Here is a 57,671-nt window from a genome sequence, read left to right as displayed (position 1 = left end):
TGGCAAAGCTGCTGCTGTTTGGCGTGCTGGGCGTTTCGCTCGATTTGGTGTGGGGCTTTACGGGCATTCTGAGTTTTGCTCACGGCGTTTTCTTTACGCTGGGCGGCTATGCAATGGCATATTACTTAAAGCTGAATCTGTCAGCTTCTGCCAATACCTACGGCGGGACACTGCCTGACTTTATGGTGTGGAACGGGTTAAAAGAGTTGCCCTGGTTTATTGCACCATTGCAGTTTTTCCCGATCGCTGCGATCGCAATGGTGGCAGTGCCCGCAGCCTTTGCTTACATCATTGGCTCCTTTATTTTTCGCTCTAAGGTGAGCGGCGTTTACATTACCATCATTACGCTGGCGATCGCGTCTGCATTGACCACCTTCTTTGTGAGTCAGCAGGCATACACAGGCGGCACAAACGGCATTACGGACGTTTCCAGGCTAACCTTGTTTGGTGGTTTGGTCATTCCACCGATCGGTCTCTACTTCATGATTCTCATCTTTGCTGCCTGTGTGCTTGCAGGCAGCTATTGGCTAACGCAGTCCAACTTCGGCTTGATTCTGCGCTCCATCAAAGAGAATGAGAAGCGGATTTCCTATCTGGGCTACGACGTTGCCAGCTTCAAGATTTTCATCTGGACTTTATCAGCAGGCATCGCGGGGATTGCAGGTGGCTTGTTTGTGCCCTTGAACCGCTTTATTTCACCTGTTTATTTGGGCGTTGCTTTTGGTACGCAAGTCGTAATTTGGGTAGCAGTCGGTGGGCGAGGCACTCTGGTCGGACCCCTGATTGCCGCCATTTTATTGGGTCAGTTGCAAAACTCGGTCGATCGCATCACTCAAGACTGGCAGTTGATCGTTGGAATCATGCTGTTGGTAGTGGTGCTGTTCTTGCCCGATGGTTTGATGGGTTTATTGCCAAAGCAGTTCAAGCTTGCCGATCAAACCGCTCTGATGCCAGCGCCAAGCTCCAACACGTCAGGTTCTACTACGTCAGGCTTTGTGCAGGCACGGCTGTTTGATTGGTTCAGTCCGCTCAAGGGCGCTGTTCATAGCGTTGGTCGATCGCTCATGGGTCTACGAACCAGGCGGAGTGCCTCTGCCCGTGGAACGAAAGGGCGTGAAAGGCTGAAATAGGACACCGCTTGAACCACTCACAGAGTTTCTCATGCCACCTTATGCCGCTGAACTGATGCTTTGGGCTTAGCTTGCGCGCTCAGCGGTCGCTTAAATCGCTACGTAGGTCACAGAAAGGCATTCGTGCGGAATGTTAGCTTACTTAACAAACGTGAACACACACAAGGCTAGGTCTATGGATACACTTCTGTCTGCCAACGAATCCAAGGCAGAACCTCGTGAAGCCATTCTGTCTGTTAGAGATGTGAAGGTTGTCTTTTCGGGCTTTCAAGCGATTAAAGGCGTGAGCCTGGATGTGGGTGAGCAGGAAATTGTCACCATCATCGGACCGAATGGCGCGGGTAAAAGTACCCTGATGGATGCGATCGTGGGCAAATCGCCCGTTGCGTCTGGTCATGTCTACTATCGGGGACAGGACATTACCAATCGGAGTCCTCACGCGATCGCGCACATGGGCATCGGGCGCAAGTTCCAGAACCCCAACGTTTATAACGAACTGACGGTATTTGAGAACATTTTGCTCGCGCTGAAAGGTTCACACGGCGTGTTTGCATCCATTAGAGCCAAGCTAACGAGCGTCAAGAAAGCCAAAATCGAATCGGTTTTAGACCGTGTGGGTTTGCTTGACAAAGCGTTTACCAGAGTTTCGTCTCTCTCGCACGGGCAAAAACAGTGGATTGAGATCGGCATGGTGCTTGCCCAAGATCCCGCTGTCGTGCTACTCGATGAACCCACGGCTGGTATGACACCCGACGAAACGCGTGATACAGGCGAAATTATTAAGATGCTCGCTCAAAACTATTCGGTGGTTGTGATTGAGCACGATATGGAATTTGTCAAACAAATTGCCCAGCGCATTGTGGTTTTGCATCAAGGTGAGAAACTAACCGAAGGCACCGTTCAGGAAGTCCAATCCAATCCCAAAGTTATTGAGGTGTATTTAGGTCGTGAACGAATCGATACCGCTGCTTAATTTATCAGATGTGACTGTTTCTTACGGTCAAACGCCTGTGTTGTTCAACGTTGATATGGCAGTTGAGAAAGGCGAAATTGCGTGTATTTTGGGGCGTAACGGGGTAGGCAAAACGACGCTCCTCCGTAGTGTCATTGGTCTCAATAAAGTCATGTCTGGCAGCATTATGTTTGATGCGGATGAAATCACCAAGACACCAACCTATTTGCGTGCCCGCTACGGCATTTCCTTTATCCCACAAGGACGCGAGATTATTCCCTACCTGTCAGTGCTGGACAATCTGAAGCTAGGCATGACCGCAGCGAAGGAAAAGACTAAGAAAATCTCGGAGGAGATCTTTGAGTTCTTCCCGATGCTAAAACAACACCTGAAGCGACAGGGCGGGCTGTTGAGTGGTGGACAACAACAGCAGTTAGCGATCGCGCGGGGACTCTTAAGCAATCCCAAAATTATGCTGCTGGACGAACCGACCGAAGGCATTCAACCCTCGATCGTGCAGGAAATCGAAGAAACGCTAAAGCGCATCAACCGCGAGAAAGGCATCACGGTCGTTGTCGTTGAACAAAAGATCGACTTTGCACGTCAGCTTGCCCAAAAGTTTTTCATTATGGAAAAAGGCTCGGTCGTGGCAAACGGTCACACGGCAGATTTGACGGATGCCCTTGTCCACAAATACCTTGCAGTTTAAAGCCATCAAGTAATCGTTGCGATCGTCTTCGTTAGCAATGCAGCCACTTACATTGCCATTACAGCGGCTTACATTAACATTGCAGCGGCTCAACATTAACATTTCGGTCTAGGGACACTTCGCAGGTGGTGTGAACGCAGTGGATACCCACTTCATTGACGACAGCATTCAAGCACTATTGGCAAGCTGATGGGGCGATCGTGCGATATACAATCCACTCAATCGTCACCACTAACGTTTAGACAACCCATCACCTAAATCAGGTTAAGCAACGGTAGCGATCGCCATGTAAATGGCGATCGCTACTCTTTTTTGTGCCTTGCTGCATGATGCCTCAAGGAATGATAAGTAAAACCTTATCTTTGCCATAGCAACTCTGCATACCGTCCTGCATTGACCTTTCAAGTTTGTACCGCTAGAATTTTTTCAAGATAGATTTTTAGCTATCTAGTTCTCGGTAGCAATAGATTTTTATCGATGTCGAAAACCAGAAAATGGCTCGCTTTTTGAGCGGTGAGCCTTCGTGTTTTGATCTTGACGAATGGCTGAAAGGTTTTAGCCACTTCATGTGAATGACTAATAGGGTTCAGTTTGAACCTGAACGTTGTGTAGCAATCTAACCAAATTTGTGCATCACGCAGTTTTGATTGCAACCCGTAGGTCGGGATGTAAGGAGGTTCTATGTCTATTTTTGCCAATGTTTCTCGCCGCCGTTTTGTGACGATCGCCACCGCATCGGCTGGGACGATCCTGTTGAAGGGCTGTTTAGGTAATCCGCCAGAAGCAGCGACTACCAGTCAAAGCGCTCCTGTTGCCAATCCAGTTGCCGATTTGAAACCGGAGATGATGCCGGAGTTGAAGACAGTAAAACTGGGCTATTTGCCTATTGTTGAAGCCGCTCCCTTAATTATTGCAAAGGAGAAAGGGCTGTTTGCAAAGTACGGGATGCCCGATGTCAAACTTGATAAGCAGGCGAACTGGGGTTCAGCCCGTGACAACGTGAAAATCGGCTCTGCTGGCGGCGGCATTGATGGTGGACAGTGGCAAATGCCGATGCCATATCTGATTTCAGAAGGCATCATTACTGACAATACAAAAGTGCCAATGTACGTGTTGGCGCAATTGAATACGCAAGGAAATGGGATTGCGATCGCCAAAAAGCATATGGGCAAAGGCTTATCCCTCAAAGTGACGGAACAGGTTGCCTTTTTCGACAAGCTGAAGTCGGAAGGCTCAAAATTTAAAGCAGCATACACTTTCCCCAAAGCCAATCAGGAATTTTGGATCCGCTATTGGCTAGCAGGAAATGGCATCGACCCTGATCAAGAAGTGGAGTTGTTGACTGTACCAACGGCTCAAACCGTTGCCGACATGAAACGGGGTGCAATGGATGCCTTTAGCACGGGCGACCCCTGGAACTACCGCATCGTGGCGGATAAGATTGGCTTCATTTCAGCGCTGACTGCGGAAATTTGGAAGAATCACCCAGAAGAATATTTGGCAATGCGGAAAGATTGGGTTGATCAATATCCCAAAGCAACTAAAGCCATTCTCAAAGCAGTGATGGAAGCCCAACAGTGGTGTGATAACTTTGACAACCGCAAGGAACTAGCGACAATTTTGGCAAAACGCGAATACTTTGGCGTACCAGAAACTGTTTTGCTTGAGCCATTGTTGGGTCAATACAACTTGGGTGAGCGATCGATCGATGACAAGTCAATGGCAGTGCTGTATTGGAAAGATGAGAAAGGCAGTGTGTCCTATCCCTACCAGAGCCATGATTTATGGTTCCTGACGGAAAGCGTCCGTTGGGGCTTTTTACCCAAGGACACATTAGCCAAGGCGAACGATTGGATCAAACAAGTTAACCGCGAAGATCTTTGGCGAGAAGCCGCGAAGGAGCTTGGCGTTGCAGCAACTGCTATACCAACCAGTACATCGCGTGGTATTGAAACGTTTTTTGATGGCACTAAGTTTGACCCTGAGAAGCCACAAGCGTATTTGGATAGTTTGAAAATTAAGCGAGTTTAACTGTGTTCATTCATCATTCACTTTAAGGAGATAGCCATGACGATCGCCCGTAAACGTTCATCTGCAACATTGTTTGATGCTCCCTGGCTTGCACGATTGAAGTTGAAAGAACGACTGAGTGATTTGCTGCCACCAATCGTTGCGATCGCCATCTTTCTTGTGCTTTGGCAACTCTTCTCCTGGATTCCAGGAGCCACGCTGCCAGGACCGATTCGAGTAGTACAAGAGACGTGGACGCTGATCCTCTATCCCTTTTACGATCGAGGCGGCACTGATAAAGGCTTATTCTGGCAGATCTTTGCCAGTTTGCAACGAGTCGCGCTCGGCTATACATTCGCTGCCATTATAGGCATCAGTCTGGGTGTCCTGGTTGGACTCAACAAGACACTATCCAAAGCGCTTGATCCAATCTTTCAACTGCTGCGAACAGTGCCACCTTTAGCATGGGTGCCGATCGCGCTTGCAGCATTGCAACAAAATCAGCCTGCTGCACTGTTTGTGATTTTCATTACGGCTGTATGGCCCATTCTAATTAACACAGCCGTTGGTGTACGGCAAATTCCGCAAGACTACAACAATGTGGCTCGTGTGTTGCAGCTCTCACGCAAAAAGTATTTCTTTAAAGTGCTCTTTCCCGCCGCATTGCCCTATATCTTTACTGGACTGAGAATCTCGATCGGTCTGGCATGGTTAGCCATCATTGCGGCTGAAATTGTCATGTCTGGCATCGTTGGTATTGGTTTCTTCATCTGGAACGCTTACCAAAACAGCCAAATCAGCGAAATCATTTTGGCACTGGTTTACATCGGCGTTGTCGGACTGTTACTGGATAAGTTCATGGCATGGCTACAAACAGTAATTTTGCCAGAAGAACAGCGGTGACGAGAAAGTTTTGAGTTTTCAAAGAAGAGTCAGGAGTCAGAAGTCAGGAGCCAGAAGCGTTTTGAACGACTTCCCCTGCTCCCCCTACCTTCCCCGCTTCCTCTGCTTCCCCTGCTCCCCCTACCTCCCCCGCTTCCTCTGCTTCCCCTACTCCCCACTCCCCACTCCCCACTCCCATGACAACCTTCGTTACTGTTGAAAAACTTGAAAAAACCTTTCCCTTAGCAAACGGCGATCGCTATGTAGCGTTGAAAGGTATTGATTTGGATATCCGTAAAGGTGAATTTGTTTCACTGATTGGTCATTCGGGTTGTGGTAAATCAACCTTGCTAAATATGATTGCAGGTCTGGATTTGCCAACTGATGGTGTTGTCTTGTTAGATGGTGAAACCATTCGCCGACCGGGACCTGACAAGATGGTGGTGTTTCAAAACTACTCGCTGCTGCCCTGGTTAACCGTGCGTGAAAATATTGCGCTGGCAGTGGACGAAGTTTTATCGCACCTCCCTGACAGCGAACGTCGTGGCATCATTGAGCATCACATTGATTTAGTTGGCTTACGCCATGCCGCTGATAAGCCCCCAGCACAACTATCGGGTGGAATGAAGCAGCGAGTAGCGATCGCCCGTGCCCTGGCTATCCGCCCTAAATTACTGTTGCTGGATGAACCCTTTGGTGCGTTAGATGCACTTACAAGGGGCAATTTGCAGGAACGATTGATGCAAATCTGTGATGAAAGCCATGTGACAGCCGTGATGGTGACGCATGATGTGGATGAGGCGCTGCTATTGAGCGATCGCGTTGTCATGCTGACCAATGGTCCTGAGTCCAAAATTGGGCAAATCATGCCGATAGACATTCCCCGTCCTCGCAAACGCTTAGAAGTGGTAAATCACCCTAGCTATTATTCCATGCGAAGTGAAATTATCTACTTTCTCAATCAGCAGAAGCGGATTAAACAACTGCGATCGCGCAAGCAAGGTGCGATCGCCCGTCACGGGTTAGAAAAGGTCAACCTGGAAATTGGCTTTGTGCCGCTGACTGCTTGCGCGCCACTGGCGATCGCCAAAGAGAAAGGCTTCTTTGCTCATCACGGCTTGGATGAAGTGAATTTGGTACGGGAATCCAGTTGGCGCGGTATTCAAGATGGTATCGCGGGGAATTATCTGGATGCGGCGCAAATGCCATCGGGAATGCCCATCTGGTTAACATTGGGAGGTATGGATGGACGCTCGTTGCCAACCGTCACTGCCTTAACGCTTACCCGCAATGGCAATGCCGTTACTCTTGATAAACGGTTCTATGACCAGGGTATCTATACCTTACAAGATCTGAAGCAGATGCTTTTGGCAACCCAAGACAGACAGCATGTCTTTGGTGTGGTGCATCCAGCCTCTATGCATAATCTGCTACTGCGCTACTGGCTGGCAGCCGTTGGCATCCATCCCGATCACGATGTGCAACTCAGCACGATTCCCCCAGCTCAGATGATTGCGAACTTACGAGCTGGAAATATTGATGGTTTTTGTGTGGGTGAACCCTGGAATGTCCGCGCGGCTGTTGAAGGTATTGGGTATACGATCGCCACTGATCTAGAAGTGTGGAATGGACATCCTGGCAAAGTTCTAGGCGTTCGAGAAGAATGGGCACTGGCATATCCCAACACTCACATTGCGCTGGTGAAAGCACTGTTAGAAGCGTGTCGCTACTGTATGGATGAGGCAAACCATGAGGAAATTCGTGAAATTCTCTCTCGTCGTGAATACCTGAGCACCGACTTGGAATACATCTACTTGGGTGATCCCAATCCTCAGGTATGCAGTCTTCAACCTTCCCCAAAAGAGTATGCCCACCATCAATTCTACGGTCAGGGTGTCACTCGCCCTAGCCGGACAGAGCACCTGTGGATGATGACGCAGATGGCACGCTGGGGCGACGTTCCCTTTCCACGCAACTGGGTGGAAATTCTGGAGCGCGTTTGCCGTGTTGGTGTGTTTAGTACCGCTGCACGGGAATTGGGCTTGTCTGACATCACCTACAGCCGTGGTGCTATTCAACTGTTTGATGGCACCACCTTTAATGCCGATGATCCGATCGCCTATCTCAACAACTTGGCGATCAAACATGACATCTACATGGCAGATGTGCCGCTAGCTCATGCGTTAGCAACTCCTTAAGCGACTGTAGAGAAGAGCTATCAGCCGTCAGCTATCAGCTTTTCTCTGATCGTCAATCGCTATTAGCTGCCATAGCAATCCGGTTTGCTTTGTAAAAGTTAATTTGGATTCGCTTTCGGCTCCAGGTTTCAAAGCTGACTGCTGACCGCTGACCGCTAATTCCTAAAGTACGCAGTTACTTCTCAACAAGCTCTAATGATCATTCACCCTTTCTAACGATGCAAACTCTAACGACACAATCCACAGCTCATCTTCAATCTCAGCAGGAACCGTTCCTCATTATTGACAACGTTTCTAAAGTTTATCCAACACCAAAGGGCAACTATGTTGTGCTTGATCAGGTGAATTTGCAAGTGCAAGCAGGTGAATTTGTCTGTGTGATCGGTCATTCAGGCTGTGGCAAATCAACCCTGTTGAATATGGTGTCGGGTTTTTCACAACCGACTGATGGCTTAGTGACACTACACGGCAAGCGCATCACAGAACCAGGACCCGATCGCATGGTGGTCTTCCAAGGCTATGCACTCTTACCCTGGCTTACTGCCTACGAGAATATTTATCTAGCAGTGGATTCTGTGCATCCCAACAAGCCTGAAGCTGAAAAGAAGCAGATTGTGCGGGAACATTTAGCAATGGTCGGTTTGGCAGATGCTGCCCACAAACAACCGGGTCAACTTTCGGGTGGGATGCGTCAGCGAGTGTCGATCGCCCGTGCCCTGGCAATTCGTCCAGAAGTGCTCATTCTTGATGAACCGTTTGGTGCCCTGGATGCCATTACTAAAGAAGAATTGCAGGTGGAATTGTTGAAAATCTGGAACGATCATCGCTGTACGGTGTTGATGATTACACACGACATTGATGAAGCGATGTTCCTAGCCGATCGCCTGGTCATGATGACCAATGGTCCAGCGGCAAAGATTGGAGAGATTTTAGAGATTCCCTTTCCCAGACCCCGCGATCGCGATCGCATCATGGAAGATCCAGAGTTCTATAAGCTAAGAAACTATATTTTGGATTACCTCTACAATCGCTTCGCCCACGACGATGAATAAGAACAATGCGAGTGATATAGCGGTTCCCATGAGAGTGTGGTACAAAGGCTGAGGTTTTAAGGCAGAGGGCAGAGGGCAGAAGTGAAAAAGCACGGCGGCTTACCTCCTGCCTCCTGCCTTCTTCTAACGTCATTGACTCCTGCTTCGCCTGTGGAGCCAACAACGTTACCTCCTGCCTCCTGCCTCCTGCCTCTTTGCAACTGCACTTTACTGGATTAGGAACCGCTATCGCTGTCGCCACAAAAGTATTGATAGCCTTGCTTAACCAAAGCTGCTGGCATTCAGCCAGAAATCTGATACAACAAACAGGGGAGAACTTTTCTCACAAAACGTTCTGTTTACCCTTGTAGTCCTGTATCAAAGTGCGATGAAAGTTAAACATGCGATCAATCTGCATAAGGGGCTAACGCCTGCGATCGTCGTGGGCTTGATGTTTGCCTACCAAAATTTTACACTTGGAGCCTGGATCTATTTAGCCCTACACGGCAGCTATGGGTTGCTTTGGCTGCTCAAAGATCGCCTCTACCCTGATAAGCAATGGGAGCAATCTATCTCCGTTGGCGCTGGTACTGGCACGTTCGTTATGCTCATGCTTTACTGGGTCGCGCCCTTCCTGCTCATTAGCCGTGGCACGATACCGCCGTTGCCGCTGGTGGCACTGGCGATCGCGGTCAATATCTGCGGCATCTTCCTGCATTACGTCAGCGATGCTCAAAAGTATTACACCCTCAAGTACCAACCGGGACTGATTACCGAAGGTCTCTTTGCTCGCTGCCGTAATACAAACTATTTAGGCGAAGTGTTGATCTACCTTTCCTTTGCGCTGTTGGCTCAACACTGGTTGCCGTTTGCAATTCTGGCACTCTTGGTCAGCGTGTTATTTGTGCCTAACATGCTCAAGAAAGACCAATCTCGCGCGCGCTACCCTACTTTTGAACGCTATAAGGCAACCTCTGGACTGCTGCTGCCGAAGTTTGGTGTGCCCGCTGTCGCCGATACGCTGACGATCGAGAAGCCTTAAGTGATGCAGCCACAAACCTATATGAAATCTCTTGCTGACCAGAATCGTCCCCTGTCCCCTCTCTGGTTACGGTGGTTGATCATTTTCCTGCTTATTGTGGGGATTGTGTTTCGTTTCGTCAATCTGAACCATAAAGTGTACTGGCACGACGAAGTGTACACATCGCTAAGATCTGCTGGCTATACAGGGCAAGAAATTGGGCAAGCAATCTTTCAGAATCAAGTTTTTACGGCGAAAGAGCTGCTGCGCTTTCAACAGATCAAGCCAGGTAGTACGCCAGCCGACACGGTACGATCGCTGGCAGTAGAAGATCCTCAGCATCCGCCGCTCTATTTTTTGCTCGATCGCCTCTGGGTGCAGATTTTAGGAGAACCGATCGCCGCTGTTTTTGGTAGCCTCCTGACGGCACCGCGCTTGCTGGCAGTCCTCATCAGCCTGCTATCTTTGCCGTTTATGTATGCCCTTGCTTTAGAACTATTTGCCTCTCAGACGGTAGCACTACTGGCAACTGCGTTTCTGGCGCTTTCTCCTTTTGATATTCTGTTTGCTCAAACGGCGCGTCAGTACAGTTTGCTGGCGTTAACGGTGATTGCCAGTCACTACCTGCTGCTGCGGGCGATGCGGCTGTCCAGTGTGCAAAAAGTCCGTTCCCGCGATGTGTTCAAACGCCCGCCGCCTGTCTGGCAGCACTGGGGACTGTATGGACTGGCAGTCACGATCGGTTTGTATACACACCCCTTTTTTGCGCTGACGCTAGTGGGGCATGGAGTTTATGTCGTCCTGGACGCGATCGCCGATGGACAACCTGACAGTATCAAGCAACGGTTGGCTGGCTTTTGGCTGTCCTTCATTGCTGCCGTTGTGCTCTATATGCCGTGGCTCGTTGTCATGGTGCTGAACTTTCAGCGCGCGCTCGACACGACAAGCTGGGCAAGTGTTACACCAGGCTTTGATTACCTGATGAAGCTGTGGACACTCAGTTTTACATCGCTGTTTCTAGACCTCGATTTTGGCTTTGACAATCCCTGGACATTTGCACTGCGATTGCCGATCGTGCTGCTGCTTGGACTGGCATTCTACACACTGGTTCAACGGTGCGATCGCTCGGTTTGGCTCTTTGTGTTCACGGCAACCGTGGTGCCTTTCTTGGTGTTAGCGCTGCCAGATCTAATCCTGGGTACTCGACGCTCAACCGTCAGCCGCTATCTGATCTCCTGTTATCCCGGCATTCAGTTGGCGATCGCCCACCTCATTGCGACAAAGCTCTCGCCCAAACCTCATTACCTCAGTCGCATACCGATGCGATCGACTGCGTCCCGTTTTCGTCTGCGGTTCACACCGTATATGCTGACCTTCATTAACCGCTGGTTCTGGCGGGTGGTTTTGCTGTCTCTCTTCACTGCCAGCGTTGTGTCCTGCACCGTGAGCGCCGCCTCGGATACCTGGTGGCATAACGTACCAAGCTACTCTAATGCTGCTGCCGCCCGTCGCATCAATGCCGCACCATCCCCCCTGATGCTGAGTGATCAGGGCGATGATTTTACCAATCTCGGTGACTTGATCTCGCTCAGCTATCGGCTGAACCCAAATGTGCGGATACTCTTGCTGAATCAAGAGGCGAACTGGGTCACAACCGAGTCCTTTAAATCGCAAATTGACGGTGCGACGGTGCTTGCCTTCCGTCCTTCAAATCAACTGAGGCGATCGTTGGAGCGATCGCACGGTACCCTTCAGCTCGTTTTGCCCATTACTCCTCTCTGGCAGGTGCCAGCTAAGTAATGCCCTCATTGCTTACTGCTTGAATAGCTTGTACAGTATGAATGTTTGAAGGGGAGTAGCTGCTGATGTTATGTCAGCCCATCTGAGTCAACATACTGGTGATGAGCCTGGTTCAGATGACAAATAAGTGTTTTTAGCGATTGGTTTTTCGTTGTTAGCGTTCGAAGTGTTGCTAACAACTAACCACTAAAAACTAACAACTATTTGCAAGCGAGACCTTCACTGAGTTCACAGTTTTGTGAGCTTGGTGAAGCTGCCGCAGTTCTCATCAAGCTCACTTGGATACGAAGAGATCTAAGGAGTTTGAGGATATGCTGGCAGCGTTTACGGCTGGATTACTACTGATTACGGTGTCAGAATTGGGCGATAAAACGTTTTTTATCGCCATGCTTTTGGCTATGCGGCATTCGCGCCGTCTGGTCTTTGTTGGCGCGATCGCAGCCCTGGCAACGATGACCATACTGTCAGTGCTAATGGGACAGGTGGTTTCGCTGTTACCCAAAGCGCTGCTTCATCTTGCAGAGATCACCCTGTTCATCAGCTTCGGCATCAAACTGCTGTACGATGCCAGCCAAATGAGCAGTACAGCCCTTTGTGAGGAAGTAGCAGACGCGAAGGAGACCATTCAACAAGCTGACAGCATTGCTGCGAAGCGAGGGGCAAGACGAAGTATCGTGGTGCAGTCCTTTGTGCTGACCTTTGTCGGCGAATGGGGCGATCGTACGCAATTTGCAACCATTGCGCTTGCGGCTGCAAACGATCCCTGGGGTGTCACAGCAGGCGCAATTCTAGGACACGCTATCTGCGCCGCGATCGCGGTGCTTGGCGGACGGTTACTTGCCGCACACCTTTCAGAAAAAGTGATCACAGCTCTGGGGGGAATCTTATTTATACTGTTTGGCATCGCTGCTTGGATGGAAGGAGCATGAAGAAAATTTCGGGCTGCATGACCTACCCTTGTGGGAAGCAAGCCGTACTGAACCCTTTGCCAGAAGAGCAAAATTGCCACGGTGCAAACGGTCTTTTACATCAGTTTGCGTTCAGACAGTGCTGCCGCCTTTGCCCAGCAGATTCGAGGACAGTGGCAGATTGAAAATCGCTTGCATTGGGTCAAAGAGATGGTGCTGCACGAGGATAAAACTCCTTGGTGTGATGGTCATGCCTTGACCAATATGGCGATTCTCAGAACCATGACAATCAACTTGTTTCGCCAACAGGTCTTTAACTCGATCACCAAAGCGATGCGCCATGTTGCTCACGCTCTAGATCGCCTATTTTCCTTCTTGCAATGAACTAGCCCTTCTTTTTAAGGGGGATTGAAGGGGGATCTAGGTTTTTGCTACTAACAGGCGGACTTTTAAACCATTCTCTAAGAGTGAACGCTGCCATTGGGCATAATCATGCCAGTGAGGATCGCGCCCGTTAACTTGACCATGATCCGATCAGAAAAGCCCATTTTGGCTCCTTGAAGGTCAGCGCCACTTAAATCAGCGCCACTTAAATCAGCGCCAATCAAATTGGCACCCTGAAGATTGGCATGGCGTAGATCAGCTTGCAGCAAATTTGCTCGAAATAAATTGGCACTCGCTAAGTTGGCATGGGAGAGGTTAACTTTATGCAAAAAAGCATCGCTCAGATTAGCGTGGCTCAGATTGGCTTGGCTCAAGTTTCGACCGGAGAAATCCTGCTCTCGCAAATCGGCTCCTTGCCAATCAGTACCGCTTAAATCAGTCGTAGATCGACGACTCGCTGGAGCAGACTGAGGAGACTGTTGCCAAGAGGCGAAATTGGCAGACTGATTCACAGACGATCGCGGTGAAGCGGCAGGAGACTGAGCCGATCGAGATGGAGCGGCTTGAGAAGAAGCTTGAGCTGGCGATGGCTTCGGGTGGGGCGGCTGGTCATAGTAAGAACGAGAATGTTCCCGAGCGGCATAGTCTCGGTATGCGTCTCTGTCTGCATGGCGCTCAGCACGAGCTTGGACGTGAAGCGGGCGCGATCGCAATTGATCCCGTGCCTGGTTTAGCGCTTTGAGCTTTTCTTGCGCTTCCGCTTGTAGCGTTAGATCGTCTTTTGGTAGACGATCAGGATGCCACTGGAACGCCAGTTGTCGGTAAGCCTGATTGACCTCCTCAAGCGAAGATCCAGGTTTTAGTCCTAACACTCGGTAATAACGATCAAAGTCACTCATGCGATCGAGGAAAGTGGGGTTATTCCTAATGCTACAAGGCAGTAGCAAAGAATGGGAAGCAATAGAGTTAAGAGAGTTTTGAAGCGGTCTATCATACTGTTTGACCCCCAGATAATCCCGAACGGCGGGAAACAAGGACGTGCCCTTTTACCATCATCAAAAAACGCCCGCGTCGAATGCTTTAACCGATCTGATTCGCGCCGTCATTCGGATGAATGCCACGGTGCAAAAAACAGGTACACACCTAACGCGAGGTCTGGGACTCACCAATGCGCGGTGGCAAACGCTGAGTGAGTTAGTCGCACTAGAAAAGCGCGTCACGGTCAGCGAATTGGCGCGGCATCTGGGCTTAACCCGGCAAGCCGTACAACGACTGGCTGACGATATGGCAAGCGACGGTCTGGTTGAGTTCATTGAAAATCCCGGTGATGCCCGCGCGATGCACTTGCTGCTCACGGAAGCAGGCAGAGCAATGTATCACGCTGCGTTGGAGCGCGAATGGCAGTGGACAAACGCGATCGCCGCAGACTTTGATGCAGAACAAATCACTCATGCCGTGGCGCTTCTGGAAGACATGACGCAAAAGATGCAAGCTGAAGATTGACAATATATTGTCAATATAGTAGTATTTAGACATTGACAGCATATGGTCTTCTTTCACTCGTAAGCAAGTCACTAGTCTGATGCCACACCCAACCGCTGCCGACCGATTCGATCCGCAGAACCCGCGCTTTGCCGCCGGATGCAGCGTGAGTCGTTTGCTAACTGCAATCAAGCCGCCCGTTCTGTTTTACCCAAATTTTCTCAACTCGGCAGATCACTTCGATTGGTTCCAAAAGTCCCAGCAACTTGAATGGACTCGAAGCGAAATCAATCTGTATGGAAAATCAATTCCCATACCGCGCGATGAGTCTCTGTTTGGCGACGATTTGCACTATGAATATCGTGGCACCCAGATTAAAGCGGCTCCCTGGACTGACTTCTTGCTAGAGGCACGCGATCGCATTCAGTCCTTAAGCGGCTACCAGTTCAATTTTGTCGTTGGCAATCGCTATCGCACTGGCAAAGACTCGATCGGCTGGCACTCCGATAATTTCCCTCAGATTGGTCAAAGACCGGCGATCGCCTCTTTAAGCTTAGGGAGCACTCGCAAATTTAAGCTGCGGCACAAGGACAGCGGTGAAACGGTTGACTACCATCTGGAGAGCGGATCTTTGTTGATCATGCTCCCTGGTTGTCAAGAAGAGTGGGTTCATGCGGTGCCAAAAACCGCTCGTCCAGTGGGCGATCGCATCAACTGGACGTTTAGACCCCATGTAGACGCGATTCTCTAAGGGAGACGCTCCGCCAACAGCAATAACGAGTAAAAAACCACGCGAAAGGAACTATTTATGAACGTTGTAGTCACAGGTTCGTTAGGAAACATCAGCAAGCCACTGACAATCGAGTTAGTGCAAAAAGGACATGATGTAACGGTGATCAGCAGCAAGCCGGAAAAGCAAAAAGACGTTGAAGCGTTGGGTGCTACTGCTGCGATCGGCTCGTTGGAAGACGTTGATTTTCTGGTATCTACCTTTACCGATGCCGATGCCGTGTATACGATGGTGCCACCAAACAACTACTTCGATCACAGCCTTGACCTCATCGCGTATTATCGCAGAATCGGCAATAACTATGCCCAAGCCATTCAACAGTCGGGCGTAAAGCATGTAGTTAACCTCAGTACCATTGGCGCTCATCTAGAGCAAGGTTCAGGCATTCTATTCGGTGCTCACACTGTAGAGAAGATTCTGCATGAACTCCCATCAGATGTAGCCATCACCCATATGCGCCCAACTTCTTTCTACTACAATTTATATGCCTATGTAGATATGATCAAAAATCAGGGCTTGATTGCAACAAACTATGGTGCAGACAAAATCATTCCGTGGGTGTCTCCAATCGATATTGCGGCGGCTGTTGCTGAAGAACTCGAAACACCGCTTGTGGGTAGAAAAGTGCGGTACGTAGCAAGTGAGGAACTTACGGGCAACGAAACAGCGAGCATTTTAGGTGCAGCTATTGGAAAGCCTGATTTGCAATGGATCATCATTCCCAGCGAACAAATGCAAGGTGGTTTAGAAGCGGCTGGCATGAATCCACAAATTGCTGCTGGTTTGGTTGAAATGTACGCCAGTCTTTATAGCGGTTTATTATCAGAAGATTATGACCGCCACAGACCTGCGGTGATGGGCAAAGTAAAGCTGGAAGAATTTGCCAAGGAATTTGCGGCTGCTTTTCAAAAAGGGTGATTGTCTTTAATACCCGTTCGATAGAGCAGCAGATGCGATTTCAACCAGGTTTTGCAGCGAGTTCCTCGAAATAGGTTTGCAACGTCCGAGGCTCGCGATCGAGAATGGTTCGCAGCCCGATCGCGCTTCTGATACGAATGCAATAGAAAGTGATGAGTAACCCAAACAATGTTGCGTTATTGCTATGCTTGTTGTGCTAGCTCAACTTGAGCATCTCGTTCGGGTGCATCATGAGGATGCCGTTGCGCATAAGCACCATCTGACTGTAAATCCCAGGCGTGGCGGTTATCTGCCAAGAAAACATCCAGAGTAGCGCGGAGTTGCGCTGCGAGTTCTGGCTCTTCGACAGGCGTAATGGCTTCGACACGACGATCGAGGTTACGAGGCATCCAGTCAGCGCTACCAATGAACACCTCTTCCTCTCCATTGTTGTGGAAGTGGAAAATACGGGAATGTTCCAAAAAGCGCCCAACAATGCTGATGACCCGAATGCGATCGCTCACGCCTGCCACACCGGGACGAAGGCAGCAAATGCCACGAATAATCAGATCAATCTCCACGCCAGCTTGAGACGCTTCATAAAGCGCCTGAATGATTTGCGGATCAACCAGAGAGTTCATTTTGGCGATAATGCGGCTGCGATCGCCGCGACTGGCATGGTCAGCTTCTCGGCGAATTAGGGCAACCATGCGATCGCGCAGATTCACCGGAGCCACCAGCAGCTTGCGATACGACTGCTGCCGCGAGTAACCAGTGAGAAAGTTGAACAGATCCGTCAAGTCTGCGCCCAAGTCTTCGCGTGCGCTAAACAGCCCCAGGTCGGTATAGAGCTTCGCTGTCTTGGAATTGTAATTACCCGTGCCAATATGCACATAGCGACGGATGGCATCGCCTTCTTGCCGCACAATCAAAACCACTTTGGTGTGAGTTTTTAAGCCGACCACGCCGTAAATCACATTGACACCTGCTTCTTCCAGTCGTCGCGCCCAGTTGATGTTATTTTCCTCATCAAAACGGGCTTTCAGCTCGATTAAGACGGCAACCTGCTTCCCATTTTCAGCAGCGGCAATGAGGGCTTTGACGATCGGCGAATCGCCAGACGTACGATACAGCGTCATTTTGATTGCCAGCACATCAGCATCGTGCGCGGCTTGCGTAATGAAGTGCTCTACCGAAGCTGTAAACGACTCGTAGGGATGATGAACGAGTAAATCTTGCTGCCGAATGAGGGTGAAAATATCTTCGCCCATCTCAGAGGGTGACGTTACGTCCGATGTCACAGCATCAGTGAGTTGGCGCAGACGCGACGGTACTACAGGTGTCCAGGGGGCATCTTTTAAGTCTGGCAGCGGTAATGCCAGCAACGACATCAGATCCTTGAGATTGAGTAGCCCTTCAACTACGTAGACATCGCGATCGGTCAATTCCTTTTCTTGCATTAGGCGATCGCGCACCGCTGACGAGGCAGACGCTTCAATTTCGAGCCGCACCACTGCACCGCCCATCCGTCGCTTCCGTAACTCTTGCTGAATCACTAGCAACAGGTCGTGCGTCAGGTCTTCTTCCAATTCCAAGTCGGCATCACGGGTAATGCGAAAAAGCGAATACTCCTGGATATTCATGCCAGGAAAGAGAAACTCTAAATTATGGGCAATGACTTGTTCCAGTGGTACACCTGCCCAGACTGTGCTGCGATCGGGCGGCTGCAAGTCCGAGGGCAGTGTGACAAAGCGCGGTAGGCTATTAGGCACTTTGACCCTGGCAAACAGTTCCTTGTGCGTGATGGGATCTTTCACCAGCACCGCCAGATTGAGGCTGAGGTTGGAGATGTAGGGAAACGGGTGGGCTGGATCAACCGCCAGCGGTGTCAAAATTGGAAACACTCGCTGCTCAAAATATTGCTGTAAATAGCGCCGTTGCTCCTGGTTCAGATCTGTATAGTTGAGAATATGCACCCCTTTTTCGGTCAAAAGCGGACGCAGTTCACGCTCAAAGTGGCGATGCTGCTCTGTGACCATTGGGCGCAGGCGATCGCTCAGTTCGTCCAGTGTCTGCTGGGGCGTTCTGCCATCTGGGGTCAGCTTGTTGAATTGCACTTCAACCTGTTGCGTCAGAATCGCAACCCGCACCATAAAAAATTCATCCAGGTTGGAGCTAAAGATCGCCAAAAACTTCAGCCGCTCTAGCAGAGGCGTACGTGGGTCAAGTGCCTCATGCAACACGCGATGATTAAATTCAAGCCAGCTCAACTCGCGATTGAAATAGTACTGCGGTTCGCTCAGGTTAATCTCTGGCTTCGTCTCTCTGGCTCTCGTCATGGCGTTACCTGGGGTTGCTGGTGCGATCCTCCCAGAAATGGCTTGGAAAGGAAAGTGTTATGGAACACATGAGTGGCGTTGGCGTTGGTTTCTGGAGAGTTTTGGGGGTTAGCTATCAGCGGGCAGCCATCAGCTTTTTGCTTCCCGTTCCATAGTTGAAAGCAGCAGTAGAGAATTTGGGTAATCCTTCGTTTTTTCTGCGCATACTGATGCTTGAAAATGCCTTGAATCCGGTCAAAGCTTAAGCCTTCTGCTCGACTGACTTGCTCAATACTAGAGAGCTGAACTTGTTGATAAATAGGTTCTTCATAGCGTCGAGTATAATGCCGTCCTTCATTGATAGAAGACAATGATTCAGTAAAATAACGCTGACAATTATGACAATAAAACTGACGACGAGGAACTTTCAAGTAAGTTGCTTGACCAAAGATGGCTAAGTCTCGGATCAAGATAGAGCTTTCTTGCTGAAGTTCTGCGCTCTTTTTTCGCAGTAAGGACAATTCGCTTCTTCAGTGAGAAAACCTAACTTCAAAAACACTTCATTAGATTTCTGAGTGCAGCTTTCAACCGTCACATTGAAAACTTGAGCAGCACATCAAGATGAAAGTCCATAATCATGCTAGAAAAAGCGGGGCTGAACAGAAGTTGTTCAGCCCCGCTTTCGTAAAATGTCCGTACCTACAAAGACGTTGCAGATAAACCCTTAGGATCTTGGATTTAATAAAACCGACTGTTTGCGTAGGATGTGTAAAGCCGTTTCGGCATCCCAGAAAAGCGCAGCGTAACGCATTATCCCTAAGGCTTGCGACGCGTTACGGCTATCGCCTTTGGCGCAGCCATGCCAAAGGCTATACACACCCTACAAAGCCGATCTTACTTAATTCTCATTCCTTAGTAAGCTGGATTCACGGGGTTCGACGCTTGGGGTGATGCTTCCATACTTGCCTGCACATCAGGAGGCAAGATAACCTTATTGACTGCATGGATGACACCATTGCTGGCTTCGATATCAGGTTTAATAACCTGAGCATCGTTGACCGTCACATTACCAGCACCAGCCTGAATATTCAGTGATGAACCTTCAACAGACTTGGTCTCACCAGATTTGATTTTGCTGGAATCAACTTTACCGGAAACAACGTGGTAGCTAAGGATTTTAGCCAGCGTGGCTCGGTTTTCAGGTTGAACCAACTTCTTGATTGTACCTTCGGGTAACGCAGCAAACGCCGCGTCAGTTGGTGCAAAAACGGTGTATGTGCCCCCACCTGCGAGTTGGCGGCTTAGCTCACCGTTACGATCGGCAACGCGTAACAGTGAGTTGAAGATATTGAAGGAATCGCTTCTTTCAACGATCGCATCAATGCTGAGTGAAGCTGAAGCATCTGGCACAGATACACTCGACTGAGTAGGGCTTTGAAGCGGTTCACTGGACGGTCTGGCTGGATCAACCTGTGTCGGCGCTTGTTGCATTGGCGCTGGATCAAGCGGTACCGCTTGGGCAGGACTTTGTTGAGTGGGACTTTGTTGAGTAGGGCTTTCTAACTGACTGCCGCCATTGGGGCTAGTCGTCGTACCCGGAGTTTGCTGAGCCTTAGCAGCTAGGTTGATACCTGTGGTTACACCAGCCGCAGCCAAAAAACCAACAAGTAGCTTGAGTGAGTAGTTCACGGTTTGCTCCTTGGTTACAAACATTAACTTGCCTAGCTTAACCAGTGCCTTAACTGCCAACCTCCCTCCCATGAACTATGCCTAAGGGTAGGTTTGGAGCTGTGTTAAGAAGTCTCTCTACAACGGAAGAAGCTCTCGTAGACGTAGGATTAGCTTGTCAGCGCTTCTTTACTAGCGCTTTGATCGATTCGCATTTATAACCCTCAATTCTTAAGTGATGCCAGTGTGCAAATGTAAAGTGTCCTTCAAGCGGCGATCGCTTTGTGTAGACACAACTGCAACTTTTGTCCTCCCTTTTAACGTCAACATGTCCAGACCCATTTGCACCAGCCTCAGCATCAATTGCGCTGTCTAGCTACAAGCAAAGAACTAATAGACCAGTCATCCCCCCAAGGAGCAAGACCGCCACTACTATAGAAGTAGAACGTGTGTATTTACCCTTGATAATGAGCGATCGACCTCACGGTAAAGTGTTCTCCTGACCGTAACGCGACGGTTCAGGCAAAGCGACCACCCACACACTTCTTGCGACCGATCATGCCCCCGGTGCTACCCTTTGAATTTATCGTGACGGGGAAACCCGTTTCTCACCAAACGAAAGATAAAAAGCGCTTACAAGCCTGGAAAGCACAGGTGCGGGACGTTGCGATCGCGTGTTGGACAGCATCTCAGCCTACAGGCGAAGCTGTGCGCGTGGTAATTACCCATTACTATGATGTGATACCTGGCAACGAGCAGGGCGTACCTGACAGTGACAATATTGTTAAGCCAGTGCGGGATGCCTTAAATGGCGTTATCTACGTTGATGATTATCAAATTACTGACTTTGTCAGTCGGCGGCGGAGCCTGGATGGCTCCTTTCGAGTCAAAGGAATGTCGTTAGTGCTAGCAAAAGGGTTTTGCAGCGGCGAAGAGTTTTTACACATTCGGATTGAAACGGCTCCCGATCCGACGGCTCTAGACTAGCAGCCCCACGAACACTCGCTTCCGGTGTCCGTGAAGCAGTAGTGAACCAGGCAAAAACTTCATCATTCGTTCCGATCTCCTATAATGAAGGATTAACGGGCTTGACTTTAACGTCCTTTAAGGGATTATGGGAGTAGGCACTTATTTCATCCTATGCGTCACTTGGCAGACCAAAACCAGCTCGAACGCCGACGACTCCTTCAGTTGGCGAGAGAATATCGGCAGCAAGGCTATACTGTCACGCTGTACCCCTCTTCCGAAGAACTCCCGCCAGCATTGGCTGACTGTGCGCTTGATTTAATCGCCAAGAGTGCATCTAAGACCGTTGTAGTTGAAGTGCGCACGCGTGAGAACCTGACCCTCAACGGTTCGGAAGACTTGCGTACGCTGACCAAGCGAGTGCAGCAAGTACCTGGTTGGGAATTTGAACTGGTGGTGACCAATCCCCGAAAGCACGCTAGCTGATGACCCCACACTGAACTAGCGCAGACTTGGGGCTAGAAAAAACTCATAGGCAACGATTGCATATTGCACCAAGGCTACAACGTGAGCGTCATATTTCGGCTTGCTTGAAAGATTATGTTCAATTCGCGTGTCACAACCTGAAACGATTGACGTGAGACACGTCAACTAGATGCAACCCCAATACAAAGCTATCAAAAGATTTTTGCTGACCATTATTCTTGTCGGTGATGTCGTCGCGCTAGTGCTATTGCTCGGTGTCATATCGTCGTTGGTGGCATCGATCGCAGTGCTGCTATATCTGAGTCCGTTCATTCCAGATTTGCAAGTACGTCTGGGCAAAGCGGCATCGCCCGATGCAACCACCGCAATAATTCTCTCACTGGCTTGGATCATATTGACGACTTTGCTCGGCAGTCGTCTCTGTAAAGGTGAAGTGCAGCCAAAGCGTAGGCAAGTACGACCACTCAGACATTTAGGTCCAAACACTCCTTATTCAACTCCTTGCAAAGCCTGTTACTACTGGCAGGGCTATGACCGTGAAGCACGACGGTTTTTAGAGCATCCCTGTGCGCTTCATCCAACGGGCAAACCAGACGTTGCCTGCCTGGACTGGCAGCATAGCACCGACCGTTAACCGCCGCGATGGGACTTGGCTTGGACGCAACCACTAGGCTCTGCTGAAGCAACAACTAAACGTTACTGTGGACTTAACGTTAGCTAGCAACGACCGCAAAAGATGGACTTGAGTCGACCGATCGCTTCCAAGTGGTCTGAGAATTGACTGCTCCGTGCGGCTGTTTTCCTACGCTGGGCGACTGTAATGAGTAGACCATAAAAGCTATAGCCACATATGCGAAGAAAAAATATTCAATTACAGTAGCGGTCAAAGTCAAAAAGTCTTGAAAGGTGTCCATAATACATTACCTCAGGCTTTCACTTTACTTTTTCATTAATCGGCGGCATTGTCTGTTGCAGGAAACACCTAATATCGCGGAACAATACACTCTGATCGAGAAATACTGCTGGAAGAACGATAGACTGCATTGTCGGATAAAGTGTGATGACGAATTAATTCATGCCAACCTATGAACCATCCATCCGCGCCAGAATTGCAGCAATTGAAAACCACCCTGAAAGAACAAGGTGTGAAGTATGCGATCGCCAGTTTTGTTGATCTACACGGTATGTGCAAAGCGAAGATGGTGCCGCTGGCGCATTTTGACCAGATGATGCAAGGGTCAGAATTATTTACAGGAGCCGCGCTAGACGGTGTTCCTCAAGCGGTGAACGATGAAGAAGTTGCCGCAATGCCCGACCCAGCCAGCGCGACTATTCTGCCCTGGAATACAGAAATGGTTTGGTTTGCTAGTGATTTACATTTGCAGGGCAAACCGTTTGAAGCGTGTTGCCGCAGCATTCTCAAATCCGTTTTGCAGCAAGCAGCAGCGATGGGCTTTCAATTTAATTTGGGGATTGAAACCGAGTTTTTTCTGCTCAAAGATAACGCTGGACAAGCGGCTCCAGTGAGCGATCGCGATACGTTAGACAAGCCCTGCTATGACCTGCAAGGCTTGCTCGACAACTACACCTGGGTAGACGAAATTGTGCAGGCGATGAACCATCTCGGTTGGGATGTGTATTCGTTTGATCACGAAGATGGCAATGGTCAATTTGAAACCGACTTTGCCTATGCCGATGCGCTAACGATGTCCGATCGCTTAACTTTTTTTCGCTTGATGGTCAAAGAGCTTGCCCGCAAGCATGGTTACTTTGCCACCTTCATGCCCAAGCCGTTTGCCAATCGCACGGGAAGCGGCGCTCACTACAATATGTCGCTGGCAGATCTGAAGACTGGCGAAAATTTGTTTGTCGATCGCCAGGATTCGCGCCAATGTGGCTTGTCGCAATTAGGCTATCAATTCATTGCTGGAGTGCTGCGTCACGCGCCTGCCATTTGTGCAGTGATTGCACCAACCGTAAACAGCTACAAACGTCTGGTGGCGCGGGGCAGCATGTCTGGCTTTACCTGGGCACCTGTTTACATTTGCTATGGCAACAACAACCGAACCAATATGTTGCGCATTCCGCTGGGCGGTGGACGGGTCGAGTGTCGCGCTGCCGATATTGCCAATAACCCTTATCTGGGGGCAGCCATGATTTTGGCGGCTGGCTTAGAAGGCATTCGTGAAAAGCTCGATCCCGGTGAGCCACACACTGAGAACATGTACACCTGTACAACCGCTGAACTGGCAAAAATGGGCATTCAAACCCTGCCGCGAACGCTGGGAGAAGCGATCGAAGCCTTTGCCGCTGATCCACTCAGTAAATCGGTCATGGGATCATTGATGTATCAAACCTATGTGGATTTCAAAACGCAAGAATGGTTTGAGTATCACAATCATGTGTCTGATTGGGAAACCCAGCGGTATCTCAAATTTTTCTAGCGTTAGTTAACGTTAGTGTGGCTTAACTTAATGTCGAGCCTGGTCTGCCCAGGGTGTAAGAACGGTTGAGAGCCACTTCAAGCCGGAATCGATCGCCAGCCCGATCAAGCCAATGAGCAAAATGCAAAACAACACTTTATCTGTTTGCAAATACCGTTGGGCTTGAATAATACGGTATCCCAATCCACTTTGAGCAGCAACGAGTTCGGCAATCACCAGATAGTTCCACGCGCCAGAAATATTGACGCGCAATGTATCCAGGACGCTGGGAAACGTGGCGGGAATGATGACTTTAAACAGAACCTCCCGCCGATTGGCACCCAGCGTATACGCAACGTTGATCATCTCGCTGGGGATAAACTTAACGGCATCGGCAACCATAATGGCGTTGTACAACACAACACCGAGCGTGATGATCAAGATTTTTGATTCTTCGCCCAAGCCCACCCAAATCACAATGAGCGGTACGAATGCCGTCACTGGCATATAGCGCACCGTGCCGACAAACGGTGTAAACAGGCTATTCATGCTGTAGAACGTGCCCATGGCAATCCCCATTGGCACACCAACGACGGCTGCGGCAACAAAGCCCGCTAACACTCGACCGCAACTTACTATCACATCCAGTAGGAGGTCGTTCTGGGTGAACATTTCAATCCCAGCTTGTATGACCGCTGTTGGGGTGGGCAAAAAGATGGGTGGCACCAGTTTGGCATAGCTAACGATCGCCCAAATCGTCAACGGCACTATCAGCGCGATCGTGATAATAAGGGCTGCCAGACGGCGCGGGAATCCTTGACGAATACTCCAAAAGCGCGAAGGCTCTAGATAACGATAGGTGGGAGTAGAAGGAGGGGAAACGAGACTCGCATTAGCCACTGAGATTATCCTTTATCAAGTTAAGACAACGAACTGCAATAGACAAATTGAAATTAGCAGTCTGTTCTAAACCTTGCAGTTCATCAGACTGATATATCTTGCAGTTCATCAGACTGATATATTAAGGTCAAGAATTGCTGACATCCACTCAGTTTAAGGAAACCTTCGCACTGTTTTGTAGTTAAGGCTACTCCCTCGGGTGCATCCCAATTTTGCAAGGTCAAGTTTTTTCGGAGTGCGAGCGTCTCGCTCGCGAGCGAGACGCTCGCACTCTGGAAAACAAAACTGAGATACACTCACTTGCCCTAGAGCACTTCTTAATCTGATGAGGTGCAGGCGAGAGTTTGAATCCTTTGTATGTGTATGAATACAGAGAGTATCTTTTGAATTTACAAATTGCTACTTTTTATTCGATTGAATGGAAATATCAATCCTGATACCAGCGATCGCCTCACTCATTTTGGTTCTTACTCAATTGCCAAATTTGTTTGCTTTTAGGGAACGAACGGAGCCTTTCTGTATTCAAATTGACACTATGCAGCGCCTACATCGATTTTACTGATGAGGCTATCTGTGTTCTGATGTCTTATCTCTAAGAGCTTAATCATGCCTGACACTCGACTTCAAGATTTGAGGGGACAAACCGATCGCTCTGCTGCCGATCTGACGCTGACTCCGCCCAAGCTTGAGGTACGCGGTTTATTTAAATCATTTGCGATACAAAAGCAATCGCTGACCGTGTTAGATAACATCAACTTTCACATTGCTTCGAGAGAGTTTGTGTGTCTGGTAGGGGCTTCAGGATGCGGTAAGTCAACGCTGCTAAACATTGTGGCAGGCTTGGCAACGCCCTCTGCGGGAAGTGTGCTTGTAGATGGGCGAGCCGTTAGTGGACCTGGCTCTGATCGCGGCATGGTGTTTCAAAACTACACGCTGTATCCCTGGCTGACGGTTTCCCAAAACATTGCGTTTGGGTTGCAACTTCGTAAAATGCCCAAAGCCGAGCAGCGCGATCGCATCAATTACTATCTGAATGTGGTGGGGTTGACTCAGTTTGCCAAGTCCTACCCCAAGCAATTGTCGGGCGGCATGAAACAGCGCGTTGCGATCGCGCGGGCGCTAGCCAATGAGCCAGCCGTCTTGCTGATGGATGAACCGTTTGGAGCGCTGGATGCACAAACCAAAGAGCAAATGCAGCAGTTCTTGCTGGAGCTTTGGGAACAAACGCACGTTACCGTTCTGATGATCACACACGATGTCGAAGAGGCAATCTTTTTATCGCAGCGCGTTTACGTCATGAGTGCGCGTCCTGGACGCATGAAACTGGAAGTGCCAGTGGGATTACCAGAGCATCGTGATTTAGAGATGAAATTATCGGCTGAATTTGTTGAAATCAAACGTCAGATTCTACACTCTCTGCGCGAGTAAAATCATCTACATTATGCGAAATTTGCAATGACTACTGTAACCGGAACAGGCAGCTATCGAGAACGGCTGATTCCTGCTGCTGAACTGCCTTGTTTCCCAGACCCGCCGTACCCAGCAGCCTACCCTTGTTTACTTCCTGATGGGGACTACCTGGAACTGCCATTTCTCGCTCTGCCGCCTAATTTTGACACTGCGATCGCGTTTCTATGTTCTAATCAAACGTCGTTTGAAGTCGAAGATCGCCTTACCACTTACATGGCAGATTTAATTCGCGATCGTCAGCCTGAAGTGGTGGTTGGAATGCCCACTCTAGGCATGGTCTATGCATCGATCGTCGCTAAAAAATTGGGGCACGATCGGTATGTGCCGCTGGGCTATTCCCGCAAATTTTGGTACGAAGAAGCGCTGTCGGTTCCTGTTCGCTCCATCACCAGCCCAATCACGCCAAAGACCGTCTATATCGACCCAAAATTGCTAGAGCGGTTGGACGGTAAACGCGTCATTCTCGTCGAAGATGTGGTGAGTACTGGGGGTACACTTTCCGCAGAAATTGCCCTTATGCAAAAAATTGGTGCAAATGTAGTTGGCATTGTCACTGCCGTTAAAGAAACCAACGTTTGGGTTAATAAACTGAGCGCGATCGACCCAACCTATCCCACACTGGTAACGGCACCCATCCGGTGTCCATTATTCTCCAAAGTTGCTGGTGGATGGATTCCGGTTGAAGGAACATTGCCACCCTGATTTAAGTGCACTGACAGCAGACGAGCAAAAGCGTGATTTTGGATACTTCTTTTCTGCATCTGCATGATACAAGTATTGGCATTAGACTCATAAACCAGGAGTAAAAAACTCAAATTGAAGTCATGATTCTGTACTAAAAACCTATCGCTTCTAGGGTTCCGATTCAGCCTGATTGCATCATGTAAGGTGAATGACTGGTCCGAGAGAAGCAAACTGTCTAGCAGCAATGCAGTACAGTCACACGGCGGGATAAAAGCCCGGGAGAGACGATTAACAGCGTTGAGCTGTTGCGCCTCTTTCGGGTTTTTTAGTTGCCAAACCATGTTTTTTGTGATTTACTTCACGTTCTTAAAGGATTCTCAGATGTTTAAGTTTCGCTCAATCAAATTGATTGCCTTCGCCCTGGTTGCCCTCTTTTGGACTGTAGCTTGTACGCCTCAAGCAGCAAACAATAATCCGACCACGACGACGGCTGCCCCGACTCAAACACTAAGCGTTGGCACTAACCCCTGGTCTGGTTACTCAGGTCATCACGTGGCTGTGAAGAAAGGTTTTTATGATCAAGCTGGACTCAAGCTTCAAGACACGTTGTTTCAAACAAATAGCGAGGAAATTACCGCCTTTCTCTCTGGTAAGCTCGATGTTGCTTGGATGACTGCGGGAGATGTCATTCAAATGGCAGGCAAAGATCCTTCCCTTAAAATCATTTTCCTCTGCGATTATTCAAACGGCTCAGATGGCATTATCGGACGCGGCATTAAAGCTCCAGCAGAACTAAAAGGCAAAACGCTGGCGCGTGAAGATGTGTTGTTTGAGAAAGTTTTGCTACGTGCTTACCTTGAAAAAGGTGGATTGACTGAAAAAGACCTCGTCATTAAAGATTTGCCTGCTCCTGATGCAGCGACTGCGTTTAGCGCCAGACGAGTTGATGTCGCCGTGACGTATGAACCCTTCATGACTAAGGCAGCAAAAGAAGGCGGCGGCGAAGTGATTTTTAGCACGAAGGGCACAAATTTAATTGCCGACGTTTTGGTAACGCGCCCAGATCTAATCGCCAATCGCAAAGCTGAATTAATTTCGTTTCTCAAAGCAGCCGACAAGGGTATTAAGTTGCTGAAGGCGGGCGATGCTGAGGCGATCGCGGCGGCAGCAGGAAAATTAGGCATTAAACCCGAAGAGTTGCGCGAACAACTCGCTGGAATTACCCTGTTCGATATTGAGGGCAATCAGACGATCGGATTCAATTTAACAAATCCCAACAACGCCATTAAGAGCTTTGAACTGGTTGCTAAAGCGGCATATGATTTCAAAACGGTGCCGCAGGTGCTTGATGTCAAAACCCTCTACGATGATTCGCTAGTCAAGTCTCTCTAGCCTTGTAGTCAGTGATGTCCCTCGCTGACTCCAGTTCTGGGATGATGATGGAACCATTGCCATCCCAGAGACACCGCTCGTACTGCCATAAAGAGCGATAGCGCTAACCAGAGCAAATGATTGCTCTGAAGGCACCAAGCAATCACTGCGATCGGCACAAACCCAAACAGCACCGCTTGCAGCGTCGATCGCCGCAAAATTCGTCCTTCAGTCAGTCCTAGAAAATAGCCATCGAACATATACGCAAGGGAGCCAAAACCCAGCACAGGAAGCAGCCAGAGCACATATTGCTTCAGGTAAACTAATACCGGGGCGTGAGCGATGAGTCGCCCAAACAAACGATCGGGAGCTCCAATGAAAGCGATCGCAACCAGCGCACCGCAGACGAGGCTCAGCCCACCCGCGATCGGCACCAGTTGTTGCAGTTGGCGCAGGTTGCCTTGACCGCGAAAGAATCCCGCTAGACTTTCAGTCGCAAAGGCGATGCCGTCAATGAAGTAGGCAGCCAGAGTGACCACCTGCAACAAGATGGCGTTGGCAGTGAGGGGAATAGTGCCAAAGGCAGAGCCAAGATTGGTAAAGACGGCGAAGGTCGAGATAAGGGCAAAGGTGCGAATCAGGATGTCCCGATTGAGCGTAAGCACGGTGGTTAACGCTGAGACATCCCATAGGTTGCGGCGGCTGGCTTGAATTTGTTTGGGCTGTATGTCTCGGCTGAGCATTACCAAACCCACCAACAGCATGAGGTACTGGCTGATTGCCGTCGCAAGTCCAGCGCCAGCACTTGCCCAATCGAGGCGCACAATGAACCAATAATCAAGCGCTATATTCGCACCACTGTTAACAGCGGTAAGGATGAGGACACGATCGCTGTGCGATCGTCCCAGCAGCCAACCGATGAGGACGAAGTTGATTAGTGTGGCAGGCGCACCCCAGATGAGAGCGTTGTAAAAGGTCTGCCCAGCGGCTTCCACATCTGGAGTGGCACTCAACATCGCAAAGCCAAGCTGCCGCAGGGGTACTTGCAGAAGCACGATCGCCAGCCCCAGCAGCAACGCCAGAGCACCATGCCGCAGCCCAATCAAGAGTGCTTCTTCCTCATCGCCACGCCCAACTGCCTGTGCGGTCATGCCCGTTGTGCTCATGCGCAGAAAGCCGAATGTCCAGTACAGATAGTTGAACACAACGGTTGCCAGTGCAACCCCTGCCAGATGCCGAATATCAGCCAGGTGTCCCAGGAAGGCTACGTTTAGCAGTCCCGCGATCGGCACCATCACATTCGAGAGGATGTTAATGGCTGACAGTGTGAGAAACTGCCGCAGAAACGTGGGGATCTGGAGAGTAGACAAAGACTAACGCTACTACTTTTGAGTCTTGCTCTTGTTTAGTGTATCGCCGTCTGGTTCGGGTTAAATAGCAGCAATATAGCGGTTCCCATTAGAGGGCGGTTACAAGGGCTGCGGAAGGCAGGAGGCAGGAGGCAGAAGGAAAGCCACCGTGCTCTTTAACTTTCTGCCCTCTGCCCTCTGCCCTCTGCCCTCTGCCCTCTGCCCTCTGCCCTCTGCCTTCTGCCCTCTGCCCTCTGCCTCTTTGCGACTGTACTTCACTGAATTAGGAACCGCAATAACGCTGCTAAACTTGACTAATCGGCTGAAAATTCTGGCGTTGCTGAATCGAGGTATGAACCGCGAAATCCGCCCTCACCCTAACCCTCTCCCAAAGGGCGAGGGGACAAGAATTCTAGCTCCCTTCTCCCTGGGGAGAAGGGCTGGGGATGAGGGAAATCATACTTGTATTCAGCAACGCCAAAATTCTCACCTCAGAGTCAGTTCACCCAACGCCTCACTGATTACAGTAGAAAAGTTGTCTTCAGCTTTTGCAATGCAGCCGTTATTGTCTATCCTCTTGCTACCGCTTCTCCAAGCCTGTACCAACGCTCAGCTTAGTCCTATGAGTCGTACACCAGAGTCTTCGCTTCGTGCAGCACAATCGGAAACCCGCCGTGTTGCCTCAACATCCGATCGCTCAGACGTTAGCTTTAACCTGGGTGACCATCAGTGGAAGCATCGTATCGTACTGCTGTTTGCACCCTCGGAGCGATCGCCAGCCTATCAGCAACAGATGCGGCAGTGGAATGCACATCAAGCGGACATCCGCGATCGTGACCTCAAGCTAGTCGAAGTCTTGGGAACAGGCGAAAGTCGAGCCGATCAGCAGCCCATAGCTCCGACATCCGCTGCACGTCTCAGACAACAGTTTGGAGTCACTCCAGAATCGTTTGCCGTAGTTTTGATTGGCAAAGATGGCACTGAGAAGCAACGAAATCAGTCACCTGTTGATCCAACGGCACTGTTTCGCACGATCGATGCTATGCCGATGCGCCAGCAAGAACGGCGCTCTCAACAGTAGCTTTAACCCTATGAACGCTCCTAATGCAATGGCTTTGCTTGACGAACGTCATGGCACCAATGCGCCCCATGCCGATCGCCCCTGGAATGAGCATTCAATCCCCTCAAGGCAGAAGGATCAGCCGTTTCGATCGCCTTACCAATCAGCGGTTGCAAGTTTGGTGAAATGGGAACCGCGTCCCGGAACAGTTCCAGATATTGAACGAGAGCAGTACGCTTGACCCCGCCTTTCCTTACGGCATCACGAGTGGGATGAACCGTGGCAGATGCGGCGGCACAACCGTTCAGAGCTAGCGGTAGCTGCTGATGCAGGAACTGTACACAGCCCTTAGGCAATGCCAACACCGCCCGTGACACCGTAAACTTCTCCAGTGATAAAACTTGCCTCCTGAGACGCAAGCAGCACATAGACAGGAGCAATTTCTACGGGCTGTCCGGGTCGTCCCAGCGGTACCTCAGAGCCAAATTTTTCAACTTTCTCCTGAGTCTGACCACCGCTGGGCTGTAGCGCCGTCCAAAAGGGACCGGGCGCGACTGCATTGACGCGCACACCCTTTTCAATCATTTGCTTGGAGAGAGATTTGCTGAATGAGACGATCGCTGTTTTCGTCATGGCATAATCAACCAGGCTCTGCGACGGGTCATATGCCTGAATAGACGTGGTATTAATAATCGCTGCACCTGGTTTTAGGTGCGGCACTGCCTCCTGCGTAGTTATTTTTTAGCAAGCTCTTAGCTGCACTGACGCTAGTTTGGCAGTTTGCCCAAACCCAGGTAACGTTTGCGCTATACGGCACCTGCCCCCAATGCGATCGCTCGTCGCACAGCGGTATCGGCATTCACAAAACCATTCCCGTAAGCAAAGTCATAACCAGGCGCACCCAGGTCATAAGCCGTTTCAGAAAGGATTTGCTGTACCTGTGTTGCCGTCAAATTCGGGTTTGCACTCCAGACAAGAGACGCAACACCTGTGACATTGGGTGCAGCAGCAGACGTGCCAGTAAACTGCGGGTCGTAGCCAAAGACTACGCCGCTTGGCGAAGCGACTGCTCTAGTTGCAACGACGTTTGTGGGTCCCATTAAAGTCAATCCGTAGCCATAGTTTGAGTAGGGCGCGCGTGTGCCGGGTACAACGGCATTGCCGCTACTATCCACAGTGCCAAATGACGCTCCCACTGCGATGACATTGCTGTAGAAGTTTGCTAGATAGGCTGGGTAGGCGAGGCTACTGGAACCATCATTGCCAGAAGCAATGACAAACAGCACATCCGTTTGATGGCTGGCAATCAACTGCTCAAACGCAGGCTCGATCGTGGTTGCAGTCAAACTCAAGTTAATGACCAGGCGCTGTCCGTTTCGAGCCGCTTGAGCAATTAACGCCTGAGTTGCCTGGGTCAGGTTGCGATCGCCCGCCTCTCTCCCTGAAATCACATCCACCTGAGCCACTGGAGAACTCCAGTTGATGCCGCTGAGACCGATACCATTATTGCTGATGGCAGAAAGGATGCCTTCTACCGCAGTGCCATGTGACGTTGGCTCAGCAAACTCATCGGCAAGATTGCCATCAATAACAATGGGTATGCGTAGGTCGGGATGAATGCCAGCGCTATTGAAGCCTAACCCGCTGTCTTCAATACCAATCAGAACGTTATTTGAGCCAGTAGTCAAGCGCCATGCACTTTGCACACCCATCATAGTCAGGCTCCACTGTTGTGAGAAGAGCGGATCATTTGGGATGATAGCTAGATTGAAGGTGCGATCGGCAAAGCGGATACTGTCAATGCCTTCAAACAAAATTTGGTTGCCATTACTCAAAAGAAGTCCATCAAACATCTGTGTTCCATTGCCAGAATCAAACAACACGCCATTGCCGTTGATGCCGATTAAATTGAAGCTTACACTACTCGACAACACAGTGGAAAGGTCAAGCAGATCGCGTCTGCCGCTGCCAAACGCCAGGTTGCCATTGCCTGAGAACACCGAATATCGATAGTTTGCATTGTAGGTAAACGTATCGGCGCTTAATGTTCCCTGCACGATTTGTAACCCACCAACGGGTGTTGCAGCCAATTGCAAGCTGTAGTTGGTGTTACCGTTAAATTGGTTGACTAAAACAATGTAGCTTCCGGCTGCTAAATTGTTCAATACAATGGTTTCTGAACTGCTACCAGCCGTGATCGATGCAGCAAGAATCTCACCCAGATCGATCGCGCCATTGCCATTTGCGTCACGAATCAAATAGGCATCAGCATCGGCACTTAACCCACTTAAGTTCAGACTAAAGTTGCTGGTATTGCTTAATGAGAAGCGGTAAAAGTCAGCAGAATCGGCACTGCCAACAAAATCATTGAAACGTTGGGTATTGTACAAGCTGCCAATGTTGCGGGCAGTGTTCAAGGTGTTGCCAGCCGCATCAGCCGTGAGTGTCAGGTTGTAGGTAGTGTTGCCGCTATAGCGTATCACGTCAACAAAGTAAGTTCCGGCTGCCAGTCCAGTCACATTGATGGAGTCTGGAGTTGTGCCGGGTGCAACCGATGCGGCAAGTACATCATTGCTATCGATCGCGCCATTGTTATTATTATCTCGAATCAGGTACAAATCAGCATCGGCGCTCAATCCATTCAGCGTCAAATTTAGGTTGCTGATGGCATTCAGTTGAAACCGATAAAACGCTTGCGGGTTCGCATTGGTCACAAAGTCGTTGGTGCTGCGTTGCCCAGTGAGAATGCCAAAATTTGCGGCTGTACTCAACGTACCACCAGCACCACTGGGCGTAGTAGTAATGGCAAGTTGGTAGTTCGTATCACCTTGGTATTGAGTCACTTGGATGAAATAGTTGCCTGCGGCTAAGCCAGTGAGATCGATCGCCTCTGGATTGCTACCAGGAGCGATCGCGTAGCTCAATACTTCACCGCGATCGACCATACCATTGCTGTTGGCATCTTGAATAAAATAAAGGTCAGCATCAGCGGCTAATCCTATCAGGCGAAGGCTGAGGTTACTGCTGGCAGTGATTTGAAAGCGATAGAAGTCATTGGGATCACTGCTGCCAACAAAGTCTCTCACTGTACCACTGCCGCTAATCACACCTAAGTTGAGCGCTGTTGAAAGTGTATCGCCCGCGGCATCAGCAGCTAGGGTCAAGGCATTGTTAGAAGTAAATTCAGAGAACGAAGCTGGGCGACGATCGAACGTAGCTGCTGTGACATCTGCCGTACTATCATTCAGCGCACTCGCTTGCATCCAGTGGTCATGTTGCAGTGGATCCGTGAAATCCGTTGAAGCCAATGTGGTTGTAAATGTGGTTGCAGACGTTTGCAAAGCTGATGTCGCTCCATTTGAGCTAGAGAAATTGAAATCACTCGATCGCGGAAGTTTGGCGAACATCTTCGTTTCCTCATTGATAGAGAACTATAAGGCTTAAGGGGCTTTGCTGAATTGATGTCTGAATGCTTAGATTTGCCCTCACCCTAGCCCTCTCCCAAAAGGAGAGGGAACAGGGGCGTTCTAGCTCCTTTCTCCTTGGGGAGAAGGGTCGGGGATGAGGGCGATTTATACCTGCGTTCAGCAACGCCGCTTAACGTGACGAAGTGCTTTAGACATCACTGCGCCAGAGTTTACGCAGTTGCATACAGGGTTGTCCCCGTCGCACCGTTGGGTTTCCAGCTTTCCAGTAGTAGACGCATCTCAACGATCGCGCTAATGCGAGCTGAGACAGTTAGCACCCTCGTGTGAGAGCGCCAATTGAATCATTCAATCCAGTCATTTTTTAGGCAGAACAGTGACTTAGCGTTCTATTGAAAGCAAATTTTTCCCTAGCGTTTCAGCTTGCATTTTTTCTAAAAGCAAACATCTAACTCTTTGAGCGAAGGCTATTCTCGTGAACAGAGATCGTTATCTGACCAGAACTTACAGTTTTGATGGGTGCAGTCAACCCAAGGTGCGTTGAACTGCCGAGGAGCTATCAGTCAGGCAGCCGTTAACTGGTATATTTTTCATATATCTTTACAATGCGTCTTACGGCTTCGATCCAGAGGTATGACGAGCCATCGCTTTAATCGCAGAGCTTAGCTTGTTACAAACTTTTGTAACTATTGCTGCGACTTCCCCACATCGATCTGATAAATACTTGCGCCCTGCTCTAGTTGCCAGCTCCAATGAATGAACGGGATCATCAACTTAACCAGTTAGTTTGTAAGGCTTGTGCTTGTGCTGCGAGTAGCCCAGAGCGTCAGCGTTGTTTGGATCAACTGATTCGGCAACTGACAGAATCGGGGCGGCTCTGGTATCGATCGGACATTCCAGATACTGACTTTCAGGATATTCTCCAAAAAAGCTGGATCTACCTCTGCCGCAATCTGTGCGAAGCGACAACGGCTGCTGTCCCATACGATCCAACACGATCGAGCGTTCTGACCTGGCTCAATGCTTACATCAAAATGCGTGTGTTGGATTATCGCCTGGAAAGTGAACGGGTGAGACAGCAGCACATCAGCGAGAAGGTGATGGCAGATGGCAACGTGCTCAATCCGATCGACCTGCTTCCAGCCCCCAATGCTGCGCCACCAATCCTGCAAGAAATACTAGCCTGGGTCGAACGAGACAGCGCGGTGTTGTGCCGTGTCTATGTGCGCGATCGTCCAGATATCCATTGCAAAGCGCTCATTCTACGTCGCTTACCGCCCGACGAAACGCCCTGGCACCAGTTGGCACAAGAGTTTAAGCTCTCCGAGAACACCCTGCGGGGCTTCTACCGACAAAAATGCTTGCCCCCTTTGAAAGAAGCTGGCAGACAGCTTGGCTATCTTTAATAGCCAGTGCCATCAGCAAAGATTCAATTCCATCAGCCCAGTTCCATCAGCAACAGACCATCCGATTCAAACTTCCAACTCTTCCCGATCATGACCATGCCTACTCATCCATCAACGACTGTGGTGTCGATCGCCGACAGCGATCGACAGACGGCACTTAACTTTGCCCAGCAGCAACCCACCCGTGAAAAAGCAACTCAGGTGTACCGGAATACATTGGCAGTGTTAGCCGCCAAACACTGTTTGGATTGGTTGGAGATTGCGACTGAGCTAACAGCAAGCGACTGCTGGAATCCGTTTAGTCGGCTAGTAACAGATGTCGCCGATCTGCACGTGACGGGTTTAGGTCGGTTAGAATGCCGCCCCATTAGCCAAAAAGAACCGTCTTGCTACGTGTCATCAGATAGTTTGGACGATCGCATTGGTTACCTGGTCATTCAACTGGATCAACCCTATCAGGAGGCGACCATTTTGGGCTTCTCGCCCAGTGCGAACCGTGAACCCGCTCATCAGCCTGCAACTCGCTTCCATCGTCGTTTGAGTTTTTCTTCCAGCGTGAGCAGCGAACGGTTGCCATTGCAACAACTGCAACCGCTGGAGGCGCTGCTGATTCACCTCGAATGGCTCCAACAAGCTCTCCACTGGCAACCGCAAACTCATCTCAGCCCGTGGTTACACAATCTTGCCGAGATTGGTGATAGCGCCTGGCAAACGATCGAAGCGCTGCTGGCACAGTTGGATAAACCTACGTTTGCCTTCCGCAATCAGGGCATTGCGCCTGATGCGCCTGACCTTCAACGGTTGGTCGAGCAGCTTTATACAAGCCAGCGGTTTAGCTATCCCCGATCGGACATCCCATCAGATCCCAATACGAAAGCAGCGCTAGTGCAGCTCATTCAGTCTACATCCGATGAGGAAACTCGCTGGAAGGCGGCGGAAATTCTTTGGACGATCGATCCAGGTCATCCGGCTACGGGTGTAAGGCGTGTGCTGGACTTGGGTTTGCTGCTAGCAGGACAGCGGCTGGTGCTCATGGTGGCAGTCTTACAGTCAGACAGTGCTGCCAGTTCAGAGCCTCGCCGCCTCTCAATCCTGGCACGCGTGTATCCGCTGGCAGAGCAGGGCTACTTACCAGCAGGATTACAGTTGGCAGTGTTGGGGCAGGATGGACACCTTGGACTGGAAACAGAGGCAAGAGAGCGAGACAATTACATTCAACTCAAACTGCGAGGAGAATTTGGCGAACAATTTAGCATTCGGCTCTGCTTAGAGGATGATGTGATTGTGGAGTCTTTTCTGATCTAAAGCAGGTGTGACTTGAAGCTGGTTTGATTTGAAGCTGGGCAGCGAAAACCGATGGCTGACGTTAGCAGTAAGCTGATTGTATTGAGTGTTGGCGATGGAGATTTCGATCGCGGCTTTCCTGTGGAGCTTCGCATTGGTCACGCTGGCAAGCCACACAATGTGGAATTTCGAGGGCGCTTACCATCCGCGCCAGAACTGCCACAACTCTATGCTCGCTGGCAAACGGCTTACTACAGTTGGGGTGCGAACCATCGCTGGTGGCGCGTGCTCCGCGTCGATTTTCCACCGCAAACCACCAACGTTTCTTACTGGGATGAGTGCAATCACTCGGCTCAGGCACTACAGGAACAGTTAAAGCACTGGTTTGATCAACCAGAGATGCGAGATTTGCGTGAGCAGATTCTCATTGAAGTGCATCGGCAAGATTTGGCGCGTTTGATTGTACGGACTCAAGACCGCTGGCTGCGTCGCTTGCCCTGGCATCTCTGGTCGTTGCTAGAGCGTCTGCCACGACTAGAAATTGGCATCAGCGCTCAATACGCTGAAACGTCAAGACGGCTCAGTAGCCCGGTCAAAATTCTGGCGGTGCTGGGCAACAGTGAGGGCATTGATCTGCAAGTTGATCGCACCCTGCTAGAACGATTGCCGAACGCCAAAGTGACCCGTCTGGTCGAACCCACACGACAGGATTTGAGCGATCGCCTGTTTGAGCAACACTGGGATGTGCTCTTTTTTGCAGGGCACAGCCGCAGCGAAGTGAATGGTGAAACGGGGTATATCTGGATCAACGCCACCGATCGCCTTACCCCTGGCGAACTCAAATTTGCGCTCAGTCGCGCGGTTAAAAATGGCTTACAGTTGGCAATCTTCAATTCCTGTGATGGGTTAGGGTTGGCGCGAGAACTAGCGGATTTGCAGATTCCTTACCTGATCGTGATGCGCGAGCCTGTGCCCGATCGCATTGCTCAGGCATTTCTCCAATACTTTCTCAAAGCCTTTGCTCAGGGAGAACCGTTTTACCTGGCGGTGAGGCAGGCAAGAGAACAACTGCAAAGTATGGAGGCAACCTATCCCTGTGCCTCTTGGCTGCCAGTGATTTGTCAGAGTCCTGCTGCACCCATGCTCAAGTATCCCCGTCACAACTCACGCCAACGCTTGCTCATCGCCGCCGCAGGGTCGATCGCCCTTGTAGGGATCATCCTGCTGCTCCAGCAAGGGTGGCAGGAGACTCAGATGAGCGCCCGCATGAGTTTGGGTGGAACCCTTTTAGTCACATCAGTCACCAATGTGGACAAAGTAGCAGGTGTAGCCGCTTTCAGGCGCGGTGATTTTAACAAGGCTGTCAGGCAGTTTGAACGCTCTCTACAACAGCAGCGCAACGATCCAGAAACGCTGATCTATCTCAACAATGCTCGTATTGCGAATCGCCAAGCCCTCAAGCTTGCAGTGAGTGTGCCGATCGGCAGCAATGACGCAGTTGCGCAGGAAATTTTGCGGGGTGTTGCCCAGGCTCAGGATCAGGTGAATCGACAGGGCGGCGTTGGTGGACACGCGTTAAAGGTATTGATTGCCAACGATGATAATGATCCGACCCTGACCAGAGCGATCGCCACTCGCCTGGTGAAAGACTCTCAAGTGTTAGCTGTGGTCGGGCACAACGCCAGTGATGCGTCCGTCGTGGCGGCTCCAATTTACATCCAGGGTGGATTGGTCATGATTACGCCCACTAGCTTTTCGGACAAACTTTCATCGATGGGTACCTACATTTTCCGTATGGTGCCCAGCATTCGCTTTCTGGCAGATAAATTAGCGACCCACTATATCAAGTTCCGTCCCAACGCCAGAATTGCGATTTGCTCTGATGGCTCTGCTGTAGACAATGAATCCTACCGTAATCAGTTTGCCAATGGAGTGTTAGCCCAAGCAGTGATACACCCTGGAGCAGAGTTGGTGCAATTTCCTTGTGATTTCTCAGCCAAAAATTTTGACCCCAATGTCGCCATCACGAACCTGATCAAGCGGGGTGCTAATACCTTACTGCTGGCACCCCACGTCGATCGCATTAGCCAAGCCACTGCCACTGCCAGAGCCAATCGCGGACGCTTAAAACTGCTGGGAAGCCCAACGCTTTACACTGCCAAAACCCTGGAGTTGGGACAAGGAGCAGTGAATGATCTGCTGCTGGCAGCGCCCTGGCATCCTGGTGTGTCGCCCACTACTGCCTTTGCTCGTGAAGCAGCAGCCCTTTGGGGTGGATCAGTGAATTGGCGCACAGCTATGTCATACGATGCTACGCAGTCAATCGCCGTTGGCTTGCAACAGGCGATCGCCACTGGCAGCAGCATCACTCCGACCCGTGAAGGGCTGAAAGATGTTCTTCGCAGTGCAGACTTCTCTGTCAACGGCGCAAGTGGTACCGTCCGCTTTATTCAATCGGGTGAACGTCAAATTACCTCTAGCTTTGGTGTGCTTGTCCAGGTGCGATCCAGTCCCAAAGCCCCCTTTGGCTATACTTTTGTGCCGTTATCAACTAAGAATGTCAATGCACAATAAAGATTTGTAAAAATTGCCACAGTTAAATGATAACTTGCCGATAACCCAATAGCAGTTGATAGACAGCAATAATTTTGTAGCAACGGTGTTGTTTGAGAAGGGCAACGCGATCGCATTAGCCCACTTTACAGATTCATCGTTAACGGTTGCGACTGTTCAAGCAAATTGGTTGCCATGCCTCAATATAGTGCTACAGGAGATTCAAACTGATGAAATCAATACAGGCTACATCTACGGCGTTGGTAAAGTCGTTACAGATCATTGTCTTAACGCTGAGTTTCAATTTGATCGCCACGGCTGCCCGGGCATTTACGTTTTCCACGATCGGTACTTGGAACAACGCGATCGGCGGTAATGTAACCTATATATCCGGTGCAGAAAACGGAGTGAGTTGGGGACAATTTGTGCCTAAAAGCGGACTTAGCTTCACTGGCAAGACAGGTACTGGAGCCTTCGACAACCTTCTAGACTTAGGGCAACTAAAACACTTCAATAATCCAGTTGGTTTTATTGAATTGACCGTTCCACAAACCGTTGATTTGACCGTTGCGCTCAATCTACTCATTGACAATGAACCCATTGTTCGCAATTTTACCTACACCTTGAGAGTGGATGAGACACCGGACGACGTTTTGCCCTGCCCTTACCAAAGCGCGTCCCCTTGTGCCGATGCGGTTTTCTGGAGAAACACAAGCTCCAGCAACACCTTTGCTGCGGGCGGCGTAGACTACACTCTGGAACTGCTCGGTTTCAGCAATACGCCCGCTCTCCTTCCCGTCAATCAATTTATCTCCGAAGAACGCAGTATCAATGAGACATCTCTCTTTGGTCGTGTTGTTCCAGCGGCGGGTGTACCGGAACCAACGACAACAACAGGTTTGTTGCTTGCAGGTTTAGGGCTTGCCTATGCTCGTCGCCGCTTCAAGAGACGTGCTTGAGTCATGCTTCCTAGTTTTTTTTTGGAGTTAAGGACAGGGACTCGGTTGCATGGGCAAGATGTGTCTCGATCGCACCTGCATTTAATCTCTATGTGACGGACAGCGCGAAATTGAGGGATGAAACCAATGGCACACCAATTCAACAAAAGCTGGATGGGAGCGATCGTAGCTGCTGTCTTTTTTGGGGCTACATCGACTGCCCTTCCAGGGTTAGCTCAACCTTCTGTAGCGCCAGGACAACAAGGGCAGCCTGGTTCCAGCCCACCTCCCGTAAAAACACATCCTTTCAATATTGAAAATGTTGAACGCTTTAATGCCTTGAGAACGCCCTCGCCCAAAGAGTTAGTTGATGAGGTCTGGCAGCTTGTTGAACGCTCCTATGTAGACAGCACGTTTAATCAAAAAGACTGGAAAGCAATCCGCAAGCGGTATGTCGATCGTTCCTACAACTCGCTTGAGGACGCGTATCTGGCAATCAATGAGATGCTGAAACTCTTAGGAGACCCTCTGACCCGCTTTTTGAACCCGCTTGCCTTCAAAGCTATGCAGATCGATAGCAATAGCAATGTTGCTGGTATTGGATTGCAGCTAGCAAAAGATGAGAAAACCCAGAAAATCAATATTATTGCTCCTATTGAGGATGGACCAGCATGGAAAGCCGGAGTTTTGGCAGGAGATACCCTCACTAAAATTGATGGTCAGAGCATGGAACGTATGGACGTAAATGCAGCGGTCACACTGCTTCAGGGCAAACCAGCAACCTTCGTCACCCTGGCGCTTCTTCGAGACGGTAAGCCGTTAGAGTTTCGGATTCAACGGGCAAAGGTGGAAATCCGTCCAGTACGTTATAACGCTCAAGAAACAGCCATTGGCAGAATTGGCTACATTCGCTTTACTCAATTCAACGCCAATGCCACAAAAGAAATGAAGACTGCAATCGAAACATTGGAGGCTCAAACGGTCAAAGGCTACATTCTTGACCTCCGCTCTAATCCAGGTGGGCTTCTCTACGCTGCGATTGAAATTACCCGCCAGTGGTTGCCAAAAGGGGTAATTGTTAGCACTGTCGATCGGAATGGAGAGCGCGATCGGGAGCAGGCAAATAACCGCGCACTGACTGACAAGCCTCTAGTTGTGCTAGTAGATGGCGGTTCTGCCAGTGCCAGCGAAATTATGGCAGCGGCATTACAGGAAAACCGGCGCGCCCTTTTAGTCGGTACGCGCACCTGGGGTAACAACTCGATCCAGTCTGTGCGGGCGCTTAAAGGTGACTCCGGTCTTGCAGTCACCGTTGCTAAATGGTTAACACCAAAGGGGCGCGATATTAGCAAAGTCGGCATTGAACCAGATGTAACGGTCAAACTCACCGAGACGCAGCGACGCAAATTGACTACTAATCGTGACATTGGTACAACTGCTGATCCTCAGTATGCGAGGGCACTGGAAATATTGAGCCGAAGCATTGAACCAGCTCAGTGAGGTCGTTCTGTGCAGTGACGAAACTTGAACACTCAACGACGAAGCTCGAACACTCAATGACGAAGCTTAGACATTGAACAGCGAGTCCTAAAGACTCAACGACGAAGCTCAAACACTCAACAACGAAGCTCAGACATTGAACGACGAGACTTAGGCATTCAACAGCGAGTCCTAAAGACTTAACAGCGAGTCCTAAAGACTCAACGGTGAGCTTCAAACACTCAACGGTGAGCCTCAAACACTCAACGACGAAGCTCAGACATTGAACGATGAGCCTTAAAGACTCGACGGCGAAGCTCAGACATTCAATAGCAAGCCTCAAAGACTCAACAACGAAACTTAGAGATTTAATTGCGAAGCTTAAACATTTAATCGCAGAGAGGTTTACCCTATGGTCAAGTTTGATAGGGGCACTGATAGGCAGTTAGTGAATCAAATTTTGCACGATCGCTATCACATTCAATGGCTGCTTGGACGTAAACCAGGGCGACGAACCTTCATGGCGATCGACATAGACGATCAACTGCCTGTAGTCATCAAGCTCATGTTGTTTAGCCCTGATTTCACCTGGGACGATCTGAAATTGTTTGAGCGCGAGGCAGAAACGCTCAAGTCTCTTCACCATCCAGCGATTCCCAAATATCTGGATTTCTTTGAGGTGGAAACTGCATTGGGCAAGGGTTTTGCGCTGGTGCAAAGTTACATTGAGGCGCGATCGCTGCAAGAATGGGTGCAAGCAGGATGCACCTTTAGCGAAGACGAACTCAAGGGAATCGCCAAAGAATTATTGAACATTTTGGCGTACCTTCACAATCGTCAACCCTCGGTCATCCATCGAGATATCAAACCCAGCAACGTATTGCTCAGAAACCGCAGTGGCAACAGTTGTGGACAAGTTTATTTGGTTGATTTTGGTTCTGTGCAAACAGCCGCACATGGCGGTACAGTCACCGTCGTTGGCACTTATGGCTATATGCCGCCAGAACAATTTGGTGGGCGATCGCTGCCAGCCTCCGATCTTTACGGAGTCGGTGCCACCCTCATTTACTTAGCAACGGGGCAGCATCCTGCCGATTTACCTCAGAAGGATTTACACGTTGAGTTTAAGCAATTGACAACCCTCAGCCAGTCTTTGACTGATTGGATTGAATGGCTGACCGACCCAAGCTTAGTCAGAAGACCCGCATCCACAAAAGACGCGCTACAGGCGTTGCTCAAGCCTCGTCAGCAACGAAACGCTCAGTTGACAACACAAAGCATTCTCCTGGGTACGCGTCCGTTGTATTCGTATATTTCATTAAAGGCAACTCAAACCACCCTTGAACTGAAGATACCATCCAATCAGATTCAATATATCTTTCCAGGAATGTATAATCTTTATATGTGGGGTTGTCTGTTGCCAATGGTGATGACCTTCGTTCTGATGGTCGCCATACAGTTTTGGGTCATACCATTTGTCATCGCATGCTTCATTGGATGTCGCATCTATTTTTCAGGTTTGAGTCGAAGTACACCTGGTCATATTTTTTTAACTGCTATTAGCTCAGACAATGCCAACGGTAACAGACTCCGTTGTGCTGATGTCACGTTTCATCGAGACAGTGGCTCCGTTATTTCTACTCTTAGTCTGATACAAAATTCTCGGTCTGTTGACATTTTTCAAGGAAAACTAAAAGGCATTTCAGCAGGATTGGAGACGATGCCTCGATATCGGTTGAATCTCAGCTTTCAAGACGCTAGCGATACGATCGCAGTCACAGGAAATCGTCACGAAATTCAATGGCTTTGTGATGAGTTAAGTGAATGGACGGGTCTTCAAGCTCAACATTGGGAAGCACCCTCTGCTTGATCATTGTTGTATAAGCATTCAGAATTCATAAGTCTCAATGTTCGTAAGCTTCAATAGACGCGATCGGTGAAGTCAATAACCAAGTTTTGATGATTTATAGGAGATTCAAACGATGCTTCAATTCAAAGTTCTACGGCAGTTTTTGCCTCTCACGCTCTCTCTATTAGCAGCAATGCTCACCATTGGGACAATGCCTACCGCTGCACAGTCTTCCAGTAACGTCTCAACTACTTCTGATCAAACGAAGCCACCCGCTCAACAGTCAGACCTACAGCTTATGCAGGCTCAAATCCCTGTCTTACCTACGTGGGTCTACCTCGCAGGGGGTGTAATGCTCATTCTGTTCTTTTTGCCCAAAGTAGGTTGGGTGGCGGGGTTGATTGTGATTGAAGAACGGGAAGTTGGGATTGTCACGAAAAAATTCTCAGCAAAAAGACTGCCTGAAGGACAACAGATCGCCCTCAATGGGGAAGCGGGTCTGCAAGCCGATACGCTGTCTCCCGGTTGGCACTTTGGCTATTTTCCCTGGCAGTACAGCGTGCAGAAAGAGCCTGTAGTGATGATTCCACAAGATGAAATCGGGCTGCTGATTGCCAATGATGGAGCCGCTATTCCAGCCAATCGTATTCTCGGCAAAGTGGTTGAGAGTGAGAATTTCCAAAATGCCCGTCAGTTTCTGGCTCACGGTGGCGAGAAAGGGCGACAGCTAGCCATCTTGACTACAGGCACCTATCGCATTAACACAGCTTTATTTACAGTGATTACATCCGGTAATGCGACGGCTCATGGTGTCACCGCTGCACGACTCAAGGTTTATGCGGTTCAATCCGATCGCGTTGGTATTGTCACAGCCTTAGATGGAATGCCGATCGAGGAGGGAGAAATTGCTGGACCGATCGTGGCGGGTCACGATAACTTTCAAAGCGCTCAGATGTTTATGAACCGGGGTGGCTGTAGAGGTTTGCAAGAACAGGTAATGCTTTCTGGCTCATGGAATCTCAACCCCTGGTTCGTGCAGGTGGAACAAGTGCCGATGACGGAAGTGCCGATCGGGTATGTGGGCGTTGTGATTTCTTATGTGGGGCAAGCTCACGAAGATATTAGTGGCGCAGCCTTCACGCACGGCAATTTGGTGAGTCGCGGAGACAAAGGTGTATGGATTGAATCCTTGCATACGGGAAAACATCCCCTGAACACCAAAATCATGAAAGTGGAATTGGTGCCAACAACCAATATCGTGATCAATTTTACCCAGCGGTTCAAAGGGGAACATGGCTATGATTCTTCACTCTCGGCGCTTAAATTACTCTCGTTTGATGGTTTCACTTTTGATCTAGAAGTCTTCCAGGTGATCCATGTAGGCGCGATGGATGCACCCAAAGTGATTTCGCGGTTGGGTTCAATGCAAAATCTGGTGGATCAGGTGCTGCGTCCGATCGTCGGTAACTACTTTCGCAATTCCGCACAGGAGTATACCATTCTCGATTTCCTCACGGCACGGAGTGAGCGTCAGTCAGAAGCCGCGGAATACATCCGTCAGGCATTACGCGCGTATGATGTGCAGGCAGTGGATACGCTAATTGGTTTAATTTCACCACCACCAGAGTTGATGCAAACGTTGACCGATCGCAAGCTAGCTGAAGAGCAGGAAAAGACCTACGTAACGCAACGTGCGGCTCAAACGCAGCGGCAAGAGCTGGTACGAGAAACTGCCCTGGCTGATATTCAACAACGAATTGTCACAGCCGAGCAAGGGGTGACGATCGCTGAACTGCAAGCGACAGCAAAAATCAGTCAGGCAACTGGAGAGGCAGAGTCAATTCGCGTTACAGGACAGGCACAAGCGGACACCTATCAAGCGGGTGTAAATGCGGTGGGTGCTCAGTTCTACACGGCGATGCAATTGATGCAAGTGATTGGCGATCGCAATGTGCGAATCATTCCCGATATCGTAGTGGGTGGTAATCAAAGTAATGCCGGGGCACTTGATGCCATGATGGGCATCTTGCTGTGGAACCAAGCCCAGGAGATGCAGAGCGGTAATCATCATAGTCAGGCGATCGTGCATACCCCTCCCACCGATCAAGCAAAAACGCCTTGATTGACGTTATTACTTGTACCAGGCTTGTTTCCACTGCTGCATCTGCTTGATTTCGGCTTTCTGAGACGAAATAATTTCTTGAGCCAGCTTCTTGATTTCAGGACGCTTTGATTTAGCCAGTGCATCCTGCGCCATCACCACAGCACCTTCATGATGCGGTGTCATCGCGTTGAGAAAGCGTCGATCGAATTGGTCATCGGCTGCACCTAAATCCATGCTCATCATCATGCCTTGCATCTGATCTTGAGACATGGGCATCGAGTGTTTCATCTGAGCGTTGTAGGCGATCGGTTCGGCACTGGCTTTGGGATACCAGGCTTGCCGCCACTGCTTCATCTGGTTCAGTTCTTTGTCTTGTGCCTGGATGATGTTAGCTGCCAGTTTTTTGATCTCAGGACGCTTGGATTTCTGCTGTGCTTCTTTTGCCATTTCGACGGCTCCCCGATGGTGAGGAGTCATCGCATCGACGAAGCGCAGGTCAAACTCAGCATCGGCTGGACCGAGATCCATCGACATATTGCTGCCGTGGTTCATGCCGCCCATGTTGCTGTGATCCATGCCCTGCATGGCTCCAGCGTTAGTAGCAGCGGGACTGGGTGCTTGATTTTGGGCTGTGGTGGAGCAGGCGCTGAGGACGCTGCCAGTGGCGATCGTTCCCATTACTAAAACTAGCCATCCCGTTTTTGCCAAGAAGTGATGTGACATACGTTCGTTGTGCCTGAAATAAAGGGTCTGAAGAAGTAACATTGTTATTCTGGATACTCCACTCGGCTGGAGAGTCAAGTAGTTAAATTCTCCAAGCTTAGAGACCGTTTGAAGGCGTGAGCCAAAGTCAAAAAGGCACACTTCTCTACCGTTACATGCAGTTATGAAATCGCTCTCGCTCTAAAGTACGAGCTCATCTTCCTTTCGGAGGAGAGAGGTAATTAGTTGGATGCCTCTGTAGGGTGAAGCCTGAGAGCCAGGAGGTTTTCATTTGTTGTTCATTTACCAGGAGTAAAGTTATGACCACCACTCAATCTCACCAATCCTTACTGGAAACCTGCCTTGAGGCTTGTTTTGACTGCCTGCGAGACTGCGAGAACTGTGTAACCGCTTGTTTGGATAGTGACATGGTACAAATGATGGCTCAGTGCATTAAGTTGTGCCGCGACTGCGCGGATACTTGCGCTATCTGCGCCCGCTTTATGGCTCGTCATTCTGACCTTCATGCTCAACTGTGTAGTGTTTGCGCGGAGGCGTGCGATCGTTGTGCCGCTGAGTGCGGCAAGCATGACCACGACCACTGTAAGCAATGCGCCGAGTCTTGCCGCCGCTGTGCTGAGTCCTGCCGTCAAATGGCAGCAGCAATGGTGTAGTAATCAGTTGTATCTTGATCGCGATGCTGTTTGGTTTGTTGGTCATCAAATGAACCAGACAGCCCAACTACGTTGAAACTCAAAAGCGTTATCACGCCACTACAGGCAATTTAACATGGACGGTAGTACCAGTTTCTGGTGCTGATTGAATCGATAACGCCCCACCATGAGCCTGCACAATGCGTTTAGTAATCGCCAGCCCTAAGCCAGTACCACCGGGCTTTGTGGAACAAAAGGGTTGAGTGAGTTTTGGCAGCACGTCCGGTGGAATGGGTTCACCGCCATTGTGAATAGTGATAGAAACATACGCTGTGGCTGCAGCGTCTACTTCCCACCTGATAACATCCCCAACTGAAACTGCCTCACAGGCATTACGAATGAGATTGATAAACACTTGTTTCAGCTTGTCTTGATCGCCCGAAATTCTAACCAGGGATAATGCAGCAATAAACTCGATTTGTCGCCCCTGCGCTTCTGGTGTCTCACGAATTGTTGCCAGTAATTTGTGCATGAACTGGTTTAGCTCAAACTCAACCAACTGCACGGCTTGAGGTTTGGCATATTGCAAGATCTCACCTAATAAGCGTTCTAAGCGACTAGCTTCATCAAGGGCAAGTGCTAAACGTTCTTGAGCAGGTATCGCCAAAATTATTTTTTTGAAATACTTCAACCCCATCACGATCGTGGTGAGAGGATTGCGAATTTCATGCACAATCATGGCAGCAAACTCACCGATCGCAGCCAACCGTTCCTGCTCAACCAGTTTGGCTTGAGCCACCCGCAGTTCTTCTGTTCGTTTCTGCACTTCTACTTCCAGTGCTTCATTAAATTGGCGCTGCTGCTGATAAAGGTGATAGTGATCGATGGCTGTCGCTGCCCGTTCTGCAAAGAGTTCAACGATCTGAATTTCTTCCGGCGTAAACTCGCGGGGTTGTTGATGAAACGAACAGACAGTGCCAATGACTTCGCTTTCTGCCGTCCGCAGCGGTATGCCTAAGTACGCTCGGTAGCCTGGGGCAGGTTTGCCATACTCTGGCTGGACGATCGCGTCTTTCACCGCCAGCGTACATTGATTTTGCATGACGGTGTTCGTCAACTGACCATGCAGAGCATACACCCGAGGCGAGTTACCCATGTCCAGACTGCTTGCCAGGACGGTTTCAAAGCCTTCTTGACAAATGGTTACGACCGTCCAATCCACATCAACCAATTGACTGACTGCACAAGCAATGTCGTGTAGATAGCGACTAAGCTCTCCAGTGCGGTAGCTCAGGGAAGACAACATTGCCATTGCCTGTTGCTCTCGCTGCCATTGATGGTGCTGTAGAGACTGATCGTCCTTGGCATCACTCATGGGACTAAACTACCTGCATTGAGCGCGCAATCTACTAAAATCTATCACGTTTGTTTGTTAAAAAACGCTGCGGATCTCCACTCAAGCAGCCAAAAATGAACGCTTGCTGAGAATTAACTAAACGGTTTCTCACTCAAATCTCAGCTTTTTAGATTGAACTCTTTAACACTGAATCATTTGACGATCGCGGTTTTCAGTCATCATTAGCAGTGCGATCGCTAAAAACAAATAGTGCTGATTAACATTACATTGAGGAAGTTTTGATATGAGAGTGAAACATTGGGTTCTGTTAAGTTTAGCGCCTCTAGTTTTTGTCGGTTCTGTCGGCATGGCTGCAAAGAAACAATCAATTGAAAGGCTCCTTCCCTTTACCAGCAATACGCCTGTACATTCGACCAGAGCAGAGTCGATCGCTCAAATGATGAACTCCACAAAGCCAACAGTTGTCAGTTCTGGCAGCTTTACTTCTGGAGAACATCCGACTCAGGGAACAGCTCGTGTCGTGAACCAGAATGGCAAACTCTTTCTAGAACTCGACCAGAAATTTAAAACCTCCAATTTAGGACCAGATCTCGTCGTAATTTTGCATCGCTCTAGTAATGTACTCGGTTCCACAAAACCACCTGCCTATCCGTTGAAAGCAGGGGATTATACGCTTCTGGCACCCTTACGCAAATTCAGTGGCACTCAACGATATGCCATCCCCGCAACGATCAACTTAGCCGAGTATAAATCTGCTGTGATCTGGTGCCGCAAGTTTAATGCAACATTTGGCGCTGCCAGGTTAGTTGGTCAGTAGAAAGCCAAAGATTGATAAAGAGCACTGTAGCGGTTCCCATGAGAGTGCAGTACAAGAGCTGAGGTTTTATTAAATAAAATCGGCTTTTGTAGCTTTTGTAGGATGTGTATAGCCTACTCTTCGAGAAGCAAGCTACGGCATGGCTGCGCTAAAGGCGACAGCTGTAACGCATCACAAGCCCCGGAGGCGATGCGTTACACTGCGCTAACTGAGTTTGTCTGCAATATGCTGAGCCGCTTCTACCGAAGTCCGCACCGGAATGATTTCAAAATGACCAAGATCATTCCATGCATCAATCCAAATATCAAACAAAGCTCGATTATCAGTCCGCATAAGTTGAAAGCATCTGAAGTAGTCTAGGTCTACCCAACTATCTACATACTCAAGCCCAAGAGGTAATTGACGACCTCGATCGCGGGCACGACGATAGATCTCAGTTGCCGCACCTGCATTGAAGTATTCGATAACCATATAAAGCATTGATTTTGACTCAGCAACCATTTTCGTTAGCTTAACAGTATCAGTTTATAAAACTCCTCATCTTAAGACCCGACATTGGCGAGATATTGATGCACAAACTGTACGCAAATGGAACCTTCACCGACTCCTGATGCGACTCGCTTGATGGAGCCATGTCGGACATCACCGACTGCAAAGACACCGGGGATGTTGGTTTCGAGCAAATAGGGATCACGATCGAGCCGCCAACCTCTGGGACGATGGGTACTCGATCGCCTCTCGCCACTCTTTAGGTCAGTTCCCGTGATCACAAAGCCGCGATCGTCGCGTTCTACCAGTCCATCCAGCCATTCCGTACGTGGAACGGCACCAATAAAGATGAACAAGGACACGGCGGTAACCGTTTCAGTTTCACCTGTGATAGCGTTCTCTATCACGATCGCCTCCAGACTCGTTTCCCCTTTCGCTTCCACCACACTGGAGTGAGTCTGCACGCTGATATTAGGCGTTTCGGCAATCTGCTCAATCAAATACTGCGACATGCTTTTGGTCAGCGACTCGCCGCGCACGAGCATTGTTACCTTGCGGGCATACTTCGAGAAATACATTGCCGCTTGTCCGGCAGAGTTGGCACCACCAATGATGTAAACATCTTCGTCTTGGCAGGTGAGCGCCTCGGTCTGAGCGGCTCCATAGTAAACTCCGGCTCCAGTGAGGCGATCGAGTCCCGGCACATCGAGCCGTTTCCATGACACACCCAATGCCAAAATCAGCGCATGGCAACTGATTTCACTGCCATTCGATAACGTGATGAAGCGGTAGGGATCTTCTATACGCATTCCCGTTACGTCTTGGGGACTAAGAATTTCTACGCCAAAGCGTCTCGCTTGCGTCACGGCACGACGGGCTAAGTCACTGCCGCTTAAGCCCGATGGAAAGCCCAAGTAGTTTTCAATCCGCGAACTGGTGCCTGCTTGTCCTCCCGGTGCTTCGCGTTCAACCATGACCGTACGCAGTCCTTCCGATGCACCATAGACGGCAGCCGCGAGTCCAGCCGGTCCGCCACCCACAATAATCAGGTCATAGAAGGGCTTTTCCGCTTGGGTGCGGAGTCCAATTTTCTCGGCAACCTGGGCGATCGATGGCTGCACCAAACTACTGCCGTCAGCAAAAAGCACTAAAGGTAGAGAGAGGCGATCGCACTTAGCAAAGTCCGCTAACGTCTGTGCTTCTTCGGATAATTCAATATCCAGCCACTGATAGGGGATTTGGTTGCGCGCCAGGAAGTCTTTCATATCGTGCGACTGCGGCGACCAACGATTGCCGATCACACGAGTGCCTTCAAAGGTGGGACGAAAGCTGGCGAACCAGTCATCCAGGAGGTCATTCAAAACTGGGTAGAGCTTTTCTTCTGGTGGGTCCCACGGCTTCAGCAGGTAGTAATCAATTTGGGTGCTGTTGATGGCGCGAATCGCTGCATCGGTATCGGCATAAGCCGTCAGCAGTGCCCGTTTTGCATTGGGAAAAATCTCTAGTGCCTGTTCCAGAAATTCAACCCCGTTCATTTGGGGCATTCGCTGATCCACAAGAAAGAGGGCAACAGGTTCGTTACGGAGCTTGAGCTTTTGGGTGGCATCGATCGCCGCTGCCCCGGAATCAGCCCGCATAATCCGAAAGCGATCGCCATACTGCTGCCGCAAATCACGGGCAACGGCTTGCAAAACTTCTGGATCATCATCAACAGTCAAAATGACGGGTTTAGCCACGGATATTACCTGCAAATGGTTTGTGTTCAAGCGTTTCTAAACAAGAGATTGAGCGCACGGCGAACATAGGTTGTCCAAGAGTCAGAGGTTGGTTGAAAAATTAAAGCATAGAGCATGATTCCACTCATGGTATCGAAAACCAAATCGGAGTCTAGATCGGTTGAAATTTCGTTTCTTGCCTTTGCTCGTTCTATGACAATTGCGAAGGTTTTTCGTCGAGGTTGCAGGTATTTTGTCCAGTAGATTTGAGCAAACTGAGCATTACTGGATGCGCTGCTGATAATCATAGCAATGGTCTGTCGTCCAAGTGGATTATTAGAGATTATGAGCCAACGCCCTCACTACATGGACAAAAACAGTACTCAAACGCTGCGTGAAGGTTTAGCAGAGTACTACGCTCTGAATCCCCATGTGACTCCTCCTGAAACACAACCACCGGAATTCGCCAAAATCCTATCAGCTCACGATGTTGGTCACATCATCTACGGCTGCGACACAGGAATGTACGACGAACTGAAAATTCTGCCGCTCTTTTGGTGGACAAGCGAGTGTACATTTCAAACTTATTTGAGCATGAAAAATTCACCCGCTGTCGATGTGATGTATGCCGACATGATCAAAGAAAAAGGTGTACTTTGGCTTTATGGAGCAGTTCTTAGAGTCCTTCCTCCGCTGATTCCAGAATTAATTCCAATTTGGTTCAAAACTCGCAATCGCCAGAAATTGGTTCCCTTTCTAGCATTTGAGCCGTTGCTCGATCGTTCCTTACTCAACATTCGCCAAGAGTTTGACTTGTTGCAGTTTATCAAATAAGGCTACGTTGGTTTCAAGGTCGCCAAAGGGAGGCGGACTGAGAAGCAAGTTTCACCTGGCTGAGACTCCAGGGCGATCGTACCTTGATGACGATTTTCCACAATCCTCCGGACAATATCCAAGCCTAGTCCAGTGCCTTTACCTACAGGTTTGGTGGTAAAGAAGGTCTCAAAGATGCGCGATTGGATTTCGGGTGGAATGCCCGTGCCAGAATCTGTAATTTCGACGCAAACCGAGTTGCCATCTCGCGCTGTGGTAATTTTGAGGCAACCGTTGCCAGCCATCGCCTCGATCGCGTTCTCGATTAAGTGCGTCCACACCTGATTGAGTTCACTACCGTAAGCGTTAACTTGAGGCAGAGATCGGTCATAGCAACGGCGCACTTCAATGCCGGGTTTGAGCCGATGCGAAAAAATTTGCAGCGTATCTTCAATCCCCTGATGCACATCCACCAACTGCTGTACTCCTTGATCAAGATAAGAGTAAGCCTTCATGGATTGCACCAATGCAGCAATGCGTTCAGCCCCGCGCAGCCCACTTTTGATCATCGACATGACATCAAACGAGAGTGCCAGCCAGTGCACTCCCATATCCTTTAGCTCGGTGGGATCATCCCGCCAACGATCGGTGAGCATGTTTAACGTCTCTACTGTCACGCCGCCCAGTGACAGCGGGGCAGCCAGATTCCAGGCATTGCTAACGCCATAGGCTTCTAGCCACTCAAGCAGTTCCTCCTCGCGATCGCTTAACAGTGTCAGGTCGAGGCGATCGTGCAGAATTGTCTCGTAACCCTCATCGCGGGCTTGCAGCCATTGCTGTGTATGCGCTGCCTCGATTTGGCGCTGCCCATAGACGAGGTTCATCCGCTGTAGCTCTGCCAGGGCTGGAACCACATCTCTCAAGGCATGGACAACGGCAGCGGCTGGATTATTCAATTCATGAGCTAACCCAGCTGCAAGCGTTCCCAGGGCTGCCATCTTCTCTCGACCCCGCACAAACGATTCGACTCCACGCAGTCGCCGTGCCATCAGTTGAAACACAGCCCGCTCAAAAGCCCGACACTCATGCAGCAGGGTGAGAAAGTCATCGCCCGCAATTTCATACGTTACGCAAGCCGTCAGTGCGTGCAGGGTAACAAGCATGGGTTCATCGGTCAGGACTGGCGTTTCACCAAAGACTGCTGGTGCTTTGTGTTGCCCGATCGGAATGTCTAAGCCATCGCTGATCCGCGTAATCCCGATCTGACCCGCGACTAAAACAAACACTCCTCGCGCTGGGGCACCTTCCTGCACCAAGGTTTCTCCGGCAGCAAGCTCAACTTTCTGAGCGCGATCGCACACCCAATGCAGTCGTTCTAAGGGCAAGTGTTGAAATAAGGCAAGCTTGGAGAGATCTTCGATACACAGCATCCACTCATCCTTACAGATTGATTCTTCAGCACAAACAGCGGAGCGCCTTCTAGCCCATACCGCTGGTTACTCCCAATGCTGCATTTTTAGCACAATGGGATCAAACCCAGGATTGAATTTGGTCTTTTCGTCAAAATACGCGTCCTTGAGATGAACCTGAAACAAATCGGCACCGCGCAAATCAGCACCACGCAGATCGGCTTTGTAAAAACTGGTGTGCATTAGATCAGCGCCGCAAAGGATGACTTCCCGCAAATCGGCTTCTCTCAAATCCGCACTGGAAAGATTGACCTCCGTTAAATCAGCGCCCCGCAGGTTGGTGCCGTGCAGTTTGGCTTCCCGAATGTCTGCTTTGCGTAATTGAGCACCTTCCAGATTAGCCTGACTGAGGTCAGCTTTTTGTAAGCCCGCCTGACTCAAGTCCGCCTCGCTTAAATCAGCACCTGTCAGATCAGCGTTCAGCAATTTGGTATCACGAAGGGTAGCGCCCTGGAGCAGTATGCCCTTCAATGTCGCGTCTTTTAAGTCGATCGCGCTCAAGTTTACGCTTCTAAAGTCTCGTTCTCCGGCGGCATAGCGATCGAGTAAGGCAGTCACAGTGATGGTGCTAGACATAAAGTTCCTCCTGTAATGGTCACACCAACCAATCTCATCGTAGATGATACAGCGGTTTGCAGCTACATGAGGTACGCCTCTGAGTCTGAGAGCTTTAGCTGTAGCCTCTTTCACTCCTGACTCCTAACTCCTGAATTCTGCTGTATCCTGAATTCTGCTGTAAATGACGATTAGCTGACTGAAATGGAGTAACCAAACCGCAGCTTGAGAAAGCAAATAACCCTTTTGCTTGCAGAAAACACCAAAATGAGTACGCGATCTACTGAAATGAGAAAGCAAACCGCAGCTTGAGAAAGCAGAACCCCCTTTTGCTTGCGGAAAACACCAAAATGCGTACGCGATCTACTGAAATGAGAAAGCAAATGCTTGAAACGATTAAGCAAATGACCTTTTTGCTTACGGAAACTACTGAAATGAGAAAGCAAACAAGCAAAACGAGAAAGCAAACAGCCATTTCGCTGATTGAATGAGTCGTGAAAGGCAAGCGACGCTCTTATCCATCTAACGGACTTCTCACGCCTCGTCCACCCCGATTCAAGACGTGTGTGTAAATCATCGTCGTTTTTACGTCTTTGTGCCCCAACAACTCTTGCACGGTGCGGATGTCGTAGCCATCTTCTAGCAAATGGGTCGCAAAACTGTGGCGGAAGGTGTGACAGCTAACCCGCTTGGCAATGTGTGTAGCCTGAACAGTTGCTTTCAGCGATCGCTGTACACTACTCTCATGCAGGTGATGCCGACGCACAACGCCACTCTGCGGATCGCGCGATCGCCCAAACGAAGGAAACACAAACTGCCAAATCCAGTCGCGAGCCGCGTTGGAATACTTACGCTCTAACGCAAATGGCAAAGACACTGCTCCATATCCCTGGTCTAAATCCCGACGATGCAGTTGCCTAACCTGCTGAAGCTGTACCTGTAACGGTTCAATCAAACTCGTAGGAAGCATCGTTACTCGACTTTCATGACCCTTAGCATCACGCACTACAATTTGACGTTGGGCAAAATCTACATCTTTAACGCGCAAATGTAACCCTTCAGTCAGCCGTAGACCACTACCATATAACACCTTTAGCACGAGTCCATGTACCCCTGACACTCGTTGCAAAACCACTTGCACGTCCTCTCTACTTAGTACAGTCGGCAAGTAGCGTGAACGTTTCGCCCGCACTGCATCTAATGGACCATCCCATTCTTGCTGCAACACATAGCGGTATAGAAACAGCAACGCACTCAAGGCTTGATTTTGAGTAGAAGCAGAAACCTGTCCATCCACAGCGAGAGCGGTAAGAAACGCCTCAACCTCTGCATGACCCATCTCCTTTGGGTGACGCTTGTTATGAAACAGAATATACCGACGAATCCACCCGACATAACTCTGCTCAGTGCGGTAGGAATAATGTTTCACGCGGATTGCATCTCGAACCTGATCTAACAGCTTTTTGGGGCGACTTTCCATTGTCCGTTGTAGACGCTTAAGAACATATGTACTTAGTATCGCCTTTGACACGTATTTTTGTTGGTAAAGAATTTGTGAAGCTAGCTGCATAACCTTCTTCTCAAGGATTACTATGTAAACCGAGAGCTGCATAACACCCTAATTCTGGTAAGTATGCAGATTTGGATCTGGATAAGATCCAATTTCGGGTAGTGATGCAGCTCTGAAGCCGTATAAAATCCCATTTTTGGGAGTTATACAGATAAACTTCAGCCTATCTCCCCCATACAGGGTGTTATCTTGATTCAAATCTGCCTAATCACCCAAAATAGGGTGGATACCTAGATTAGAGAGGCTAGGATCAGTCTAAATAAGAGTTAGCCTGCTGAGTAGTATATGGGTAAGCCCTTCAGGGCTACCTGTAAGGAACGAATATTTTTGAGTAATCTATCAGTCATGGGGAATTTGTATACGTGTAGCCAAGAAGCATGGTTATCAGAGCCTACAGTCATTGATAATACATGGGCAAACTATGGCGAAAAAATGGTTGCTTTTGGCTAGAAAGGTCAACTCTTCCACGCGCACAAGCAGCCAGACAATTTTTGCGAGAGAACTTGGCTAAAATTCCCTCAGAGTACAGGAGCCATTTTATTCAGGCACTGCGAACCAGATGGGATAGTGCATTTCTTGAATTTATATTAGCTAGAACTATTCAGGAGCTAGGTGGAGAGTTTGCTCTAGAGCAAGAAAACTCAAGTGGCAGTTGTCCAGATTTTCTCGTAAATTTTAGTGAGCATCAATTAGTTATTGAAGTTGTATCTCCGAGCTTTGATGGTGAAGGAGATGACGAACGAATCAAGGATGCTCCACTTCTTGAATTTATAAATAAACATGCTCCACGGGATTGGAGCATTGATATCATTCAACTACCCAAAGTTGGACCTCAAGATTCCAAAAAAGAATTTAAGAGAGCATTTCGGCAAGCGTGTAATAGTTTGCCTGCTGAACCTGAAAAGAAATGGTATTACGTAAATCTGCCGATTCAGTACGGTCAATTACATCTAGGATTTTTTCCTGAAAAATTGGGGAATGAAGCAATTGTCTACAGCAGAATGTATCCTTTCGGAGATGCGAAGGACGGGATACGACAAGCCGTTAAACGAAAACGAAAACAGGTAAGAGCAGAAGCCTTGCCTGTACTACTAGCCATACATGGTTCAGGTTACGGAGTGACGTTTGAAGACTTCGACCGTGCATTATTCGGTGAAGTATTCACAATTGCTGGGGGTGATAGCGTTGAGAAGATTCAGTTTAAGCCAAGCGGTCTTTTTTTAGAATCTGGCAAGGAGGGGAAAAGTCCAACTTATGCCGGAGTGCTTGCTTTTAAGAGAATAGATATTATACGCAAAAGTGATCCTGTTATCTATCATCACCCAAGATTTACTGGGGAGTTGCCTATGCAGTTAATGAACTTTGAACAAAGAGAATTTCAGAGTTCAAACAAAATAAAAATTCAACCTGCAAAGTGTCAAAATATACTTGCAGAGCTTGATTTCATGCCCAATCACTTATAGCTCCGCAGGCTAACACGTTACGGCAGCGGACGGACGAAAGCCGCTGGTGCTGAGTTCAAGATTATCTGCCGCCGCTGCGTTTTGCCGTTATGCCGCAAATCAGTATTGCTGTAGTTTCTCATCCAAATCCTATGACAAAGC

48 protein-coding genes, 2 pseudogenes and 1 riboswitch (1 of these 51 running past the window's edge) are annotated in these 57,671 nt (G+C 49.4%); of the genes and pseudogenes, 33 read left to right on the top strand and 17 right to left on the bottom strand.

From position 1 onward, the window contains the following. From urtC to AC5JO6_RS27270, 11 genes are all read left to right on the top strand, one after another. Positions 1–1,130, top strand: the 3' portion of a protein-coding gene (urtC, locus tag AC5JO6_RS27320; protein WP_496084204.1) for an urea ABC transporter permease subunit UrtC. 127 nt of this gene lie to the left of the window's left edge; 1,130 of the gene's 1,257 nt are visible here — the last part of the coding sequence; its start codon lies off the left edge, out of view; it ends in the stop codon at positions 1,128–1,130. Positions 1,131–1,305: 175 nt separating this feature from the next. Continuing rightward, positions 1,306–2,103: an urea ABC transporter ATP-binding protein UrtD gene (gene urtD, locus AC5JO6_RS27315; RefSeq protein ID WP_496084203.1), complete on the top strand. Its 798-nt coding sequence runs from the start codon at positions 1,306–1,308 to the stop codon at positions 2,101–2,103. Then, positions 2,090–2,791, top strand: coding sequence for an urea ABC transporter ATP-binding subunit UrtE (gene urtE, locus AC5JO6_RS27310; protein ID WP_496084320.1), 702 nt, complete (start codon positions 2,090–2,092; stop codon positions 2,789–2,791). The genes urtD and urtE overlap by 14 nt, the downstream gene beginning before the upstream one ends. 681 nt (positions 2,792–3,472) lie before the next feature. Further along, positions 3,473–4,822: a CmpA/NrtA family ABC transporter substrate-binding protein gene (locus AC5JO6_RS27305; RefSeq protein WP_496084202.1), complete on the top strand. Its 1,350-nt coding sequence runs from the start codon at positions 3,473–3,475 to the stop codon at positions 4,820–4,822. Positions 4,823–4,858: 36 nt separating this feature from the next. After that, positions 4,859–5,704 (top strand): nitrate ABC transporter permease, encoded by an 846-nt coding sequence (gene ntrB, locus AC5JO6_RS27300; protein ID WP_496084201.1) that lies wholly within the window; start codon positions 4,859–4,861, stop codon positions 5,702–5,704. Between the two features lie 176 nt (positions 5,705–5,880). Next, positions 5,881–7,881, top strand: a complete 2,001-nt coding sequence (locus AC5JO6_RS27295) for an ABC transporter ATP-binding/substrate-binding protein (protein WP_496084200.1) — start codon at positions 5,881–5,883, stop codon at positions 7,879–7,881. A gap of 218 nt (positions 7,882–8,099) precedes the next feature. Continuing rightward, on the top strand, positions 8,100–8,933 hold the full coding sequence (locus tag AC5JO6_RS27290) for a nitrate ABC transporter ATP-binding protein (protein ID WP_496084199.1): 834 nt from the start codon (positions 8,100–8,102) through the stop codon (positions 8,931–8,933). A gap of 367 nt (positions 8,934–9,300) precedes the next feature. After that, entirely contained in the window at positions 9,301–9,954 is a 654-nt protein-coding gene (locus AC5JO6_RS27285) for a DUF1295 domain-containing protein (RefSeq protein ID WP_496084198.1), read from the top strand. A gap of 21 nt (positions 9,955–9,975) precedes the next feature. Further along, complete coding sequence (locus tag AC5JO6_RS27280) at positions 9,976–11,733, top strand: glycosyltransferase family 39 protein (RefSeq protein ID WP_496084197.1); 1,758 nt, start codon at positions 9,976–9,978, stop codon at positions 11,731–11,733. 311 nt (positions 11,734–12,044) lie between these two features. Beyond that, positions 12,045–12,662, top strand: coding sequence for a TMEM165/GDT1 family protein (locus AC5JO6_RS27275; protein WP_496084196.1), 618 nt, complete (start codon positions 12,045–12,047; stop codon positions 12,660–12,662). An 81-nt stretch (positions 12,663–12,743) separates the two neighbouring features. After that, the gene (locus tag AC5JO6_RS27270) at positions 12,744–13,025 is read left to right on the top strand and encodes a transposase (protein ID WP_496084195.1); all 282 of its coding nucleotides are present in this window, start codon (positions 12,744–12,746) and stop codon (positions 13,023–13,025) included. Positions 13,026–13,102: 77 nt separating this feature from the next. On the opposite strand, the gene AC5JO6_RS27265 is transcribed toward AC5JO6_RS27270, so the two are convergent. Next, positions 13,103–13,924, bottom strand: a complete 822-nt coding sequence (locus AC5JO6_RS27265; protein ID WP_496084194.1) for a pentapeptide repeat-containing protein — start codon at positions 13,922–13,924, stop codon at positions 13,103–13,105. A gap of 139 nt (positions 13,925–14,063) precedes the next feature. Between AC5JO6_RS27265 and AC5JO6_RS27260 the strand changes: the two genes are divergently transcribed. From AC5JO6_RS27260 to AC5JO6_RS27250, 3 genes are all read left to right on the top strand, one after another. Beyond that, a complete protein-coding gene (locus AC5JO6_RS27260; RefSeq protein ID WP_496084193.1) occupies positions 14,064–14,528 on the top strand; it encodes a MarR family winged helix-turn-helix transcriptional regulator in 465 nt (154 codons plus the stop codon). Between the two features lie 79 nt (positions 14,529–14,607). Then, positions 14,608–15,258 (top strand): alpha-ketoglutarate-dependent dioxygenase AlkB family protein, encoded by a 651-nt coding sequence (locus AC5JO6_RS27255; RefSeq protein ID WP_496084192.1) that lies wholly within the window; start codon positions 14,608–14,610, stop codon positions 15,256–15,258. A gap of 57 nt (positions 15,259–15,315) precedes the next feature. Then, entirely contained in the window at positions 15,316–16,215 is a 900-nt protein-coding gene (locus tag AC5JO6_RS27250; protein WP_496084191.1) for an NmrA family NAD(P)-binding protein, read from the top strand. A gap of 182 nt (positions 16,216–16,397) precedes the next feature. Here AC5JO6_RS27250 and ppk1 read toward each other — a convergent pair whose 3' ends face one another. The 3 genes from ppk1 to AC5JO6_RS27235 all read right to left on the bottom strand — a co-directional run bounded on the left by ppk1 (position 16,398) and on the right by AC5JO6_RS27235 (position 20,201). Then, positions 16,398–18,533: a polyphosphate kinase 1 gene (gene ppk1, locus AC5JO6_RS27245; protein WP_496084190.1), complete on the bottom strand. Its 2,136-nt coding sequence runs from the start codon at positions 18,531–18,533 to the stop codon at positions 16,398–16,400. Then, positions 18,530–19,033, bottom strand: coding sequence for a helix-turn-helix domain-containing protein (locus AC5JO6_RS27240; RefSeq protein ID WP_496084189.1), 504 nt, complete (start codon positions 19,031–19,033; stop codon positions 18,530–18,532). Before AC5JO6_RS27240 ends, ppk1 begins: the two co-directional genes overlap by 4 nt. A 391-nt stretch (positions 19,034–19,424) precedes the next feature. Then, positions 19,425–20,201: a fasciclin domain-containing protein gene (locus AC5JO6_RS27235; RefSeq protein ID WP_496084188.1), complete on the bottom strand. Its 777-nt coding sequence runs from the start codon at positions 20,199–20,201 to the stop codon at positions 19,425–19,427. A gap of 537 nt (positions 20,202–20,738) precedes the next feature. Here AC5JO6_RS27235 and AC5JO6_RS27230 point away from each other — a divergent pair. The 4 genes from AC5JO6_RS27230 (at position 20,739) to glnT (ending at position 24,076) form a co-directional block, all read left to right on the top strand. Continuing rightward, positions 20,739–21,167 (top strand): RusA family crossover junction endodeoxyribonuclease, encoded by a 429-nt coding sequence (locus AC5JO6_RS27230; protein ID WP_496084187.1) that lies wholly within the window; start codon positions 20,739–20,741, stop codon positions 21,165–21,167. A gap of 153 nt (positions 21,168–21,320) precedes the next feature. Next, positions 21,321–21,632, top strand: coding sequence for a hypothetical protein (locus AC5JO6_RS27225; RefSeq protein WP_496084186.1), 312 nt, complete (start codon positions 21,321–21,323; stop codon positions 21,630–21,632). A gap of 202 nt (positions 21,633–21,834) precedes the next feature. Then, the gene (locus AC5JO6_RS27220; protein WP_496084185.1) at positions 21,835–22,266 is read left to right on the top strand and encodes a hypothetical protein; all 432 of its coding nucleotides are present in this window, start codon (positions 21,835–21,837) and stop codon (positions 22,264–22,266) included. A gap of 451 nt (positions 22,267–22,717) precedes the next feature. After that, positions 22,718–24,076: a type III glutamate--ammonia ligase gene (gene glnT / locus AC5JO6_RS27215; protein WP_496084184.1), complete on the top strand. Its 1,359-nt coding sequence runs from the start codon at positions 22,718–22,720 to the stop codon at positions 24,074–24,076. 27 nt (positions 24,077–24,103) lie between these two features. On the opposite strand, the gene AC5JO6_RS27210 is transcribed toward glnT, so the two are convergent. Continuing rightward, on the bottom strand, positions 24,104–24,955 hold the full coding sequence (locus tag AC5JO6_RS27210) for an ABC transporter permease (protein ID WP_496084183.1): 852 nt from the start codon (positions 24,953–24,955) through the stop codon (positions 24,104–24,106). A 606-nt stretch (positions 24,956–25,561) separates the two neighbouring features. Here AC5JO6_RS27210 and AC5JO6_RS27205 point away from each other — a divergent pair. The 3 genes from AC5JO6_RS27205 to AC5JO6_RS27195 all read left to right on the top strand — a co-directional run bounded on the left by AC5JO6_RS27205 (position 25,562) and on the right by AC5JO6_RS27195 (position 28,501). Then, entirely contained in the window at positions 25,562–26,383 is an 822-nt protein-coding gene (locus AC5JO6_RS27205; RefSeq protein ID WP_496084182.1) for an ABC transporter ATP-binding protein, read from the top strand. A 27-nt stretch (positions 26,384–26,410) separates the two neighbouring features. Beyond that, the gene (locus AC5JO6_RS27200) at positions 26,411–27,127 is read left to right on the top strand and encodes a phosphoribosyltransferase (RefSeq protein ID WP_496084181.1); all 717 of its coding nucleotides are present in this window, start codon (positions 26,411–26,413) and stop codon (positions 27,125–27,127) included. Between the two features lie 139 nt (positions 27,128–27,266). Continuing rightward, a riboswitch (guanidine-I (ykkC/yxkD leader) is annotated at positions 27,267–27,393 on the top strand. A gap of 97 nt (positions 27,394–27,490) precedes the next feature. Beyond that, positions 27,491–28,501: an ABC transporter substrate-binding protein gene (locus tag AC5JO6_RS27195; protein WP_496084180.1), complete on the top strand. Its 1,011-nt coding sequence runs from the start codon at positions 27,491–27,493 to the stop codon at positions 28,499–28,501. Positions 28,502–28,509: 8 nt separating this feature from the next. On the opposite strand, the gene gntT is transcribed toward AC5JO6_RS27195, so the two are convergent. Then, positions 28,510–29,850, bottom strand: a complete 1,341-nt coding sequence (gene gntT, locus AC5JO6_RS27190; protein WP_496084179.1) for a guanitoxin biosynthesis MATE family efflux transporter GntT — start codon at positions 29,848–29,850, stop codon at positions 28,510–28,512. 148 nt (positions 29,851–29,998) lie between these two features. Here gntT and AC5JO6_RS27185 point away from each other — a divergent pair, with 148 nt between their 5' ends. Next, positions 29,999–30,910, top strand: a complete 912-nt coding sequence (locus AC5JO6_RS27185; RefSeq protein WP_496084178.1) for a DUF4174 domain-containing protein — start codon at positions 29,999–30,001, stop codon at positions 30,908–30,910. Between the two features lie 20 nt (positions 30,911–30,930). Here AC5JO6_RS27185 and AC5JO6_RS27180 read toward each other — a convergent pair whose 3' ends face one another. The 3 genes and pseudogenes from AC5JO6_RS27180 to AC5JO6_RS27170 form a co-directional block, all read right to left on the bottom strand. Next, positions 30,931–31,266, bottom strand: a complete 336-nt coding sequence (locus AC5JO6_RS27180) for a hypothetical protein (RefSeq protein ID WP_496084177.1) — start codon at positions 31,264–31,266, stop codon at positions 30,931–30,933. Beyond that, positions 31,238–31,618: pseudogene (locus AC5JO6_RS27175) on the bottom strand (SDR family oxidoreductase); the annotation flags it as partial. The gene AC5JO6_RS27180 and the pseudogene AC5JO6_RS27175, both read right to left, overlap by 29 nt. A gap of 77 nt (positions 31,619–31,695) precedes the next feature. Beyond that, entirely contained in the window at positions 31,696–34,296 is a 2,601-nt protein-coding gene (locus AC5JO6_RS27170) for a S8 family serine peptidase (RefSeq protein WP_496084176.1), read from the bottom strand. 770 nt (positions 34,297–35,066) lie between these two features. Here AC5JO6_RS27170 and AC5JO6_RS27165 point away from each other — a divergent pair. The 7 genes from AC5JO6_RS27165 to AC5JO6_RS27135 all read left to right on the top strand — a co-directional run bounded on the left by AC5JO6_RS27165 (position 35,067) and on the right by AC5JO6_RS27135 (position 45,945). Beyond that, complete coding sequence (locus AC5JO6_RS27165) at positions 35,067–35,720, top strand: sigma-70 family RNA polymerase sigma factor (protein ID WP_496084175.1); 654 nt, start codon at positions 35,067–35,069, stop codon at positions 35,718–35,720. Between the two features lie 96 nt (positions 35,721–35,816). Then, entirely contained in the window at positions 35,817–37,025 is a 1,209-nt protein-coding gene (locus tag AC5JO6_RS27160) for a DUF1822 family protein (RefSeq protein ID WP_496084174.1), read from the top strand. A gap of 51 nt (positions 37,026–37,076) precedes the next feature. Further along, positions 37,077–39,578, top strand: coding sequence for an ABC transporter substrate-binding protein (locus AC5JO6_RS27155; RefSeq protein WP_496084173.1), 2,502 nt, complete (start codon positions 37,077–37,079; stop codon positions 39,576–39,578). Positions 39,579–39,787: 209 nt separating this feature from the next. Next, entirely contained in the window at positions 39,788–40,516 is a 729-nt protein-coding gene (locus AC5JO6_RS27150) for a THxN family PEP-CTERM protein (protein WP_496084172.1), read from the top strand. 126 nt (positions 40,517–40,642) lie between these two features. Next, entirely contained in the window at positions 40,643–41,995 is a 1,353-nt protein-coding gene (locus AC5JO6_RS27145) for a S41 family peptidase (RefSeq protein ID WP_496084171.1), read from the top strand. A 391-nt stretch (positions 41,996–42,386) separates the two neighbouring features. Further along, positions 42,387–43,844 carry a serine/threonine protein kinase gene (locus AC5JO6_RS27140; RefSeq protein WP_496084170.1) on the top strand — a complete coding sequence of 486 codons (1,458 nt, stop codon included), beginning with the start codon at positions 42,387–42,389 and terminating at the stop codon, positions 43,842–43,844. Positions 43,845–43,956: 112 nt separating this feature from the next. Continuing rightward, the gene (locus AC5JO6_RS27135; protein ID WP_496084169.1) at positions 43,957–45,945 is read left to right on the top strand and encodes an SPFH domain-containing protein; all 1,989 of its coding nucleotides are present in this window, start codon (positions 43,957–43,959) and stop codon (positions 45,943–45,945) included. A gap of 9 nt (positions 45,946–45,954) precedes the next feature. Here AC5JO6_RS27135 and AC5JO6_RS27130 read toward each other — a convergent pair whose 3' ends face one another. Next, on the bottom strand, positions 45,955–46,650 hold the full coding sequence (locus AC5JO6_RS27130) for a DUF305 domain-containing protein (protein WP_496084168.1): 696 nt from the start codon (positions 46,648–46,650) through the stop codon (positions 45,955–45,957). Positions 46,651–46,949: 299 nt separating this feature from the next. Here AC5JO6_RS27130 and AC5JO6_RS27125 point away from each other — a divergent pair, with 299 nt between their 5' ends. Then, on the top strand, positions 46,950–47,303 hold the full coding sequence (locus AC5JO6_RS27125) for a four-helix bundle copper-binding protein (RefSeq protein ID WP_496084167.1): 354 nt from the start codon (positions 46,950–46,952) through the stop codon (positions 47,301–47,303). Between the two features lie 91 nt (positions 47,304–47,394). Here AC5JO6_RS27125 and AC5JO6_RS27120 read toward each other — a convergent pair whose 3' ends face one another. Continuing rightward, a complete protein-coding gene (locus AC5JO6_RS27120; RefSeq protein WP_496084166.1) occupies positions 47,395–48,657 on the bottom strand; it encodes an ATP-binding protein in 1,263 nt (420 codons plus the stop codon). Positions 48,658–48,922: 265 nt separating this feature from the next. On the opposite strand from AC5JO6_RS27120, the gene AC5JO6_RS27115 reads away from it, so the two are divergent. Beyond that, the gene (locus tag AC5JO6_RS27115) at positions 48,923–49,456 is read left to right on the top strand and encodes a DM13 domain-containing protein (RefSeq protein WP_496084165.1); all 534 of its coding nucleotides are present in this window, start codon (positions 48,923–48,925) and stop codon (positions 49,454–49,456) included. A gap of 204 nt (positions 49,457–49,660) precedes the next feature. On the opposite strand, the gene AC5JO6_RS27110 is transcribed toward AC5JO6_RS27115, so the two are convergent. The 3 genes and pseudogenes from AC5JO6_RS27110 to AC5JO6_RS27100 all read right to left on the bottom strand — a co-directional run. Further along, complete coding sequence (locus AC5JO6_RS27110) at positions 49,661–49,936, bottom strand: DUF3303 domain-containing protein (protein WP_496084164.1); 276 nt, start codon at positions 49,934–49,936, stop codon at positions 49,661–49,663. Positions 49,937–49,998: 62 nt separating this feature from the next. Further along, the gene (locus AC5JO6_RS27105; protein ID WP_496084163.1) at positions 49,999–51,681 is read right to left on the bottom strand and encodes an FAD-dependent oxidoreductase; all 1,683 of its coding nucleotides are present in this window, start codon (positions 51,679–51,681) and stop codon (positions 49,999–50,001) included. A 26-nt stretch (positions 51,682–51,707) separates the two neighbouring features. Further along, positions 51,708–52,004: pseudogene (locus tag AC5JO6_RS27100) on the bottom strand (TetR-like C-terminal domain-containing protein); the annotation flags it as partial. A 1-nt stretch (position 52,005) separates the two neighbouring features. Between AC5JO6_RS27100 and AC5JO6_RS27095 the strand changes: the two are divergent. Next, entirely contained in the window at positions 52,006–52,494 is a 489-nt protein-coding gene (locus tag AC5JO6_RS27095; RefSeq protein WP_496084162.1) for a hypothetical protein, read from the top strand. 2 nt (positions 52,495–52,496) lie between these two features. Here the strand turns inward: AC5JO6_RS27095 and AC5JO6_RS27090 are convergent, their stop codons facing one another. From AC5JO6_RS27090 to AC5JO6_RS27080, 3 genes are all read right to left on the bottom strand, one after another. Next, positions 52,497–53,903: a sensor histidine kinase gene (locus tag AC5JO6_RS27090; RefSeq protein ID WP_496084161.1), complete on the bottom strand. Its 1,407-nt coding sequence runs from the start codon at positions 53,901–53,903 to the stop codon at positions 52,497–52,499. A gap of 66 nt (positions 53,904–53,969) precedes the next feature. After that, positions 53,970–54,518: a pentapeptide repeat-containing protein gene (locus tag AC5JO6_RS27085; RefSeq protein WP_496084160.1), complete on the bottom strand. Its 549-nt coding sequence runs from the start codon at positions 54,516–54,518 to the stop codon at positions 53,970–53,972. A 493-nt stretch (positions 54,519–55,011) separates the two neighbouring features. Continuing rightward, complete coding sequence (locus tag AC5JO6_RS27080; RefSeq protein WP_496084159.1) at positions 55,012–55,977, bottom strand: integron integrase; 966 nt, start codon at positions 55,975–55,977, stop codon at positions 55,012–55,014. Between the two features lie 593 nt (positions 55,978–56,570). On the opposite strand from AC5JO6_RS27080, the gene AC5JO6_RS27075 reads away from it, so the two are divergent. Next, complete coding sequence (locus AC5JO6_RS27075) at positions 56,571–57,530, top strand: hypothetical protein (protein ID WP_496084158.1); 960 nt, start codon at positions 56,571–56,573, stop codon at positions 57,528–57,530. The last annotated feature ends 141 nt before the right edge of the window (positions 57,531–57,671 follow it).

The sequence above is a fragment of the Tildeniella sp. genome, from assembly GCF_059505325.1.
Note: the sequence above shows the minus strand (reverse complement) of the source record. Positions and strands in the feature narration are given on the sequence as shown.

What these genes read in the sequence shown, in the direction of transcription:
- ppk1 (WP_496084190.1), bottom strand. Translation starts at nt 18,533, where the DNA reads ATGACGAGAGCCAGAGAGACGAAGCCAGAGATTAACCTGAGCGAACCG.
- ntrB (WP_496084201.1), top strand. Translation starts at nt 4,859, where the DNA reads ATGACGATCGCCCGTAAACGTTCATCTGCAACATTGTTTGATGCTCCC.
- AC5JO6_RS27095 (WP_496084162.1), top strand. Translation starts at nt 52,006, where the DNA reads ATGAGCCAACGCCCTCACTACATGGACAAAAACAGTACTCAAACGCTG.
- AC5JO6_RS27230 (WP_496084187.1), top strand. Translation starts at nt 20,739, where the DNA reads ATGCCCCCGGTGCTACCCTTTGAATTTATCGTGACGGGGAAACCCGTT.
- AC5JO6_RS27305 (WP_496084202.1), top strand. Translation starts at nt 3,473, where the DNA reads ATGTCTATTTTTGCCAATGTTTCTCGCCGCCGTTTTGTGACGATCGCC.
- AC5JO6_RS27110 (WP_496084164.1), bottom strand. Translation starts at nt 49,936, where the DNA reads ATGCTTTATATGGTTATCGAATACTTCAATGCAGGTGCGGCAACTGAG.
- AC5JO6_RS27120 (WP_496084166.1), bottom strand. Translation starts at nt 48,657, where the DNA reads ATGAGTGATGCCAAGGACGATCAGTCTCTACAGCACCATCAATGGCAG.
- AC5JO6_RS27250 (WP_496084191.1), top strand. Translation starts at nt 15,316, where the DNA reads ATGAACGTTGTAGTCACAGGTTCGTTAGGAAACATCAGCAAGCCACTG.
- AC5JO6_RS27170 (WP_496084176.1), bottom strand. Translation starts at nt 34,296, where the DNA reads ATGTTCGCCAAACTTCCGCGATCGAGTGATTTCAATTTCTCTAGCTCA.
- AC5JO6_RS27135 (WP_496084169.1), top strand. Translation starts at nt 43,957, where the DNA reads ATGCTTCAATTCAAAGTTCTACGGCAGTTTTTGCCTCTCACGCTCTCT.
- AC5JO6_RS27275 (WP_496084196.1), top strand. Translation starts at nt 12,045, where the DNA reads ATGCTGGCAGCGTTTACGGCTGGATTACTACTGATTACGGTGTCAGAA.
- AC5JO6_RS27085 (WP_496084160.1), bottom strand. Translation starts at nt 54,518, where the DNA reads ATGTCTAGCACCATCACTGTGACTGCCTTACTCGATCGCTATGCCGCC.
- AC5JO6_RS27295 (WP_496084200.1), top strand. Translation starts at nt 5,881, where the DNA reads ATGACAACCTTCGTTACTGTTGAAAAACTTGAAAAAACCTTTCCCTTA.
- AC5JO6_RS27140 (WP_496084170.1), top strand. Translation starts at nt 42,387, where the DNA reads ATGGTCAAGTTTGATAGGGGCACTGATAGGCAGTTAGTGAATCAAATT.
- AC5JO6_RS27200 (WP_496084181.1), top strand. Translation starts at nt 26,411, where the DNA reads ATGACTACTGTAACCGGAACAGGCAGCTATCGAGAACGGCTGATTCCT.
- AC5JO6_RS27145 (WP_496084171.1), top strand. Translation starts at nt 40,643, where the DNA reads ATGGCACACCAATTCAACAAAAGCTGGATGGGAGCGATCGTAGCTGCT.
- AC5JO6_RS27125 (WP_496084167.1), top strand. Translation starts at nt 46,950, where the DNA reads ATGACCACCACTCAATCTCACCAATCCTTACTGGAAACCTGCCTTGAG.
- AC5JO6_RS27090 (WP_496084161.1), bottom strand. Translation starts at nt 53,903, where the DNA reads ATGCTGTGTATCGAAGATCTCTCCAAGCTTGCCTTATTTCAACACTTG.
- AC5JO6_RS27265 (WP_496084194.1), bottom strand. Translation starts at nt 13,924, where the DNA reads ATGAGTGACTTTGATCGTTATTACCGAGTGTTAGGACTAAAACCTGGA.
- AC5JO6_RS27155 (WP_496084173.1), top strand. Translation starts at nt 37,077, where the DNA reads ATGGCTGACGTTAGCAGTAAGCTGATTGTATTGAGTGTTGGCGATGGA.
- AC5JO6_RS27195 (WP_496084180.1), top strand. Translation starts at nt 27,491, where the DNA reads ATGTTTAAGTTTCGCTCAATCAAATTGATTGCCTTCGCCCTGGTTGCC.
- AC5JO6_RS27130 (WP_496084168.1), bottom strand. Translation starts at nt 46,650, where the DNA reads ATGTCACATCACTTCTTGGCAAAAACGGGATGGCTAGTTTTAGTAATG.
- urtD (WP_496084203.1), top strand. Translation starts at nt 1,306, where the DNA reads ATGGATACACTTCTGTCTGCCAACGAATCCAAGGCAGAACCTCGTGAA.
- AC5JO6_RS27165 (WP_496084175.1), top strand. Translation starts at nt 35,067, where the DNA reads ATGAATGAACGGGATCATCAACTTAACCAGTTAGTTTGTAAGGCTTGT.
- AC5JO6_RS27290 (WP_496084199.1), top strand. Translation starts at nt 8,100, where the DNA reads ATGCAAACTCTAACGACACAATCCACAGCTCATCTTCAATCTCAGCAG.
- AC5JO6_RS27080 (WP_496084159.1), bottom strand. Translation starts at nt 55,977, where the DNA reads ATGGAAAGTCGCCCCAAAAAGCTGTTAGATCAGGTTCGAGATGCAATC.
- AC5JO6_RS27225 (WP_496084186.1), top strand. Translation starts at nt 21,321, where the DNA reads ATGCGTCACTTGGCAGACCAAAACCAGCTCGAACGCCGACGACTCCTT.
- AC5JO6_RS27285 (WP_496084198.1), top strand. Translation starts at nt 9,301, where the DNA reads ATGAAAGTTAAACATGCGATCAATCTGCATAAGGGGCTAACGCCTGCG.
- AC5JO6_RS27280 (WP_496084197.1), top strand. Translation starts at nt 9,976, where the DNA reads ATGAAATCTCTTGCTGACCAGAATCGTCCCCTGTCCCCTCTCTGGTTA.
- AC5JO6_RS27150 (WP_496084172.1), top strand. Translation starts at nt 39,788, where the DNA reads ATGAAATCAATACAGGCTACATCTACGGCGTTGGTAAAGTCGTTACAG.
- AC5JO6_RS27160 (WP_496084174.1), top strand. Translation starts at nt 35,817, where the DNA reads ATGCCTACTCATCCATCAACGACTGTGGTGTCGATCGCCGACAGCGAT.
- glnT (WP_496084184.1), top strand. Translation starts at nt 22,718, where the DNA reads ATGAACCATCCATCCGCGCCAGAATTGCAGCAATTGAAAACCACCCTG.
- AC5JO6_RS27255 (WP_496084192.1), top strand. Translation starts at nt 14,608, where the DNA reads ATGCCACACCCAACCGCTGCCGACCGATTCGATCCGCAGAACCCGCGC.
- AC5JO6_RS27205 (WP_496084182.1), top strand. Translation starts at nt 25,562, where the DNA reads ATGCCTGACACTCGACTTCAAGATTTGAGGGGACAAACCGATCGCTCT.
- AC5JO6_RS27115 (WP_496084165.1), top strand. Translation starts at nt 48,923, where the DNA reads ATGAGAGTGAAACATTGGGTTCTGTTAAGTTTAGCGCCTCTAGTTTTT.